This window comes from Candidatus Brocadiaceae bacterium, assembly GCA_012728835.1.
In the GTDB taxonomy this organism is placed as follows: Bacteria; Planctomycetota; Brocadiia; order SM23-32; family SM23-32; genus JAAYEJ01.
The window spans coordinates 1-55675 of record JAAYEJ010000045.1 but is presented as its reverse complement, the minus strand read 5'-3'; the positions used below and the strand labels follow the sequence as shown (position 1 = coordinate 55675).

The window sequence follows — 55675 nt, the reverse complement described above, 5'->3', positions numbered from 1 at the left end:
GACCCCCCGTGAAGACCTACCTGGAATGCCTTCCCTGCTTCGTGCAGCAGACGCTCGACGCCGTCTCGATGGTGACCGACGACCATGGACTGCGCATGCGCATCATGCGCCGGGCGCTTCAGTTCCTGGGCGACTTCCCGGACGACGAACCGCCGCCGCCGATGGCGGCCCGCATCCACCGGCTGATCCGAGAGCAGACCGGCTGCGCCGATCCCTACCGGCAGGTGAAGGACGACGCGAATGCTCACGCGCACGCGCTCGTGCCGCGGATGCGCCTGCTCGTACGCAACTCGGACGACCCCTTCGAGACGGCCCTGCGCATCGCCATCGCCGGCAACATCATGGACTGGGGGGCGCGCCGCCACCTGAAACCCGATGAACAATTGGTCGAACGCACCATCGAGCAGACGCTCGCCGCCCCTGTCCGCGGCCTGCCCGTGCCGAAGTTCCGTCGGCGGGTCGAGTCGGCCCGGCGCGTCCTCTACCTGGCCGACAACGCCGGGGAGATCGTCTTCGACGGCCTGTTCATACCCTTTCTCCCGTGCGCGGACGTCACGCTCGCCGTCAAGGGCGGGCCCATCATCAACGATGCGACGCTGGAGGATGCCGCGCAGGCCGGCCTGCCGGAAGGGCTGCGTGTGGTGAGCACGGGCAGCGCCATCCCCGGTACCGTGCTGGAGGACTGCTCGGAGGAGTTCCGCGCGCTGTTTGCGACGGCCGACCTGGTCATCGCCAAGGGACAGGCGAACTACGAAACGCTGAGCGACGCGGCCGCGCCCGTCTGCTTCCTGCTGAAGGCCAAGTGCCCCGTCATCGCCCGCGACATCGGCTGCACGGTGGGCGAGACGCTCCTGCTGGACGGCGCCGGCGCTCCGCGCCACGCCTGACGCCGGCGCCTCCCCAGTGCCCGGCGTCCGCGCCGCTCGGGTGATCCAGCGCGTCCGGACGTTCCAGGGGCCGGCCTGGAAGAGCACGGCGATGAAGGGGCCCGGGAACGTGGGCTGACGGCCCGTTCTACCACGTCAGGTAGTGCGTCACTTCATCGCCTGCGTCAGGATCGGTGCCGGTGAAGCGGGCGTAGCTCGGGTGCCTGAAGTCCTCGATGGCGTCCAGGTGTCGGTAGTACTGCACCGTCATCGGCTCGCGCACGTCGGGGCGTTCGTGGTAGAGATTGTTCAGCTCGTGCGGGTCCTCGGCCAGGTGGTAGAGTTCCCCGTACGGCTTGTTCGGGTAGTGGATGAGCTTCCATTCGCGCGTGCGGAGGCAGCGCTTGTCCACGGCTTCCGCGTAGACGGCCTCGCGCGGCCGGTAGTTCGATGCATCGCCGGTGACCAGCGCGCTCAGGTCCCGCCCCTGCACGCACTCCGGCACGTCGAGGCCGGCCAGGCGGCAGATCGTCGGGTACAGGTCCACAGACTCCGTCAGTTCGCTGCACTCCCGGCCCTGCCGGCCGCCCGGCGCGTGGATGATGCACGGCACGTGCAGCATGCAGTCGAGCAGGAACGGCGCCTTCGCCGGCATGCCGTGGTCGCCGCAGCACTCTCCGTGGTCGCTGGTGAAGACCACGACGGTATCGTCCGCCAGACCCTGTTCCCGCAGCGTCTCGAGCACGAGGCCGAGCTGCCAGTCGATCTGCGAGACCATGCCGTAGTAGGCGGCCTTCATCTCGCGGAACGTCCGTTCGGACGCCTCGGCGAAGCCGAAGTACTTGTGCGCCTCCGCCTGCCGGTAGAGGCGGTACTCGACGGGCTTCTTGCGGAGGTCGTCCTCCGACCGGTGGAAGGGCGGCACCTCGTCGGGATCATACATCGTCGCGAACCGGCCCGAGGGCACGTAGGGGTGGTGCGGCCCGTAGAAGCCCAGCCAGAGGAAGAACGGCTGCCCGCCGTCCAGGCGCTTCAGGTACTCGCACGTCTTCCTGCCCACGTAGGCGTCGAGGTGGCAGTCCTCCGGCTGGTCCGGCTGCGGCACCGCGCCGAGCCGCTCGCGGAACCGGGGCAGGTCGAATCCGGTCCTGTACTCGTGGCCCCGCGACCTCACGTACTGGACGAACGGGTTGTCCGGGTTCATGTTGCGGATCGACGCCGCCTCGTGGTGGTCGATCGCCGCGCGGAAGCGCCGCTGGTCCAGGTGGTACTTGCCGATGGTGGCCGTCGTGTAGCCGTTCCGCTTGAAGTGCTCCAGCAGCGTGATCTCGTTCTCGCTCAGGTCGTTGAAGTTCCAGCGGACGCCGTGGTGGCACGGGTAGCGGCCGGTCATCATGGAGGCGCGCGACGGGTGGCAGACGGGGTTCTGCGCGAAGTGGTCGGTCAGGCGGACGGAATGCTGCGCCAGGGCGTCGATCTCCGGCGTTTGCATGACGGGATCGCCGGCACAGCCCAGCAGGTCGGCCCGCAGGTGGTCCGTGGTGACGAACAGAACGTTGGGCATGGCGGGCATGCCACATCCCTCCCTGAGCGAAGCCGGCCCCGCCTGGGCGGGGCCGGGCACGACACAGCCGGGGGCGAGGCCCCGGAACGGTCTCCCGCGCTCAGTCGATCGCGACCTCGCGGCCGGCCTCGGCGCTGGCGTAGAGGCCGTCCAGGATCTTCTGCACCATCAGGCCCGCGTTGCTCGGGCACTGGGTCTCGACCTCACCTCGGACGCGCCCGATCCAGTCGCTGATCTTGCGGTCCATCGAGTCCCACTTGCCGACGTAGGAGGGTTCGATGTCCACCATGACGCCGGCGTCATCGGTGTAGAGTTCCGTCGGGGTCAGGAGGCAGCCGCCCTTCTCGCCCATGAGCTGGCAGGTGAAGACGTTCTCCTTGATGTGCGCGACGAAGCTGGACTCGATGGACATGACGGCGCCGTTCTCGAACCGGATCATGCCGACGGCCAGGTCCTCGACGGTGTAGGTCTCCCAGTCCCAGTTGCCCCACGGGGCATCGGTGACGGGCTTCTTGTTGCCCAGGTAGGTGTAGGTCTGCGCGCTGGCGGCGACGGGCCTCGGCTCCCCCATCAGGAAGTGGGCGCATTCGATGATGTGCACGCCGATGTCGATCAGCGGTCCGCCGCCCTGGAGGTGCTTCTGGCCGAAGACGCCCCAGCTCGGGATGCCGCGCCGCCGCAGGGCCTGGCAGCGCACGAACAGCACCTTGCCCAACCGCCCGTCGTTGGCGAAGCGTTTCAGCGCCTGAGCGTCCGGCCGCAGCCGGAACTGGAAGCCCATCGTCAGCGTCTTGCCGCTCCCGGTCTCCGCGTCGATCATCGCCTGCGCCTCGGCGGCGTTCATGGCCATCGGCTTCTCGACCATGGTGTGCTTGCCGGCCTTCAGGGCGGCGATCGTCGGGTCCTTGTGCACGTAGTTGGGCGTGCAGACGGTCACGGCGTCCAACTCGGGCAGTCTGACCAGGTCGTTGTAGTCCTCGAACCGCTTCTCGACCCCGTAGGTGTCGCAGAACGTCTTCAAGTGCTCGGGATCGATGTCGCAGCCGGCGACGATCTCGACGCCTTCGAGCTTGGACAGGCTCTTCGCCTGGACGGTGGCGATTCCGCCCGTTCCGATCACGCCGACCTTCACCGTCTTCTTGGCCATCGTGCGGCCTCCTGCGGGTACGGGAGAGACTGGGACTGGAAAGTCCGGGCCAGCCTGTCAACCTACCGCGGTTCGGAGCGATTGTCAAAGCCGTTCGGGCGCTTTCCGCGCCGGCAACCGTGCTCGGTCTTCCGGTCACGCCGGCGGGCCGCTGCATCCCTTCGGGACTCGGCCTTCGGGCTCGCGACCCGTTTGCTCGCCCTGTTCGCAAGCCGGGTAGCGCGCCTCCCTGATCCAGGGCGGGTGCGTCGCGGCGTGCAGGATCAGTCTGCGGTGGCGCTCAAGCGCGTGCTCGGACAACGTGTCCACTCTATCTGCGTTTATCGGCGTTCATCGGCGGTTGACGGCACGCTTCACCTGAACCTTCGAAGCTCCGAAGTTGAGCAGAAGGCAGAGGCGGAGCCCCGTGGCCGATCTGCCTTCGCGTTCATCTATCACGCCGGCGGCCTGGGCTGTCCAACCCAGCTTCTCATCGAGGGCGCGCGGGGACAGGAGGCCGGCGTCGGAAGAGATCTGGCCGCCCTTGAAATCGGCGACCAGGCGCTTATCCTGATAGAAACTGAAGGTCAGCTGCCGCGAACAGCCTGTCACGCGAAGGCCTCCTCGGCTGGGGACGCGAGATTGAGGTTTCGAGCCCATTGCAGCCGCTCAGGAGGCCCTCTTCCTTGTACGCAGTGTTTCAGTGGTGAATGATCCGGGACTGCCACTCGCAGGGCATAGTCTGTGGGTGCCGAGGATATCGCCGTCATCCTCGCGATCGGCGAATGGACGATGAGATCAAGTGCGGGGACGGTTCCACGTACACATACACGGGAGACAATGATGAAGACGTTGCGCGTGGGGATCGTCGGGGTCGGGTTTGCGGGCCGCTTTCACCTGGAGTGTCTTCGGCGCGTGCATGGCGTGCGCGTGGAAGTCACGGGCGTCACGTCCCTGCGGGAGGAAAGCCGCCGCGCCTTCGGCGAGACGCACGGCATCCCCGTCTTTGACGATTTGCACTCCATGCTCGACCACGTCGATGTCGTCGACCTCTGCTCGCCGCCGTACGCCCATGAGGAAGGCATCCTGGCCGCCGTCGAGGCTGGCAAGGGCATCATCTGCGAGAAGCCCCTGACCGGCTTCTTCGGCCCACCCGATGCCGGCGAGGACTACCGCGGCGACCTCGCCCCGAAGGCGCCCATGCTCGACGCCGTCGTCGGGCGTCTGCGGCGCATCGCCGACGCCGTGCGCAAGGCGGGCGTCTTCTTCGGCTACGCGGAGAACTACATCTACGCGCCCAGCATCCAGAAGGAGCGTGAGATCGTCGAGAAGAGCGCCGCGCAGATCCTGCGCATGATCGGCGAGGAATCCCACAACGGCTCCGCCTCGCCCGTCTACGGCATCTGGCGCTTCGCCGGCGGCGGCTCCCTCATCGGAAAGGGCTGCCATCCGCTCGGCGGCCTGCTCTACCTGAAGCGCATCGAGGGCATGGCGCGCGACGGACGTCCGATCCGGCCCACACGCGTCTGCGCCCGCACGCACCAGATCACGCGCCTGCCCAAATACCGCGACGCCGGCCACATCCGCACGGACTACCACGACATCGAGGACTACGGCTTCATGCACGTGACGTTCAGCGACGGCACCGTGGGCGACGTGGTCACGAGCGAACTCTGCCTGGGCGGCGTGTACGACTACGTGGAGGTCTTCGCCAACAACCACCGCACCCGCTGCCTCCTGAGCCCTGCCGGCCTGATGGACACCTACAACCCGAAGGCCGAGCAGATGGCCGACGTCTACCTGATGGAGAAGATCAGCACGCAGGAGGGCTGGGTGCAGGCCGCGCCGGACGAGAACTTCACGATGGGCTACCAGGCCGAGCTGCAGGACTTCATGACCTGCGCCGCGACCGGCGCCCGCCCGCAATGCGACCTCGACCTGGGCATCGACACCGTGGCGACGATCTACGCGGCCTATCTCTCCGACGAGAAGGCGGGAGCGGAGGTGGAGATCCCACGGCTGTGAGCGCCGCCTGTGCATCCCCCATCACCTGGGGCCTGCCGCCTGTCACCTCGGCTCGAATTCGGCCTCGAACATCGCGCGAAGCGCCTGGCGCTGCATGTGCTCCTCGACCGTCACCGGGCCGGTCTCCACGGCCTCCGCCTGGAGCCGCGCCACGATCTGCTCGATCTCGGCCCGGGCGACCTCTTCGCCGGTCGCGGCCTCCGCGCGCTCGAACCGCTCCAGGCGCCTCAGGGCTGACTCCAGCCGGGGCACGTCAACGCTCAGCCGCTCCAGCCGCGTCCGGGCCGACTCCAGCAGCCGGTCCACCTCGGCCAGTTCCGTCAGCAGCGTATACGCCTGCGGGTCCGCCGCGAGGGACTCGAAGTCGCGGTGTCCGGTCGCCTGCACCGCGCGGCGCAGATCGGCCCGTTCGGCCTCCAGGTCGGCCAGGACCGCACGAGTGCTCTCGATCCGTGCGCGCGCCTCTTCCAGCGTGCCGGAGACCTTCCCGGCCACCCGCCCCGACGGCGTCCTGTGCACCCGCCGCAGCAGGGGCGCCACCTGGTCGGCCCCCAGCGCAACGGCGACCACGAGCATGGCCATCGCCATGACGATGCCGCGCCGCCCGGGGTTGGCCAGCGCCGCCAGCGCCGGCAGGACCAGGGCGAACGCCATGCCGAGCCGCCTGGCACCCCACGGGTCATCCAGGAATCCGCCCAGCGCGTAGCCCCACACCAGCCCGGCCAGCAGCACGAAGCCGCAGCCCATCGTCGTGCGACGCTGGTGGGCCTCGCCCCGCGCCCGCAGCAGCGTTGCGGCGGCGTACAGGGCCAGGAAGGCGCCCACCGCCACCATGCCCCAGCGGAACGCGCTCATTGCTCCGCCTCCAGGAACGCCATCACGTCCGCGTCCGCCTCCCCGGCCGCCGGTTGCGCGGCCTCGGCCCGGTGGGCCAGGAGTTCGTCCACCGTCCGCACGGGCGAACTCGTCAGCAGCTCCTCGTTCCGGTCCATCAGCGCGTTCACCTCGCCCCACGTCTTCTCGGTCTGGCCGGTCAGTTCGCGGGCGCGCGCGATCTCGCGCTGGGCGGGCAGCATGTCGAGGGTCGCCTTGATGCGCGCGATCTGGCCCACGAGTTCCAGTTCGCGCCGGGCCGCCTCCTCGGCGGTGCGATCCAGTTGGACGACGGCCTCGCCGCTGTCGGTCCGCTGCTGCAGGATCAGGCGCACCTGCTCGATCAGCTCCGCACGGCTGTAGTCGCGCCCCTCCAGCCGCGCGGGATAGCCGCCCTCGGCCTCGGCCTTCCGGTAGGCGGCCCGGAACGACTCGGCCAGTTCGCCGGCCGCCTCGGACGACGCGCGCGCATGGTCGGCGGCCACTTTGAGACGCTCGCGGGCGGCAGCCAGGTCGCGCGTGGTGCGCTGCATGGCCGCCAGGTGCCCATGGAGATTGCGCTCGGCGTGCTCGATGAACCCGACGGGGTCCGCACGGCGCGCCTCCTCGGTCCAGCCCGCGTGGCGGCCGTACAGGTCAGCGGCCTGTTGACGGCAGCCCGGGGCGAAGCGCCAGGCCAGGGCGCCGCAGACGGCAATCAGGACGACGACCATCAGAACGCGTTTCATTGCGGCAAGCCCCCCTTCCTCCAGTGGAACATCCTGCCCCCAGACTAAGCCGACGCCGCCCCCAAGTCAACGCCTTGACGCCGTGCGCGGTGTGGTCCCCGAAGCGGGCGCGGCGGGCGGGGAGCCCTCGGTCGGCTACTCGGGCGCCGTCGGTTCGCCCGGTCCCTCCGGCGGCGCCGGCGGCTCGGCGGCGGGCGGGGCCTGCAGGTCGGGCATCCGGAAGCGCGCGCCGGGGCCGACGCCGCGGTCCGCGAACCACCCCGCCCGCACCTCCAGCACGTGGCGCACGGGCTCGGCGGGCTGGACAACGGCCGGATCGTGGGCGGCCGTGTCGTGGATCTCGCCGATCGTCCCGTCCTCGTGCAGAAAGGCGATGGAGAGCGGGAACCCGGTGGCCTCTTCACTGAACCGGGGCCTCTGGAGTTCCGGGTAGACGTAGAGCATCCCATGCCCGGGCGCCAGCCCCTGGCGGCCCGCCAGACCCCGCCACCGCGCCTCCGGCGTGTCAGCCAGTTCGGCCCGCACTTCATACGACAGCTCGCTGAGGCCGGGCGGCCGGCCCTCGAGCGTGAGCGTGACGTAGCGCGCGTCCGGCGGCGCGCCGGCGCCGGGCCCCGTGCGCGGACGGCACGTCTGGGCGAACAGCACGACGACCACGAAGATCAGCACGAACGTGACCAGATGGCTCTTCCAGTTCATGGCGGCTCCCGAGCGGACGTACGGCCTTTATAGCAGGCGTTCGCACCGAATGCAACGGACCGCACGCCTGGCCCGCCCGGTTGCAGCCCGCCGCCGCACGCAGTAGACTGCCGGCAACGGCAATGGGAGCGTGCGGTATGACGGCCCTCGGGCGACTGGCGGTTCCGGCAGCCGTTCTGTGCGCAGGGCTCCTGGCACTGGCGGCCGTTGCGGAGGCAGCGGACGAGATCCGGGACGTCTACGGCCCTCTGGACCGCGCCGCATCCCCGGAGGCGCCCTCCCGGCAGCTTCCCGCCGGCCTGATCGCCGCCGGATTCGGCGCCGTCGGGTTCTACTGGCTGATCCGGCGCGGCCGCCTGGGCCGCCGGGCCGGCGGGCCGCCGCCCTCGGCACCGGGTCCGCCCGACGAACGATCCCTCGCACTGCCCCCCGGCGAGTTCTACGCACACCTGGCGCGCAGCGTCCGCACGGCTCTGGGGACGACGGCGTGCACGCCCCGGCAGATGGCCGCACGCCCCGCGCCGGCCGGCCGCCCGGCGGAGGGGTGGGAGGCCTTCTGGCAACGCGTCGAGGCGGCCGAATACGCGGCAGCCGACGTCCCTGAGGACCGGCGGCGCGCCGACCTGGCGTTTGTTGCCGCCGTGCTGACGCAGCGGCACGACGGACTGGACTACGGGGGGGGCTGTGATGCAGTTTGAGACGCCCCGGCTGCTGCTCCTGCTGCTGCCCGTCGCGGCGTTGCTCGCCCGCAGGCGCACGGGCGACCGGCCGCCTCTGCCGCCCGTGCCGCGACCGGGCGGCGTGCGCGTGCGGCTGCTCGGGCTGCCCGCTCTGCTCTGCGGCGCGGCTGCCGTGCTGTCGGTTGTGGCCGCAGCGGGCCCCTGCCGGCGGACGGCCGGCGCGGAGGACCGCCGCATGGCGCGCGACATCGTGCTGGCGCTCGATGTCTCCGAGAGCATGCGTGGCCTGGACCTGCAGCTCGACGGCCGGCCGGCCGACCGCATGGAGGTGTTGCGCCGGCATGCCGACGCCTTCCTGGCCCGGCGCAGCGGCGATCGCGTCGGCCTGATCGCCTTCGGGAACCGGGCCGTCACGCAGTGCCCGCTGACGTTCGACCGCGAGATCGCCCGGGCTCTGCTCGGCCACCTGCGGCCGGAGGTGCTGGGCAAGCGCACGGCGCTGGGCGAGGCGATCGCGCTGGCGGCGGCCCGCATGCCGCGCGGGGGAGCGCTCGTGCTGCTGACCGACGGGTGCAACACGGCCGGCGAGGTGACGCCCGGCGACGCCGCGCTGGCTGCCGCCGCCCGCGGGGTGCGCATCTACGCGCTCGGGGTCGGGTCCGACGGCCCCGTGCCGATCCCGGCGCGCATGCCGTCGGGGCGCGTGCGCATGGAGATGAAGCCCTACGCGCTCGACGAAGCGGAGCTGGAGGCGGTGGCGCGCCGGACGGGGGGCCTGTACGTCCGCGCGTCCGACGCCGGGGCGATCGAGCGGGCGTTCGCACAGGTGGACGCCCTGGAGCGGCACGAGACCCCGGCCCCCCGGAGGGTGCCCATGGGGCGCCTGGGCCGCGCGGTCGCAGTGGCCGCAGCCGCGGCCGTGGCCGCCGCGCTGGCGCTGTCGGCGACGGTTCTGCGTGTCTATCCCCGCCTGAGTTGACGACCTACCCGACGCCAACCTCGTCCGGCCCGAGCACGAGCGACATCGTGCCGTGGTTGAAGAAGTTCACGCGCACCACGTGCCGGGCGCCCATGGACTCGGTGGACAGGATCATGCCCTCCCCGAAGCGCGGATGGCTCACGCGCGCGCCGCGCGCCAGGCGGGTGCCGTCGCCGTCCAGGATGCGGAGCGCAATCTTCTTGTCCTTCAGAACGTAGTCCATCTCCCGGGCGAAGGCGGCGGCCGGGGCCGGCGTGGGCGGCGTCGCCTCGACGAGTTCCACGCAGTCGCCGGGCAGTTCGCCCAGGAAGCGCGAGGGCTCGGCCGCCTCCGTGCGTCCGCGCAGCGTGCGGGTGCGCGCATGGGTGAGGAACAGCCGGTGGCGCGCGCGCGTCATGCCCACGTAGAACAGCCGCCGCTCCTCCTCCACGGCCGCTTCCTCGGTGCCGTGCTGGTCGTCGTCCAGCGCCCGGCGGTGCGGCAGCACGTCCTCCTCGACGCCCACGATGAACACCGCGTCGAACTCCAGGCCCTTGGCCGAATGCAGCGTCATGAAGGGCACGGCGCCGGCCTGGGCGTTCCAGCCGTCCACGTCGCTCACGAGCGCGGCCTGCTCCAGGAAGCCCATCAGCCCGCCCTCCGGCGCGCGTTCGTCATACTGCTTCGCATAGCCGATCAACTGGTCGACGGTCTCCTCGGTATCGGCGCGTTCCTCGGCCGACTGGCGCTCCAGGTACTCGATGCGCGCCACGAGCCGGCCGATCAGCGTGGCCATCGACGTCTCGTCCAGCGCCGACAGATCGCGGTGCAGTTCCCGGAAGCCCCCCACGGCCTGGCGCGCTCGCGCGCTCAGGCCCGGGCAGTCGCCCACGTCGCGCACGGCCTCCATCAGGCTCACGCCGCGGGGCGCCGCCGCCGCCATCAGCCGCTCGACGCTGCGCGCGCCGATGCCGCGCGCGGGGGTGTTGATGACGCGCAGGCACGCCTCGTCGTCGCGGGGGTTGACGATCAGCCGCAGGTAGGCGGTGATGTCCTTGACCGGCCGGCGGTCGAAAAAGCCCACGCTGTCCACCACCTGGTGGGGGAGCGACAGGCCGGCGAACGCATCCTCGACCGGCAGCGACTGCTGCTTGGTCCGGTAGAAGACGGCGATGTCGCCCGGGGCAGTGCCGCCCTCGATCAGGTCGCTGACCTGCCGGGCCACCCACCGGCCCTCGGCGTAGGAATCGGCGAACTCCCCCAGGAGGACGCGGGCGCCGTCCTCACGTTCGGTCCAGAGCTGCTTCGGGCGGCGGTAGATGTTGAACTCGATGCAGGCGGAGGATGCCTTCAGGATGCAGCCCGAGGAGCGGTAGTTCCGCTCCAGTGTGACCACCTGCGCGCCGGGGAAGTCCTCCTCGAACTCCATCAGGTTCTCCAGGCGCGCGCCGCGCCAGGTGTAGATCATCTGATCGGGGTCGCCGACGGCGGTGATGTTGTGGTGCTTGCCCTGGAGCGCACGCGCGATCAGGTGCTGCGGCAGGTTCGTGTCCTGGTACTCGTCCACGAGCACGTGCACGTAGCGGTCCTGGTAGCGGGCCAGGACGTCCGGGCAGGTGCGGAACAGGTCCAGGACCTTCAGCAGCAGGTCGTCGAAGTCCATCGCGTTGCTCTCGACCAGCCGGGCCTCGTAGGCGCGGTAGGCGCGCACGAAGCCCTCGTCCTGGTAGCCGAGGGCGCTCTGCGCGCACTGTTCGGGGCCTTCGACGCGGTCCTTGTGCAGCGAGATGTAGTTCAGCACGGCCGTGGGGCTGAACGTGGCCGGGTCCAGCTCCAGGTCCTTGATCACACGCCGCACCACGCGCATCGAGTCGGCGCGGTCATAGATCGTGAACCCCTCCGCGCGGCCCAGGCGCGTTGCATGACGCCGCAACAGCAGCGCGCAGAAGCTGTGGAACGTGCTCACCTGCACGCTGCGCCCGACCAGGGCCTCCACGCGGCGGCGCATCTCGTCGGCGGCCTTGTTCGTGAAGGTGACGGCCACGACGTTCTCGGGGGCCACGCCCCCGCCGAGCAGATGGGCGATGCGGTGTGTGATCACGCGCGTCTTGCCGCTTCCGGCGCCGGCCACGACCAGCAGCGGCCCCTCGCCGAAGCAGACGGCCTCCTTCTGCGACTCGGTCAGTCCGGCGGTGATGCGGGCGGAAGACGGGGGCATTGCACACCATAAGCCTTGAGTGTGTGGGAAGTTAAGACGCGGGGCTCCATGCGGCGCGGCCACGTCCTGCGCCCGGCATCATACGCGCCCGCCGCCGCCCTGTCAAAGAGGCGGACCCCCGCGGAGACGGCCGCGCCGGCCACTGCGGGTAGCGCCGAGCGTCCTTGCCCTGCGCCCCCGCACGGCTTGTCCTCCGGGAGACAATGGAGTATCCTCGAAACCGGGGACAATTCGGAAAGGAACAAACGATGCGTGGTGTCTGGCTCGCCGCAGTCGTATTGGCCGCCCTGGGCGGATCGGGCTGCCACATCAGCCGCCGCATCGTCGAGCGCGAGCCGATCCGCTCCCCCCGACTGGAGACCCTGGAACGGCACCTCACCTACGTCGATCCGGACTCCGGCAAGCCCGACTACGTCATCGAGGTGGGGCGATGAACCGACGCTGCGCATTGTGCCTGACCGCGCTGATGCTGCTGGCGGGGGCGGCCGGCTGCCGCACGAACCCCGTGACGGGCCGCGGCGAGCTGATGTTTGTCTCGCCGGACAACGAGCTGGCCCTCGGCCACCGGGCGCATCCGGACGTGATGTTCATGTACGACGGCGAGTATCACGATCCGGACCTGAACGTCTACCTGGGCACGATCGTTCTGCGGCTGCACGCCACCTCCCACCGCGCGGATATGCCGGTGGACTTCACGATTCTGAACACGTCGGCCGTGAACGCGTTCGCCCTGCCCGGGCATGTCTACGCGACGCGCGGGTTCCTGGCGAAGCTCGAGAACGAGGCGCAGTTCGCCGCCGTGATGGGGCACGAACTGGCCCACGTGGCCGCCGGCCACTCGGCCCAGAGACTGACCCAGGGGATGCTGACCCAGGTGGTGGTGGGCGTGGCCGACGTGGCGGCGGGGGATTCGCTCGCCGGCCGCCTGGCCGTCGGCGCCGGGCAGATCGGCGTCGGCGTCCTGGGGCTCTCCTACAGCCGCGAGCAGGAGCGGCAGGCCGACCGCGTCGGCACCTACTACATGGCGCTGGCCGGCTGGGACCCCCGGGAGGCGCTGTCCATGCAGCGGCTCCTGGCCTCGCTGGGCAGCGACCGCAAGTCCGTCCTGGACCGCTACCTGGCCACCCACCCGGAGGCGCCGGACCGCCTGCGGGAAACCCAGGGGGTGATCGAGGAGAAGAAGCTCGACGGGCGTTACGTGCAGGGCGACGGCATCTACGCCGCCCGCTGGCGCCGGAGGCTGCGGCGGCTCCAGCAGGTCAATGAGGCCTTCGAGCCGCACGACCGGGGCCGCAAGCTGCTGAAGGAAGGACGGGCGGCCGAAGCACTGGCCGCAGCCGAAGAGGCCCTGGCCATGCGGACGGACCAGGCGCCGTTCCACGTGCTCAGAGGCGACGCCCTGCTCAAGCTCGGACGCGCCGAGGCCGCCCGGAAGGCCTACGAAGGCGCCCGGCGCGTCGACCCCCGGTACGTGCCGGCGAACACCGGCCTCGGGCTGGTGCACTTCGCCATGGAACGGTACGCGGAGGCCGAACGGCAGTTCGCCGTCGCCGCGCGCGGCTTCCCGTCCGGCGCGGTCGCCTGGTTCGGCCTCGGGGCGGCCCGCTATCATCTGGGCCGCTACGCCGAGGCCCTGCCGGCCCTGGAGAAGGTGGCGTCGGCAAATCCGAACGTCGCCCTATTGCAGTACATGATGGCCGTCTGCTACGAGCAGGCCGGCCGCCGCCGGGCCGCGTACGACAGCTACGTGCGCGCACTCCAGAGCGGACTGGGCGGCAGCGAGGCGCAGGCGGCGTTTCAGCGCGCGCGCGCCCTGCGCTGAGATTCCCGGCAGCCGCCCGCCACGGCCCCGCTGAGGCGTCCGTGCCAGGCGCCCGGCGCTGCCCATTGAGGGCCCGCCGCGCAGTCGCTTGCAAAGCCCCACCGTGCGCCCTATAAGGGATCGGCCCCACTTCGCTTCAGCGCCAAGGCTCGACATGGAACTCCTCGAGTTCGAAAAGGGCTGCCGCGTCCGATTCCGCAACGGCATCACGGTGGACATTCTGAAGAAGGACGGGGACTACGCGGGCCTGGGCCAGGTGAGGTGGCGCCGCCGCAAGCTGCGGTCGGCCGAACTCCCCGTGCTGCCGCTGATCCGCACGGCCGACGGGTTCGAGGTCAGCCGCCTGCAACTGCGCGAGATCCGGCCGGGCCGCGACGAGTCGCTGACGCTGGACCTGATCCCCTTCGTGCACCGGCACGGGCGCACGGAGTGGACCGGCGCGGACGGGGAGGAGGTCTGGAACGTCGGCCCCTGGGACCAGGAGGCGTCGCGCGACCGGGGAGGTGCCCTGCGGGTCGTCCTCAGAGCGGTGCAGCGGACCATCGGCGGGATCGCGTTCTGCGGCTTCTCCTACTCCTACAAGTACACCTCGCGCAAGCACCATGCCTGCCGCATCCACGACCGCGCATCGTGGGAGCTGGGCGCCCGCGCCACGGGCACGTCCTTCTGGATGGCCGGCCCCGGCGACGAACCGCAGAGGCACTTCACCGCCCTGTCCGATCGGTACACGACCGCCTGGCACGGCGGCGGACGCGTCCGGCAGTTCCTCCCGTACTTCTCCGTGCTGCAGGGATTCACGTTCCAGTTCGATGACCAGAGCCTGCTCGTGACCTGCTTCGAGTCCCCGTTCCACTGCCTCTCGCTCTTCCAGAAGGACGCCGGCCGGAACCACATCGTGCACTGGCACCAGCTCTGCGGCGACCTGGGGGGCGCCCTGGAGTTCCCCGCCCAGCAGGTGCTGGCGGCCGACCTCCCGACGACGTCGCCCGCCGAGCGTTCGGATCAGTACTGCGCCGTCCGTGAGGATCTCCAGCGGCAGGCGGCGGTCCGGCTCGGCGTGGCGCCGGAGCCCCTCATGCCCGGCGGAAGCCTCAACCCCGCCGACGGGTTCACCCTGCAGACGCTGCAGAGCGGCATCGACCGGCTGGCCCGGGCCGGCTGCACACGCATCTACGTGGTCGGGCTGTGCCGCCACTTCGCTCCGGCCCGGCCCGACGAACGTGCCGGCCGGGAGGCCTGCCGGCAGATCCGCCGCATCGTCGACCATGCGCACCAGAGGGGTGCGCAGGTGGCCGCGTCCCTGCTGGACTGCAGCGAGCCCTGGCTGGTGGCGGCCTGCATGGAGACGGACACGGACGCACCGCAGCCGCCGCGCCCGCTCAGCCCGGGCGCAGATGGTCGGGAACTGGTCTCCCTTGCGCTGCGCGGCCAGGACGGCGGCCTTCTGCGTGAGCACCTGCGACGGGTGCGAGCAGGACTGGGCATCGACGCCCTGTTCGGCGACGGTGCCCTTGCCGGGTATGCCGGTCAGTTCGACCGCCGGGTGGGCCAGGCCGCTTCGGGCGCCGGCGCGCAGGGGCGGGTGCGCAGCCTGTTTGGAGCCCGCACGGCGCTGATCGCGGACATTGCCCGCATGGGCTTCGGCTGCCTGCAGACGGCGCCCGGGGCCGTGCCCGGCTGCCTGCGGAGTGTCCCGTACGAAACGCTGAAGGGGCGGGAGTACATGTTCCGCGACAGCATCCTGGAGTACCCGCCCGATGCGGCCTCCGGGCGCAGTGTCGACCCCGTGGAGGTCTACTTCCGCGCCTGTGCGCATCGGCTGGGCTACGCGCTGCCCTGCGAGCCGCGCAGCCGCCGGGGCAGCCGCCGCGCCGACTGGTGGCATACCGGCGTGGCGCCCATCAACCAGGCGTGTCAGGCGCTGCGCGAGCACATGGAACGGTCCCGCATGCTGCCGGAGGACCGGGGAGTCATCTGGACGGGCGTCGACCCGGACGTGCGGGTGCTCTGGTGTTTCGAGCCGTTCTCCTGCCCCGTGGCCGAGGACGCGGACGTCTTCGACGTCCTCGCGAGCCGTCGCGTATCGGCGGGTGACGGCACGTTCCCGGCCGAGGCGCTCCGCGTCTACATGATCCAGAACGTCGGCGGGCCGTAAGGCCCCGACGTCTCAGCCGGCCTCCCGGCGCGGCGGATCCATCTGCATCCACTGCTCGGCGGTGTTGTTGACGGCCGTGTGCAGACCGCTGAAGAGGCTGTCGAACAGGTGCTCGAAGCTCCGGCGGTAGACGCGCGGGCGCGCGGTCCGCGGGCCGAACCCCATCAGCAGGTCGTAGAAGGCCCGCTCGTCGGGGTCGGCGAGGACCTCGTAGGCGCGCCGCACGGCCTGGAACTGCTCCACATTGCACGGGCGCGTCTTCACGTCCGGGTGCAGCTCCCGCACCTTGCGGCGGTAGGCCCGCTTGATCTCCTGGCCCGTGGCGTCCGGGCTGACGGCCAGCGTGGCGTAGTGGGACTCTCCGTTGGCAGGGCGTTCCATGCCGTCCTCCCATGTTCTGGTGTGAGATGAGTGTACCCCGCCCGGGAGCAGCCCGCCAGGCATCCGGCGCAACCTCCGTGCACGCAAGGGCTTGCGGGAGGGCGGAATCCTCGGTCACGCCGCTCCGCCGGCGGTGGCAACCGCACGGGCAACGCCCTACAATTGCCGCATCCCGTTCCCCAGGAGCAGCCGATGGACGGAGCAGACCGATGGACGGACGTGCGGCGGGGGTTCGAGCGCGAGTTCGGCCGGGCGCCCGCATGGCGTGTATGCGCGCCCGGGCGCGTGAACCTGATCGGCGAACACGTCGACTACAACGGGTACCCCGTCCTGCCCCTGGCGGTCCCCCAGGCCGTCCGGCTGGCCGCGGCCCCCCGCGGCGACACGGCGGTCCGGCTGCACAACGCCGCCGAGGCGGCCTTCGGCGACCGATCCTTCGACGTCGCCGAGACCATCCCGCCTTCTGAGATCGGCGACTGGGGGAACTACGCCAAGGCCGCCGTCGAGTCGCTGACCCGTCTGGCAATCGAGCAGGGCCGCCCCGCCGGCACACTCCACGGCATGGACTGCCTGGTCCACAGCGACCTGCCGCCCGCCTCGGGCCTGTCGTCCTCCACGGCGCTGGTTGTCGCCGTAGGACTGGCCTTCGCCGCAGTCAACCGCCTGCCCCTCGAGCCTCACGCCATGGCCGAACGCATGGCCGAGGCCGAGCACTACGTCGGCACCCAGGGCGGCGGCATGGACCAGGCGGCCTGCCTGCTGGCCCGCCGGGGGTACGTGCTGAAGGTCGAGTTCCATCCGCTGCGGGCCGCCCACCTGCCGTTCCCGCCGGGCCACTGCATCATCGCGGCGCACAGCACGGTGCAGGCGCGCAAGACCGCCGAACAGCGCCTGGCCTACAACCGCCGCGTGATCGAGTGCCGCGTGGGCGCACACCTGCTCGCCCGCGCCCTGGGCGTCCGCGCGTCGGGCGCGGCGCCCGCCCGGCGGCTCAGCGACCTGGCCCCGCTGGTCGCCGACGCCGAGGAGGAACTGCCCCGGCGACTGCACGCCCTGGTGGACGGGCGCGAAGGGCTCGCGCCGGCCGACGCGGCCGACGCCCTGGGGATGGACCCCGCGCGGTTCGCGCAGACGTTCCTGCGCATGAGCGACGGACGCATCCTGTCGGTGCCGGCCGACGGCCTGAAGGTGCTGAGCCGCTGCCGGCACGTCTTCAGCGAGGCGGCGCGCACGCGGCGGGCCGAGCGCTGCCTGGAGACGGGCGACATGCCGGCCCTGGGCCGGCTGATGGACCAGTCGCACGCCAGTTGCGCCGCCGACATGGAGGTGAGCTGTCCCGAGCTGGACCAGCTCGTGGGGATCATGCGCAACGCCGGGGCGCTCGGGGCACGCCTGACCGGCGCCGGGCTGGGCGGCTTCGCCGTCGCGCTGGCGCCCGTGGGCGCAGCGGACGACATCCTGCGCGCACTCCGCCGGGACTTCTACGCCCGGCGGCCGCCGGCCCCCGACGGCGCCCTGTTCGTCTGCCGTCCTGCCCAGGGCGCCGTCGAAGAACCGTTCTGAATGACTTCCGGCGGCTACGCCAGCATGGCCGCCAGGTCCTCCTGCGGTGTGGTGATCGGCTTCAGGTCGAACTTCTCCTGCAGCACCCCCAGCACCGCCGGGCTGACGAAGGCCGGCAGGCTGGGGCCCAGCCGCATGCCGCGCAGGCCCAGGTGCAGGAGCGTCAGCAGGATCGCCACGGCCTTCTGCTCATACCACGACAGGACGAGCGAGAGCGGCAGGCTGTTGACGTCCGTCTCGAAGGCGTTCGCCAGCGCTACCGCGATCCGGATGGCCGAGTAGGCGTCGTTGCACTGCCCCACGTCCAGAAGGCGCGGGATGCCGCCGATGTCGCCGAACTCGAGCTTGTTGAACCGGTACTTGCCGCACGCGAGCGTCAGGATCACGCAGTCGTCCGGCACGGCCTGGGCCAGCTCGGTGTAGTAGTTGCGTCCGGGCCGGGCGCCGTCGCAGCCGCCGATCAGGAAGAAGCGGCGCACGGCGCCGCTCCTGACGGCCTCGACGACCTTGTCGGCCACGCTCAGCACGGCCTGGCGTGCGAAGCCGACCAGGATGGACTTCTCGGGCGCGTCCTCGGCGAACCCGTCCTCCGCCAGGGCGGCCTCGATGACCGGGGTGAAGTCCCGGTCCGCGACGTGCGTCACCCCCGGCCAGCCGACCACGCCGCAGGTGAAGATGCGGTGCATGTAGCCGTCCGTGGGCTTCTGTATGCAGTTCGTGGTCATCAGGATGGCGCCGGGGAAGGCGTCGAACTCCTTGCGCTGGTCCTGCCAGGCCCCGCCGTAGTTGCCGACCAGATGCCGGTACTTCTTCAGGCCGGGGTAGCCGTGGGCCGGCAGCATCTCACCGTGCGTGTAGACGTTGATGCCCTTGCCCTCGGTCTGCCTGAGCAGTGCCTCCAGGTCGCGCAGGTCGTGCCCGGAGACCACGATGGCCTTGCCCCTGACGGGCGTCACGCGCACGGACGTCGGCTCGGGGTGCCCGTAGGCGCCGGTGTTGGCGGCGTCGAGCAGCTCCATCGCCTGCAGGTTCAGCTCGCCGGTCTCGAGGGCCTTCGCCGTCAGGTCGTTCACGTCGGTGGGGCAGCCGCCCAGGTAGTCCAGCAGTCCGTCCAGCCGGGCGTCGGCCGCTTCGTCCGTCTTGCCCAGGATGCGCGCGTGGTCCAGGTAGGCGGCCACGCCCTTCAGGCCGTAGGTGATCAGCTCCTGCAGGCCGGCCGCCGTCTCGCCCAGCCTGTCGATCCTGGCCCGGATGCCGACGTTGCGTCCCTGGCGGACCAGGCCGGCAAGGTCGCTCGCCGGGGACCAGTCGGCCGCCCACCGGGGCTCTTCGGCCGGCCGGCCGGCCCGGTCGCAGGCCGCCCGGTATCGTTCCCGCGTGCGGTCGCGCAGCACACCGGCGCGCCGGATCATGGCGGCCAGCGGCTCGGGGTCGAAGTTCACGTTGGTGAGCGTGGCGAACAGGGCCGCCGCCACGAACTCGTCGACCTCCGGATCGGCGACGCCCAGCGGGCGCCCCCTGTGGGCGTACGCCGCCACGGCCTGGACGGCGCGGATCAGCAGGTCCTGAAGCGCGGCCACCTCCGGCGCCTTCCCGCAGACGCCGTGAACGATGCAGCCGGTGCCCTTCGCCGTCTGTTCACACTGGTAACAGAACATGTCCATACCGGTCATCCTCCCCCTCAGAGTTGGAGCCTGCGTCACTCGCGTCGCCCCCGGGGCGGTGCCCCCGTCAGGCCTTCTTCGTTGCGTCGGCCAGTTCCCTGCCAAAGGCGCGGCACGCCTCCAGGTCCTCAGCGCGCGGCTGCCACTTGCAGCGAAGTCCCTCCCGCACGAGCGGGATCCCGCACCGGCGCAGATGCTCCTCGATGAGCCCGATCGACTCGCCGCTCCAGCCGTAGCTGCCGAAGGCCGCGCCGATCTTGTTCTGGAACTTCAGGCCCCGCAGATCCTCCAGGATCGGCGCCAGGCTGGCCAGCACGCCGTTGTTGAAGGTCGGCGAGCCGACCACCACGGTGCGCGCACGGAAGACGTCGACCAGCACGTCGTTGCGGTCCGTGAGCCCCACATGGACGGCCTTGCTGTCGACGCCGGCCTCGGCCAGGCCCTCGGAGATCGCCTCGGCCATGCGCCGCGTGCCGTTCCACATCGTGTCGTACAGGATGACGGCGCGCGGTTCGGGCGTCTGCGCCGCCCATTCCTGGTACTTCCGCACGATCTGCAGCGGGTCCTTGCGCCAGATGACGCCGTGGCTGGGCGCGATCACGTCCACGGGCAGCCCCAGCGCCAGCACCTCGTCGATCTTGCGCCGGACCAGCTTGCTGAACGGCGTCAGGATGTTGACGTAGTACTTGAGCGCCTCTTCGTACAGCTCCTCCTGGTCCACTTCGTCGTTGTAGCGGAAGGCCGTCGCGTAGTGCTGGCCGAAGGCGTCGTTCGGCATCAGGACGTTGTGCCCCGTCAGGTAGGTGAACATGCTGTCGGGCCAGTGCAGCATGGGCGCCTCGACGAAGGCCAGTTCGTTGGCGCCGATGGAGATGCGGTCCCCCGTGCCCACCGACTGGAAGTCCCACGGCTGATGGAAGTGCCCCTCGACGCTCTCCAGGCCGCGCTTGGAGACGACGACCTTCGCCTTCGGCGCATGGCGCATGACGGCCGGAAGGCCGCCGGAATGGTCGACCTCCGAGTGGTTGGCGACGACGATGTCGATCTCGGACGGATCGACGACCTCGCGGATGTTCTCGAGCAACTGGTCCGCGAACGGGCCCCAGACGGTGTCGACCAGCACCGTCTTCTCGTCCCTGATCAGATACGCGTTATAGGACGAGCCGCGGTGCGTGCTCAGCTCGTGACCGTGGAAGTGCGTGAGCCCCCAGTCCACAACGCCAACCCAGTAGAGCCCCGGCTTGATCTCGACGACCATCTTCGTCCTCCCCGGCGATTGCCGCGTGCGTGCCGCTCAGACGCCCCAGCAGGCGATGTCCAGAGCGACCGCCTTGCGGAACAGGATGTTGTTCTCCAGGTGGATGTGCTCGTGCAGGTCGCGCTCCAGCTCCTGCAGGGCGTCGTAAAGCGCCCGGAAGCTGCGGCACGCGTCCTCGGGCAGCCTGTATCCGTCGGTCAGGCCGCGCATCTCGGACAGCGCCTGGCCGGCGTCGTCGTGCTCCAGCCGCATCACGCGCACGGGGTTGCGAATCCGCTCGCTGCCGACCGCCGGCTGCCGACCGCCCCCCCGGACGTATTCCTCCAGCCTTCGCACGTAGGGGAACAGCAGCGACTCCTCCCTCTCCAGATGCTGCTCGATCTCTGTCCGCAGCGAGCCGAACACTTCCCGGAGCGGGCGCAGCACCTTGCCATGTCGCGCCTGATGGGCGGCCAGCACGGCCGTGAAGAGCGCCTCGATGCGGGGAAACGCCTCCCGCAGAAAGGCATGGTGCGCCCCCTCGATGTGGGCGACCAGCTCGGTGAGCGTGGCCTGCGACCAGTCCCGGCCGCCCTCGGGCGCGTCGGCTTCGGCCGCGTCCATGGCGGCGCACAGTTCGCGCAGGTCCACGCCGGCCGCGGCCGCCGCCTCCGCAAGCGGCCGGTCGCCTCCGCAGCAGTAGTCGATGCCGTAGCGTTCGAGGGCCGGCCGAACCGCCGGCCGCTCCGTCACCAGGTCGCCGACCGTCTGGTTTCCGGTGTTGGTGTTCATGTGAGGACCTCCTCGGCCCGAACGGGACGGCCTATTTGCGGCCACCCGGGTTGGGCGTCTTGACGACGAGAAAGCGCAGGTGCGTCTCGCCCTCGTTGGCAACAAGATGCGGGATGCCGGCCGGGCTGTGCACCAGGCTGCCCACGGGCACGCACTCCCGCTCCTCCCCGATCTGCACCGTCGCGTCGCCCCGGACCACGTAGAAGAACACGTCGACGGGCGTGACGTGCGACTTCAGGCCCTGGCCGGGCTCCAGGTCGATCTGGACCACCTGCACGTGCTCGGTGTCGTGCAGACGGCGGGCCAGCACACCGTGTGCATTCTGGAAAGGACTTACCTGTTCGGATGTCACGATCTTCATCATTGCCCTCCCTGCGCCGTCGCAGATCGAGACTCTGCGACGGCGCGTCCACGCGGCGCCTGCCCTTCACGGCGCCCGCGCAGGACCCGGCTGTGGAAGTCCGGCAGAGCGAATGGGACGCAGTCGGCCGCGATCAGCAGGTCCGCCCCCTCGAAGAACGGCGCCGCCCCCGGACACGTGTGCACGGCGTCGCCGGGGGACGAGACCCCCAGTCCCGCCGCCTCCTCGTCGAACTCCGCCGCCTCCCGGGTGATGATCCGGATGGCCCCCCGCGGACAGGCCCCCAGGCAGGCGCACTCCTCTTCGGCGATCTCGACGATCTGTCTCTGAGCCATCTTAGCGTTCCTTCGGTTCATCGGCCAGAGCAGACGCCCCGGCCTTCGGGCACGGAGCCCGGCCGCACGCGCCGCCGGCCACCCCGCCCACGGTCAGCGCAGACAGCCGCTCCTGCAGCAACGACTGCAGCTCCTGCAGGCACCTGCGCACGGGGCAGTCGGGCGCGCGATCGCACAGGTCCGGCGCATGGAAGCACTCGTTCATCACCAGCGGGCCCTGCACGGCCTCCACCACGTCCAGCAGGCTCACCGCGTCGGCCGGCACCGCCAGCCGGTAGCCGCCGAACGGCCCCTGCCGGCTCTCCACGACGCCCGCCCGATGGAGCCGCTGCATGATCTTGCGCAGGAACACCACCGGGACGCCCTGCTGCTGTGCCAGCACGGTCACGGCCACGAACTCGTCGGCGCCGGCCAGAGCCAGGAGCGCGCGCAGTGCGTAATCGGTCTCTCGCGTGATGACGGCCATACCAGGACCTTTCTGCTCCGGTATTCTGGGAGTATATCACTCCTATATACGGCTGTCAAGCCCTTGTCCGCAGATTCTCGTCGGAACGTCCCGCCCCTCAGCCGCCCGGCTCGGCCCGCCGGCAGCACCCCGGCACCCGCCGCAGGCAGAACACGGCCACCAGCCCCGCAGCGACCCCCGCCGCATTGGCCGCCACGTCGCCCCAGTCGAATGCCCGTCCCGTGTGCGGCTGCACCCATTCCAGGACCAGCCCCAGCAGGCACGCGCCCAGCGCCGTCAGCAGCAGGCCGCGCGGGCCGGTCGACCCCAGCGCGAACACCGCCATCATGCAGAGGATGGCGTAGGCGACTGCGTGGACCGTGTAGGCGCCCCCCGGCACGACACGGATGGTGCGGCCCGCCGGAACGGTCGGCATCAGGCTGCCCCACACCAGGAACCCCAGCCACACGATCAGGCCGATTCGACTGAGCCACCGCATGCGAGGACTCCGCAGGGGCAGACGGGCTGTTCGGTACCGGAGGATGCGGATCATACCACATCGGGGGATCCGGAGCGCGGGCGGACGCAGGAAACGGGCCCCCGCCCCGCGGCGCCTCCGGCGCCGACACAGCCGTGGGCGGCTGTGCCACGCACGTGCCTTCGTCCGTGGCCCGTCCGTGTGTGGAGGGCCGCGCGCCGTCGCGGCCGGGGATTGCGGCACGGACGCATGCACGGACGCGCACGGACGGGCACGACGGAGCGTGCCCCTCCAGCGGCGGGACGCGTGCGCGCAGGTAGCGGGCCGCGCATTCCACCCGCCCCCTCGCCGGGTTGACCGCCCGGGGACGGCGTGTTAGGCTCTGTCTGAGAATCCATCGTCGGCCCGAGGCCGAGCGAGAAGCCGGAGGGCAAGGCGGCAGGCGGCAAAGGCCCGGAAGCGTGGCTGTGTCCACGCTGAGGACGTTTGGCGCCGACGCCGAAGCGATCCGGCTTCGCAGCCGGCCGAAGCCAGATGGGTTCTCAGACAGAGCCTGGCATCGAGGGCGGCGTCGAGTCCTTGTGTGGAGGGGCGGATGGAACGCACAGGGGGCCTCCTGTGGATCGCTCTTGGGCTGCTGCTGGCCGGCGTGTGGGGCTGCCCGAACGCCGATGAGCCCGCCCGGCGGCCCGGCGCCGCCACTGAGGGCGTGCCCGGCGAAGCGCCTCCCACCCGGGACCGCCCGCGCATCGAGGAACGGGCGGCCGAGCGCACCGCCATGGTCCGCGACCAGATCGAGGCGCGCGGGGTGAAAGACCCCGACGTCCTGCGCGCGATGCGGAACGCGCCGCGGCACCTGTTCGTGCCGCAGAACATGCGCCGCGCGGCCTACGACGACAGCCCCCTGCCCATCGGCCACGGGCAGACCATCTCCCAGCCCTACATCGTGGCGCTGATGACCGAACTGCTGGCCATCCGGCCCGGCGACCGCGTGCTGGAGGTCGGCACCGGCAGCGGTTACCAGGCGGCCGTCCTGGCCGAGCTGACCCCGCACGTCTACTCGATCGAGATCCTGGAGGCGCTCCACGAGCGGGCCTCGGCACAGCTCGCCGCAGTCGGTTACGGGACGATCCGGACGCGCCGGGACGACGGCTACTACGGGTGGCCGGACGAGGCGCCCTTCGACGCCATCATCGTGACGGCCGCCGCGGGGCACGTCCCGCCTCCCCTGACGGCCCAGCTCAGGCCCGGCGGACGGATGGCGATCCCCGTCGGCCCCGTCTACGGCGCTCAGCAGCTCGTCCTCATCTCCAAGGACGAGGAGGGCCGGCTGAGCACACGCAGCGTCCTGCCGGTGCGCTTCGTGCCGCTGACGGGCCGCGCGATGGACACGCAGTGAGGAGCCGATGAGCCGCCAGGCGCCGCCGGCAGGGGACAGCGTCTGCACCATGGCGGCGGTCTTCCTGCTCGCAGCGGGGATTCTGTCGCTCGAACTCGCCCTGATGCGCTGCCTGTCGGTCGCGCGCTGGCATCATTTCGCCTACCTTGTCGTCAGCACCGCCCTGCTCGGGTTCGGCGTGAGCGGCACACTGCTGGCCTTCGCCGGGGCCGCCCTGCGGCGGCGCTTCCATGCGTCGTGTGCGGTGCTCGCCGCGCTGTTCGCACTCTCGACGGTCTGGAGCCTCCGTGCCGCCCAGGCCCTGCCGCTCGATGCCCGCTACGTGCTCTACAGCGGCCGGCAGGCGGCCTGGCTGCTCCTCTACCATCTGCTGCTCCTGGTGCCCTTCCTGTTCGGGGCGACGGCCATCGGGCTGGCGCTGAGCCACCGGGCCGGGCGCCCGCACGCGCTCTACGGGGCGAACCTGCTGGGCAGCGGGGCGGGCGTGCTGCTGGCGCTGGGGCTCATGTTCCTGCTGCCGGAGCATCACCTCATCTACGCCTCCTCGGCACTGGGAGCCATGGCCGCCGTGGTGTGGGCCCTGCGGCGCCCTGCGCTGCCGGCGGCCGTTGCCGCGGCCCTGATCGGCGGATTCCTGCCCGTACGGAACCCGCGCCCGCTGCAGATCGACGAGCACAAGATGCTCTCCACGCTGCGGCGCTGGGAGCAGGAGGGGCGGGCGCGCCACCTCGCCACGGCGCGCAGTCCGCGCAGCCGGCTGGACGTCTACGACTCCCCCCTGCTTCACCACACGCTGTTCGCCGGCCTGGCGGCCACCACGGTGCCGCCCCGGCAGATGGCCGTGCTGGCCGACGGCGAACCGGCGGCCACCGTCTTCCGCATCTCGTCGCCGGAGGAGGCGGCCATCCTGGACCATACGCCGATGGCGCTTCCCTACCGCCTGCTGGGCCGCCCGCGCGTGCTGCTGCTGGGAGAGGCCGGCGGCACCAACGTGTGGCTGGCGCGCCGGATGGGCGCCCGCGCGATCACCGTCGTGCAGCCCGACCCCGCGCTGGCGGCGCTGATGCAGGCCCCGCTGGCCGCCGCGAGCGGGCGCGTGCTGCTCGGCCCCGACGTCCGCGTCGTCGTCGCCGAGCCGCGCACCTTCGTGGACCGCACGGAGGAGACGTTCGACCTGGTGCAGATCGTGACGGCGGAGGGCATGCCGGCCGCCTCGGGCGGGCTGCTCTCCCTGCACGAGGATCACCTGCTGACGCGCGAGGGTCTGGCCGCGTGCCTGGCCCGGCTCTCCGAGGGCGGGCTCCTGGGCATCACGCGCGGCCTGCAGGCGCCGCCCCGCGACGGCCTCAAGGTCTTCGCCGCCCTGCGGGCCGCGCTCGAGACGCGAGGCGCAGAGGACCCCGGCCGGCACCTCGTCCTGGCCCGCAACTACCTGGCCTCGATCAACATGGCCTCCGCCCGCCCGCTCACGCCCGCGCAGTGCCGCACGCTGCTGTCGGCGGCTTCGGAACTGACGATGGACGTCGAATGGGCGCCGTGCGAGGGGCTGCAGCCCGAGCAGCAGATCAACCGCGTGGACGGCCCGCCCGGGCAGGAGCACTCCTGGTACCACCACGCGGCCGTCCGCATCCTGTCGGCCGACCGGGAGGCCTTTTTCCGGGACTGGGCGTATGACGTGCGCCCGCCGACGGACGACAGCCCCTACTTCCACAACTTCTTCCGGTGGCGTTCGCTGCCCCGGCTGATCGAGGCCCACGGCGGCGAATGGCTGCGGCGTTCGGAACTGGGCTACGTCGTGCTGGTCCTGGCCCTGGCGCAGGCCCTCGTTGCGGGGGCCGCCTTGATCCTGCTGCCGCTGGCGTTTCTGAAGCGGAGGGGGCCCGTGCGCGCCCGGGCGGCGGTCTGCGCCTACTTCTCGCTGCTGGGGCTGGCCTATCTCACCCTCGAGATGGCCTTCATGCTGCAGCTCACGCGTTTCCTGGGGGACCCGATCTACGCCGCCGCGATCGTCATCTCAGGCTTCCTCTGCGCCAGCGGCCTGGGGAGCCTGATGAGCGGCGTGTACAAGGGCGGCCGGCGGCGCGCGATCCTGGTGTGCGCCGCGGGGACGGCCGTTCTGGCGGGCGTGTACGCCGCCGGCCTGCACTCGATCCTCGGGGCCTTCATCGGCCTGCCGCTGCCGGCCCGGGCCGCCGTCGCCCTGGCGCTGGCCGCCCCGCCGGCCTTCCTGATGGGCTGGCTGTTCCCGAACGGCCTGGCGCTCGTTGAGCGCGGTGCGCCGGGCCTGGTGCCCTGGGCGTGGGGCATCAACGGCTTCGCCTCCGTGGCCGCCTCGCCGCTGGCCGTCCTGCTGGCCATGGGGGCCGGCTACCCCGCTGTGCTGCTCCTGGCGGGCGGCCTGTATGCGGCCGCCGCCCTTGTCTCCCGGGCGCTGCCGGGCTCGCGGCTTGACGCGCCGACGGAGGCCGATTAGAGTCTGCTGCATGCACAGGCTCATGATGACGCTGGAATACGACGGAGCGGGCTTCTGCGGCTGGCAGCTCCAGGCGGGGGGGCGCACCGTGCAGGGCGTGCTGGAGCGGGCGATCGGCAAGGCGACCGGCACGGCGTCGCGCGTGGCCGGGGCCAGCCGCACGGACGCCGGCGTGCACGCCGTGGGCCAGGTTGCGCACGTGGACACGGCCTCGGAGCTGGCGCCCGAGCAGTTCCTGAAGGCCGTCAACCACTGGCTGCCGAAGGACGTGTCCGTGCTCGACTGCCGCGAGGCCCCGGAGGGCTTCCACGCGCGTTTCTCCGCCACCTCGAAGCTCTACCGCTACGGCATCCTGCGGAGCGCCGTGCGGCGGCCGCTCCGCGAGGCGAGGGCGGTGCGCGTCTGGCGGGCCCTGGACGTGGACGCCATGGCCGAGTGCGCCGCGCTGCTGGTGGGTGAACACGACTTCAGCAGCTTCGCCAGCGAGCACACCGAGGCCCGCAGCAACGTGCGCCGTGTCACGCGCTGCGAACTGATCGAAGACGCCGACGAGCTGCATCTGATGATCGAGGCGAACGGGTTCCTTTACAATATGGTGCGCATCATTGCGGGGACACTCCTGGCCGTGGGCCGCTCCCGGATGACGCCGGCCGCCTTCCGGCAGGCGATCGACCGCCGGAGCCGGCGGGCCGCCGGCCCGACCGCCGCCGCCCGCGGCCTGACGCTGCTGCGCGTGCGCTATGCGGAGGACCCGCGATCCGGCACGTTCCTGATCGGCTGACACGCAGGGGATTCGGAACGGCCCGTCCGTTCGAGAGGAGGAAGCCATGGAGTTGACGCCGCAGGAGCAGAGGCTCCTCAAGCCGTACCTTCGGATGGCGGCGGGCGAGGGCCGCGGGTGGCTGATGGGCGTCGCCGTCGGCCTGGCCGTGTGCGCGGGCGCCGTGGCCGTGGTCGCCCTGGGACGCTGGCCGGAGGCCGCGCCCTACTGCCCGCTGGCCTTCGTCGTGGGGCTCGTGATCATCGAGCAGGCGCTCGACCGGCGCGACCGCAGGCGGATGGCGAGCATCCTTCAGAAGTACGACACCGCCCTGCAGAGCCTCCTCTACCCGGAGGAGGCCGAGGAGACCGTCTGAGGGCCGCGCCTCAGAGCAGGCCCATCCGCTTGCGCAGGAGCCACTCGACGGCCAGTGCGCCCACCAGGGCGATCAGCACGGCCGGGGCATCCCACAGGGGGTCGGGAGGCGTCGAGTCGATCCTCACGCGCCCGGCGTCCGGGATCGCCTCCGGTATCCGGTCCAGCTCCTCCGGCCCGAAGCACTGCCCGCCGGAGTCCGCCGCGATGCGCCGCATGGCGGCCCGGTCCGCCCGCAGGTCCTGGAACTCCACATCGGGCCGCCCGACCGTCACCACCTCCGAGGTCCGCCCGCCGTCCCCGTCCACGAAGACCAGCTCGTAACGTCCGGCACCCGGCGGGTGGAAGACGGCCTCCCAGAGCCCCTCGCCGCCCTCCCGCATGTGCAGGGCCGGCGCAGTCGGGGCGGCGGCCTCGGACTCCACGCGGATCTCCACACCCTCCTCGGACCCCCCGGGGGGGCGTCGGAGCCGCACGTGCACGGCCTCGCCCTCGGCGTAGGCGTTCCGCTCCAGCAGGATGCGGGCACCTCGCCCGACGCCCTCCAGGCGGGCCGCCGCGCAGTAGCGGACGGCCTGAAGCCAGAACCGGTCGTACTCCTCGATGCCCATCCGCCGCCATCGCCATGTCTCGGGCGTGCCGCAGTAGAAGACGCGTCCCAGGCCGTACGGCTGCACGGCCGCCAGCGGCTGCGACTGCGACGCGCCGGCCTCCCGCACCCGCAGGAGCACGGTGGCGCCCGGCTTGGCCCGGGCCACCGGCAGCACCCAGTAGACGGGCGGCGCGGCGGCCCAGAAGGCGGACGCGTTGTCCGACACCGCCAGGATGGGATGGCGGGCCCCGGCCTCGTCCGGTTCGACCGGGCACGGCACCGTGTGGGGCTCGGCGCGTCCGACCAGCGGCCGAAGCCGCGCGGAATCGGCCACCACCGGCAGCAGGTCCGCCAGCGCCTCGGCGTCCCGGCCGCCGAGTACCTCGGGCGTCCACCGGGGGCCGGCCACAAACGCCAGTCCCAGCCCCTCCGCATCCACGCGTTCGGCCAGCGCCGCCGACCACGCCCCGGCGGCCCGGTCCGGCGGCGGGTCGCAGAGCACGACCACGTCGCAGTCCGCCAGTGCGGACGGGTCGGGTGGGCCGCCCGCCTCGGGCGTCCAGGCCCTCACGGTGAACAGCGGGTCCCGCTGCAGCATGGAGCGGAGGAACCGGAACTCCGTCGACGGGCCGCCGGCCGCCAGGAGCACGGCAATCGTGCGCGCGCTCACCAGCACGTCCCGCCGGACCGCGTTGTCCTCTGTGCGCGCCTCGCCGGGAAGCGGCTCGACGTGCGCCCGGTAGCGCAGCCGCCCGCCCTCCTCCGGCACGTGCGTCAGGTCCACCGTCACGCGGGCGCCGTCGGCCGGCAGGACCACCTCGCGGCGCAGCACCTCCCGGACCGGCGCCCCGTCCCCGCCCGCCACCGACAGCACCAGCGACACCGACCGCCCGGCGTAGCCGTCGGCGCCGACCGACGCCGTCATCCGCATCGGCAGCCCCAACATGGCGTGATCGGACGCGTCGAGACCCAGCACGGCCACATTCGGCGGGGCGGCGGCCGCCCCGACGCCGACGAAGTGCACGGGCACACGGCCGCGCACGAGCGCATCGGCCACGTCCGAGGCCGTCGTATCGCGCCCGTCGGACAGGACCAGGACGCCCGCCAGGGCGCCCTCGCCGGCCGGCTCCAGGGCGTCCAGCAGGGCGGCCGCCAGGTCCGTGGCCGTGCCGTCCGCCGACCACTCGGGCACCGCGACCGGCGCCCGGTCGTCGCCGTGCGCCAGGTGCAGGACGCGCCGGGCCGTGCCGGCGAAGGTGCGCAGATCGACCGCGCCGCGCCGCGCGAGCGCGCGCAGAAGCTCCCCCTCCCGACGGTCCAGCACCGCCCGCACGATCTCGTGCCGTGTCAGGTCCGCCACAGCCGCCGGGTCGGCCAGTCCGAGCGCCCGGGCCCAGGCGGCCGCCTCGTCCGCCGGCAGGGCGGCGTCGCGCACCGACATGCTGGCCGAACGGTCCGCCAGCACCACCACGCGGCCGGGCACGAACCGCTCGGCCTCGCGCACGATGGAGGGACGCATGATCACGACCGCCAGCGCGGCCATGCAGCCCAGCCGCGCCGCCGCGCACGGCCACCGCAGCCCCGCCCGCCGCGACGCTCCCTCGCGGCGATAGAGCGCCACGACGGCCCAGACGGCCAGCGCGGCCAGCGCCACGGCTGCCAGCCCCCAGACGCCCCTCGGAAACGCGTCCCATTCGAGGCGCGAGGAGAACCCGACGGCCGAGCCGCGTGTCGCCGCCGTCATGGCGCCCCTCCCCGGCGGGCCGGCCGCTCCGGGCGCCCCGCCCGTGGGTTGCCGAACCGCCACGCCAGCAGGCTCTCGACCAGCAGGACGGCCAGGACGACGCCGGCCAGGTACGGCCAGACCGGCCGCGCCGCGCCCGCCCACGCCCGCATGCCGACCGCCTCGTACCCCGTCACGTGCAGCCGCCCGGCGTCGCCGGCCGCGTCCTCCAGCGCGTCCCTGGCGATGCGCGCCGGCAGGCGCTCGCGATCGGGCAGGTGGACGGCGAAGTGGACGCTCGTCTCGCCGCCGTCCAGGGCCGTCAGGCGCAGTTCATGGAAGCCCGCACGCCGCAGCGGCCCGCCGGCCAGCCAGAGCCCGCCTCGATCGGGCAGTGAGCGCGCCTGCAGGCGCTCGGACGCGGCCGCTCCGTCGGACGCGGCCGCTCCGCCGGCCGCGGCATCCGGCCCGCGCAGGGTCGCCTGCGTGCGGAAGCGCGCGGGGTCGAGCGGGAACTCCAGGCGCGCGCCCGCCGGCAGGTCCAGCCCATATCCCCGCCGGCGCGCACCGGCCGCCCCCTGCTCCGCCAGCCAGTGCATCAGCGCCACGTACGTGACCCGCCCGGCCTCCGAGCGCGGCCAGTCCGTCCACGCGTCGTTCGCCGTGAAGGGCAGCAGGACCACCTCGCCGCGGCCGAACCGACCGGCCAGCAGCGCGGGCGACGCCGCCGCGTCGTCGAACCGTGCCAGGACCCGCGTCTCCCCCAACGGCTCGACGCGGCGGAACGCCCGGAATTCCACCATGTGGAAGAGCATTCCCCAATCTGGAAACGGGCGCAGGAGGGGATCCGCGAACTCCAGATGGGCCAGCCGGTGGACGCCGTCGGCCCGCGCGCGCACGAGTTCGCCCGGGCGGCAGGGCAGCAGGCCGTCCGGTCCGAGCAGGCCCTGCGCGTAGGCGTCGGCACCGGCCTCATCGTCCAGGAAGACGACCAGCCGCCCGCCGCCGCCCACGTAGCCCCGCAGGGCGTCCAGCCAGCCGTCCGGCGAACGCACGCCGCACAGGAAGACGGCCGCGTAGCGGTCCAGGTCGTCGGGAGGCCCCGTCTGCGCCGGGCGGCCGGTCACCCGCAGCCCCGGCCCGGCGCCGTCGCTCGGCTGCAGCGCCGCCCGCAGGTAGTAGCCGGCCGCATCCGCCGGCCGGGCGGCCAGCCCGCCCTCGACGACCAGCACGGGCAGGGACTCGACCGCTTCGAAGGCGAACGTGCGGCGGTCGTCGGCGGGGAAGTCGTCGCCTCCCTCGACGGCCGCCTCGATCCGGTGGAAGCCCGGCTCCTCCAGGTAGACCTGGACGGCGGCCTGGCGGCGCTGCCCGGCGGGGACGGCCGGCCCCGGGACGGACGGAAGGACGCGGCCGTCGACCCGCACCTCCACCGGACCGGCCGGGCGGTCCGCGTCGGATTCGTTCTCGATGACCACCCGCAGCACGGTCGCCGCTCGCGCGTAGACGGGCCGCCCGTCGTCGAGGATCTCCGCCACGCGCACGCCCGCGCGCCCGGCCGCGCCGACGTCCCAGACCCAGACCGGCCCGCGCGCCTGGAGCGCCCGCAGCGCCTCGGCCGCCTCCGGCCGTACCGCCCCCTCGCCCCAGTCGGCGGCCTGCAGGTCGCTCGCGACGATGAAGCGGACGTCGCCCGGCCCGGCGGCGCTCTTTGCAAGGGCGCGCAGGCGGGCGGCGGGGTCGAACGGCACGGCCACGGGCGTCCGTGCACGTGCACGCGTGCGGAACTCCCGGGCCTTCTCGGCGTCCATCGGGGCCGCCTCGAAGAAGGGTTCCTCCTCGCTCGCCACAAACGCCGTCAGGCCCGCCCCACCCCCGGCCAGGCCGTCCGCCATGGCCGCCGCCGTGTCCACGGCCCGCTCGAAGGCCGTCGTGCCGGCGGCGAGCCGCCCCATGCCGGCCGAATCGTCCAGCAGGAGCACCACGCGGCCATCGCCGGCCGCCGTGCCGGCCGGGCGACGCCCCGCCACGGCCGGCCGCGCAAACAGCAGCACCAGCAGGGCGACGGCGGCCGCGCGCAGCGCCAGGACGAGGACGTTCTGCACGCGCACGCGCCGCCGGCTGCGGTGTTCGGCGGTCAGAAGGTGCGCCATGGCCGCCCAGGGCACGCGGCGATAGCGACGCCGGTTCAGCAGGTGGATCAGCACGGGCAGGGCGGCCGCCGGCAGCGCCCAAAGCAGGGCGGGGTGGGCGAACTCAACCATGGCCGTCCTCCCGCCGGGCCTCGGAGACCTGGTCGATGACGTCGTCCAGCATCGGCGCCACGTGCTCCCAGCCGAACCGGGCCACGTCGGCGCTCAGGTTCAGCGCGCGCGCCTGCTCCGGATGCTCCAGCCAGCGGACGAGCCGCGCCTTGAGGCCGTCGCGGCCTTCGTACAGGCACTGCGCGTGGCGGCTCTCGGGCAGCAGTTCGGGGTAGCTCAGGCGGTTGGGCAGCACGGGCACGCAGCCGGCGTAGACGGCCTCGACGACGGAGATGCCGAAGAACTCCTGCTCGGCCGTCGAGACCACCAGGTCGCTCTCCAGGAGCAGGCGGCAGTACTCCCCCCGGCCTTCGACGTAGCCGAACCGGCGGATGCGCGGGGCCAGTGCCCGGCGGGCCGCCTCGAACACGGCGGGCGCGGTGCGGAACTGCTGCCCCGTCACGGCCAGGCGGAAGTCATAGCCCTCCGCCTGGAGTTCGCACATCACGTCGAAGAACTCCTCGGCGCCCTTGTCGTACTCCCAGCGGTGGTTCCACAGGACGGTGAGGGGGCCGCTGCGCGCCTCGGCCGCCGGCCGCTGCGCGTCGATGTCGGCCAGTTCCACGCCGACGGGCACCACCTGCGACCGGCGGGCGATCGTCTCGACCGCGCGGCGCGGCACGTAGTCCGGCATGCGGCCCAGGAGCGCGCGGGCGGCCCCCAGGAAGCTGTCCCGGTGGTGGCGCGAGTTGAACAGCACGCGGTCGGCGGCCAGGCAGGTCGTGATGTTCGTGAATCCGAACTGGTAATCGCGGTCCTGCTCCGACGGGACGGGGTAGGTGAGCTGGTTCTCGTGGAAGTAGGCCACCGTGGCCGTCTCGGGCGGCAGGCGCGGCGCCATCCCCATGAGCGCGGCGAGGTCCAGGAAGTCGCTGACGAGCAGTATGTCGAATGGTCGTTTGTGCACGCGCAGTTCGTCGTGCAGGAACAGCGCCGCGCCGCGCATGCGCCACTTCCACTTGCGCGCGCTCATGGTGAGCAGGTCGATCGCGTGGCGGCTGCGGCGGCGGTATCCGTCCAGAAACGCCTGATGGGACCCCCCGTAGTATGGCTCCAGGGCCAGCACGCGCGCCATCGATGCTCCCCATCCGCGTGAGAATACGGGGCCGAAACGACGCCCGACGGCATTGTAGGGAAGGGCGCCCATGCGCGCAAGACCGTCCCGGCGAACGGACCGGCGGTTGAATGGCCGGCCCGGGCCGTGTAGGCTGAACGTCTCTGAAGCCACGGGAGCCGAGCAGATGGGCAGGGCCGAGACGTGCACACTGACGCCTCTGGAAGCGGCCGTGATGAACGTGGTGTGGGAGCTGTCCGAGGCGACCACGCGGCAGGTGCACGAACAGCTCCGCCGGACCGCCCCGCGAGCCTACAACACCGTCCTGATGGTCATGCGGGTGCTGCACCAGAAGGGCCTGCTGGCCGACGAGCGCCGGGGCCGTTCGGTGGTGTACCGCCCGACGGTCACACGCGAGGAGGGCGCCGAACAGGCCATCAAGGACCTGGCCGACCGTTTCTTCGCCTGTTCGGTCCCCGCCCTGCTGGGCCACGTGATCCGACACATGCCGTTGAACCGGAGGGAACTGCGCGGAATCCGCAGGGAACTGGACCGTCGTGACGGCGAGTCCGCCGAGAGGACGCGCTGACGCCTGCCCGGGCCAACGGGATGGGACGCGACCGCGTGAACGAACGCAGAGTCATGATCATCGGGCTCGACGCGCTGACGCCCGAACTCACGTGGCCGTGGGTGGCCGAAGGCGTCCTGCCGAACCTCGCCCGCGTCCTGGAAACCGGCGCCGGCGGGCCGCTCCGCAGCACCATCCCGCCCTGCTCGCCGGCGGCATGGAGCACGTTCGCGACCGGCCTGAACCCCGGCAAGCACGGCATCATCGGCTTCAGCCGCACGCGAAGCGACGACTACCGCCCGCGCCTGGCCACCGCCGCCGACCGCGCCGGCGAGACATTCTGGGAGACTGCCGGGCGACACGGCATCTCCGGCGGCATCCTGAACCTGCCCTTCACCTATCCCCCGAAGCCGTTCAACGGGTTCATGATCTCGGGCATGATGACGCCCAGACTGGGGAGGGCCATGGCCAGCCCGCCCGAGGTCTTCGACGACCTGATGGCGGCCAGCCCGGACTACACCATCGACGTCGGCCTGCTCAGCGCGGTCGGCGAGGCCCCGGAGACCATCCTGGCCCGGCTGCTCGACAGCCTGCGGGCGCGGTGCCGGGCGGCCGTGGGGCTGTACCGCAAGCACCGGCCGCCGCTCTTCTGCGTCGTGTTCGTGGCGGCCGACCGGGCGTGTCACTGCTTCTGGCCCTACCTGGAAGCCGCACGGTCCGGGCAGACTCTGACGCCCCGTCAGCAACGCATCGCCGGTGCCGTCCGGACCACCTACGCCGCGCTGGACGAGGCCGTCGGCACGCTCATGGCGGAGGCCGGCGCGGATACGGACGTCCTCCTGCTGTCGGACCACGGGTCGGGCCCGCTGCGGGCGGGCCTGAGTCTGCGCAAGGCGCTGGCCGCGGCGGGGCTGCTCACCCCCACGCCGCCGCGACCGTTCGCGCGCGGGCGCCGCTCGGCCGGCCGCCTGCTGGCCCGGGTCGTGCCCTACTCCCTCAAGCGCGTGCTCCGATCGCTCCTGCCCGGCCTGGCCGGTTGCGTCGCGTCCGGGGCCGCCGCCGGAGGCGTCGACTACCGCCGAAGCCTCGCCTACCCTGTGGGCGCGGACCACGGCGTCTACGTCAACCTCCGCGGCCGCCAGCCCCAGGGCATTGTCGAGCCGGGCGCGGAGTATGAGGGCGTGCGCAACCGCGTCATCGAGGCGCTGCGGCCACTGCGCGACCCCCGCACGGGCCGCCCCGTCATCCGGGCCGTGCACAGGCGGGAAGACATCTGGTCCGGCCCGCGGCTCGACTGCCTGCCCGACCTGATCGTCGAGTCGGAGGACGACCAGTACAGCATGCAGACGCTCAGCGAGGGGCCGGACGGCGGCGCGGTCTACGCCCTGCCCGAGGTGCGCTGGGACCGGGTGAGACTCATGGGCGGACACCGCTCCGAGGGCGTCCTGATGGCGGCGGGCCCGCACGTGCGGCACGTCGAGTTGCCGGACGCCGCCATCGCCGACGTGCCGGCCACCGTGCTGGCGCTCCTGGGCTGCCCGATCCCCGAGGACTACGACGGACGGGTCCTGACCGAGATGCTCACCGACGACGTGAGCGCTCCGCGCCGCGCCGCCGTGCCGCGCACAGAGCCCGGCCCCGATGGCGCGTTGCCCCGGCGGGACGAGGCGGCCGTCAGGAGCCGGCTCGAGCAGCTCGGGTACATGTAAGCGGGCGGGCCGTCACTCCGGCCCCAGGGCGGCCAGCACGGAGGGCACCGTGCGGGCGGGGCTGATCCCGTAGAACGCCTCCTGGATCCTGCCGGCCTCGTCCACCAGAAACGCCGATCGCACGATGCCCCTGTACTTCCGGCCGAACATGGACTTCTCCGCCCGGACGCCGTATGCCTCGGCCACGGCATGGTCGGCGTCCGACAGCAGCGGGAAGCCCAGCCCGTACTTGCCGTCGAACCTCTTCAGACGCCCGGGCAGGTCGGGGCTCACCCCGACGGCGTCGACCCCGAGCGCCGAGAGGTCGGGCCGGGCGTCGCGCACGCTGCACGCCTGCTTCGTGCAACCGGGCGTGTCGGCCTTGGGGTAGAAATAGACGAGCACCTTCCGCCCGCGGAAGTCGCTCAGCTTCACCGTGTTCCCGTCCTGATCCGCCAGTTCGAACGCCGGCGCCGGGTCGCCCGGCTTGAGTTCGGCCATCGCGCGTTTCCTCCTCCCGCCCCGAGAGGGCTGCGGCCCGTCCGCCGCCGGGCATTCCGCCGTCCCGCGCCCATGCAGGCGGCGCGCCTCAGAGCCCGAGGGCACGCTTGTGGAACTCGATGCCGGCCGGCAGGTGCTGGTCCCACGCCACCAGGCTGTGGGGGCCGGGCAGCTCGGCGTAGTCGTGCGGGATGCCCAGTTGGTTCAGGTGGTCGTGCAGCCGGCGGCTCTGGGGGAGCAGGTAGTCCTCCGTGCCGCACTCGATGCGGATGGCGGGCCAGAGTTCGCGCTCCATCTGCTCGGCCAGCCACCAGACGTCGTTCGGTCCCCCGACGGGATCGTCGCCCAGTATCCGCCGGGCGGCCTCGCCGCAGTCAGAGAGCGTCAGCCACCGTTCCAGGTCGTAGGCACCGGCGCTCCCGACGACGGAACAGAACACGTCGGGATGTGCGAACGCCAGCTTGACGGCCCCGAGCCCGCCCATCGAGTAGCCGCCGATCGCACGGCCGTCGCGCTCGGGAATGGTGGGGAAGAAGCGGTCCACGAAGCCGATCACGTCCTTGAGGATGTGCGTCTCGAACGGCTCGCCGTGCACGGCGTCGCAGTAGAGCCCCCGCCCGCCGTCGGGCATGACGACGATGAGCGGCAGCTTGTTCACGTACCGCTCGATGCCCGTCATGCGGCACCAGTAGGCATCGTCCTGCGACATGCCGTGCAGCAGGTAGAGCACGGGCCAGGGGCCGCCGCCCTCGGTCAGGTCGGGCAGCAGGACGGTCAGGTGCCTGTGGTTGCTGAGCGTCTCGGCCCAGTAGTTGATCTGCAGCCTTGCCATGGTTCTGCTCCCGGAGACTCTGAAGATGCGGGAAGGGATCGGTCAGCGACGGGCCTGCGCGGCCGGCGGGGCGACCGTGCGCCCGAACCCGTGCGTCCAGTCGGCCACGTGGTAGCCGAAGTTGCTGTAGAAGAGGAAGGCGCGGTGGTTGTGCAGGCGCGTGCTGATGGCCGCATGGCGGTAGCCGACGCCGCGCATCTCGACGAACGCCCGGCGCAGCAGGTGCATGCCCAGCCCGTGCCCCTGGTATTCGTCGTCCACGCCGAGCCAGACGACGAAGAACCAGTCGCGCGCCCGTTCGTCGTCCGAGTAGTCGCCCACGCGCACGCACCGGCACTGGGCGATCGGCCGGCCGTCCTTGAAGGCGTCCAGGGTCGCCGCCGGGCGGCGGTCCGGTGCCGCGTGCCACTGCACGGCAATGTCCACCGGCTCGGCGGGCGGCCGCGGCGGCACGGGCTCGAAGTCGGGCCACGCGAGCACGACCTCGCCCGCCACCCGCTCATAGCCGTTGACCAGCAGCAGGGCCTGCACGTGCCCCAGGCTGTCGGACAGGTAGCACGGCCGCATCTGGCAGAACGGGAACTTGTAGCGGTCCCGGAACACCTCGATCCGCCCGACACCGCACCGGCTCAGGTGCGCCTCGGCCTCCTCCAGCAGCGCCTGCCCGACCGCCCGACATCCCGGCTCGTACCAGAAGAAGCGGATCATCCCGAGCCCGGCCTCGCCCTCCGGATCGGGCGGCAGCACGCCGGCCTGGACGAAGCCCCGCACGCCGTCGTCGTCGGCAGCCGCGAACGCCGCCATCGCCGTGAGCGGCGGGTCGCGTACCAGCGCCTCCGGACTGGCCACGGCAGCGGCCACGTCGTCCGCACGCACCGGGTAACAGAGCGGCACCCGGCCGAAGGTCCGGTTGTACGACTCGGTGACGGCGCCGGCCATCTCGGCTCGATAGGGCAGGATGGGCATGATGCGTGGCTCTCAACCAGGTGCGGAGACGCAGCCCCCACGGGGCGGTCAGGATAGACGGCCGGCGGGGGCGGTGTCAATGCTCGGCGGGCGCACGGGCACGCACGGCCAGGCACCGCCCCAATGGGCAGCGCCCGGGGGTCAGCGGCGCGACTCGAAGAACTCCCGCAGCAGTGCCAGCGCTTCGGCGGCGCGCACGCCGGCGGTCACCGCCAGGCGGTGGTTCAGGCGGGGCTCGCGCACGACGTCGAGGACGGACTCGCAGGCGCCGCTCTTCGGATCGGCAATGCCGTAGACGAGGCGCGCCACGCGCGCGTTCACCAGCGCTCCGGCGCACATGCAGCACGGCTCGACCGTGCAGTAGACCACCGACCCGTCCAGCCGCCACTGCCCGCGGGCGGCGGCTGCCTGCCTGAGCGCGACGATCTCGGCGTGGGCCGTCGGGTCCCGGAGCGTCTCGCGCAGATTGTGCCCGCGGCCGATGACGATGCCCTCGTGCACGACGACGCAGCCGACGGGCACCTCGCCCTCGGAGGCGGCCGCGCGCGCTTCCCGGAGGGCCATGTCCATGTAGCGCTCGTCGTCGGTCGCCATGCCGTCCCCTTGTTCGCGCCCGTGCTCAGCAGGTAGCATGTTCGGCGGATCACCGGGCGGAGTCAAGCGAAGCGGATTGCGAGGGGAACATGCCGCGTCTCACAGCGAAGGAACTGGCCGAGATGGTCGGCGGCGAGCTGGTCGGCCGCGACGACGCGACGATCCGGGACCTGCGGGCGATCGAGTGCGCCGGCGCGGGCGACCTGGCCGTGCTGCGCAACCGCCGCGGCGCGGCCGAGGCCGAGGCGTGCCGTGCGAGCGTGCTGATCACCCCCGTGAGGCTCTCGGAGTATGCCGGCGCCCAGGTGGTGTGCGCGGACGCCGAGTCTGCGCTGGCCATCGTCCTGGAGGCATTTGCTGCCGAGCGGGTTCCGGCCCCGACGGGCATCAGCCCGGACGCCTGCGTGGCCGCCGATGCCGAGCTGGGCCGGGACGTGGCCGTCGGCGCCGGCGCCTTCGTCGGCGAGGGCGCGCAGATCGGCGACCGCGCCGTGATCTACCCGAACGCCTATGTCGGCCCCCGCTGCCGCATCGGCGCCGGCACGGTGCTGCACGCCAACGTCTCGGTCCACGAGGGCGTCACGATCGGCCGGGAGTGCATCGTGCACTACAATTCGGTGATCGGCTCGGAGGGCTTCGGGTTCGTCCAGCGGGACGGGCGCAACGTCAAGCTGCCCCAGATCGGCACCGTGCGCATCGGCGACCGCGTGGAGATCGGCGCGCTGACGACCGTGGACCGGGCCATGCTCGAGGCGACGGTGATCGAGGACGGCGTCAAGATCGACAACCACTGCCACGTGGCGCACAACTGCCACGTCGGCGCCGAGAGCATCATGGCCGGCGCGGCGAAGCTGGCCGGCAGCGTGCGCGTGGGCAGGGGCGTGATCATTGCCGAGGACGTGGGCGTCTCCGATCACGTGACGATCGGCGATGGCGCCATCCTGGCCGCGCGCACGGGGGCCTCGCAGGACATCGAGGCGGGGGCCGTCGTGTTCGGCGTGCCGGCGCGCCCCATCGGCCAGCAGCGGCGCATCATGGCGCTCACCGGGCGCCTGCCCGAGATGGCCGAACGCCTGCGCGCGCTCGAGGCCGAGGTGGCCCGGCTGCGCGAGGCGGCGGGCGGATAGCCGCGCGCGGCACCCGGGGGCGGCCGGCGGGCCGTTCACCCGCCCCAGACCTGCTCGAAGACGCGCAGGAAGTTCTCGCCGAGCACCTTGAGCACCACCTCGTCGGGATGCCCGCGCCGCACCAGTTCCTCGGTGATGGCGGGCACCTTCGAGATGTCCTCCAGGCCCTTCGGCGCGCCGCTCAGCCCGTACAGGTCGCTGCCGAGCCCCACGTGCTCCGGCCCGACCAGGTCGATGACGTACTCGATGTCGTCGACCACGTCGCCGACGTGGCGGGCCCCCAGGAAGAAGACGCCGAAGACGCCGCCGTTCTGCGCCAGCGCCTCCAGGCGTTCGCGCCCGCGCGTGACGTCGTAGGAGGGATGCAGCCGGCTGTCCTCGGGCCGCAGTGGGAAGAACGCCCGGGGGCTGCGGTGCGAGAGCACCACCGGCGCGGAGCTGACCTCCAGGGCGTCCCAGAAGCCGCGCGCGTCGAAGTGGCCGACGTCCACGACCATGCGCAGCTCGTTCATGCGGCGGATGGCCTGCTTGCCCGGATCGGTCAGGCCGCCGGTGTGGATGCCGTGCATCGTGCCGTCGCAGTAGTAGTTGCGGCGGTTGTGCGCCATGCCCGCCATGCGCACGCCCAGCTTGTAGAACAGGTCCAGCATCTTCAGGTCGTATCCGACGGGCTCGAGGCCCTCCAGCGCCATGACGGCGGCGACCTTCCCCTGCTCCTTGGCGCGGCGGATGTCGGCGGCCGTCGTAGCCAGCTCCAGGCGTTCGTTGTCCTCCACCTCGCGATGGAGCCACCAGACCATGTCGAGCGACCGCCGCAGGGCGTCGTGGAGCTGGCGGTCATCCACGTAGATGGCGCAGACCTGGGCCGTGAGGCCCCCGCGCAGGAAGTGGGGCAGGCCGTACTGGCCGATGGTGCCGAAGGCCGACCCGCGCGGCCACTTCGTGTACTTCGACTCCGGCGGCGGCATCAGGAAGGGCGGCTGCCAGGCCGCCGGGTCGGGCACCTGCACGTCGTCCGCCATGCGGATGTGGCCGTCCGCGATGGGCATCAGGATGTCGGAGTGGCAGTCGATGACGATGGCCCGGCTGTGCAGCTCTGCGGCATGTGCGGCGGCGTCGACGGGGGCCGTCATGGCGGATCTCCTGTGTGCGGGAGCGGTGGATTATGCCCCCGGCCTTGCGCCCGGTCAAGTGTTGGGCGCGGGCCGGCGCGTGTGCCGCCGGGCGCGTTGACATCCCCAAGGGGCAGCCGTACACTCCCATGGCTGTGGGACGGCCCGTGCGAATACCTCAGGTAGGGAGATGGACCATGGCTGCCTTCCGCGTGGGGATCATCGGCTGCGGAGACGATCCGGCGAAACGAAGCGCAAAGGGCTACGCGATGGCCTACCGGCACGGGCCCGGCTACCTGGCCCTGCCCGACCAGTGCGAGCTGGCGGCCTGCTGCGACCTGGTGCCGGAACGGGCCCGGAAGTACGCCGCGCAGTTCGGCGTCGCGACCACATACACCGACTACCACGAGATGCTCGCGAAGGAGAAGCCGGACATCGTGAGCATCTGCACGTGGATGCACCTGCACGAGCAGATGGCCGTCGACTGCGCCGAGGCCGGCGTCAAGGCCATCCACTGCGAGAAGCCCATGGCCACGACCTGGGCGGGCTGCCGGCGCATGGCGGAGGTGTGCAGGGAACGGGGCGTGCAGCTCACGTTCAACCACATGCGGCGCTTCGGCGGCCCCTTCCGCATGGCCAAGGAACTGCTCGACGCCGGCGAGATCGGCGACCTGGTGCTGATGCAGTACGGCGAGGGCAACCTCTTCGACGCCGGCACGCACCACATGGACATGCAGGGGTTCTTCAACGATCACCACCGCGCCGTCTGGGCCGTGGCCCAGATCGACTACCGGGTCGAGAACCTCGTCTTCGGCAGCCACAACGAGAACGTCGCCCATGGGCTGTGGAAGTACGAGAACGGCGTCTTCGGCCAGTGCGTCACCGGCCCCAGGGACGCCGCCTGGGCCGTCGTCGGCGCCTACGACAAGCTGATCGGTACCGAGGGCGTCATCGAGGTCGGCCCGCTGATCGACCAGGACCCGCGGCCCCTGCTGCGCATCCGGCGCAAGGGCAGCGCCCGCTGGGAGGACATCGACACGAAGGGCGAGGGCCTGCACGGGCGCAACGACGACCCCGGCGCCTACCACAACCGCGCCATCGCCCACGCCGTCGAGTGCCTGCAGAAGGGCACCGAGCCCGAGCACGGCGCGCGGAACGCACTGAAGGCCACCGAGATCATCTTCGCCTGCTGGGAGTCGGCCCGGCGCCGCGGCATGGTCGATCTGCCGCTGGAGATCGACGACAACCCGCTGGTTCAGATGATCGAATCCGGCGAACTGAAGCCCGAGCCCCGCCGCGACTGACGCGTGCCGGCCGCCCGGGGCCCGTTCCGTCCCCGCATGAACAGGAAGCCGTGCCGATGAACACCAACCTGCCTCACACCAGCATCTGCATGGTGCGACCCACCCTGTCCGACCTGCCCGCGGTGGCCCCGCCGGTCCCGTACGCCTTCCGCCCGTACGCGCCGGGCGACGAAGCGGCCTGGGTGCGCATCCACGAACTGTCCGATCCGCTGAACACGGCCGAGCTTGCGCTCTTCGAGCGCGAGTTCGGGCATGACGCGGAGGCACTTCGCCGGCGGCAGCTCTACCTCTGCGATGGGCAGGGAGAGGCCGTCGGGACGATCACGGCCTGGCACAACACGGACTTCCCCGACCGCGCCTACGGCCGCGTCCACTGGGTGGCCATCGTCCCGGCGCACCAGGGCGCCGGCCTCGGCAAGCCCCTCCTGGCCGCGTGCCTGCATCGCATGGTCGAGCTGGGCTGCGAGGGCGCCTACCTGACCACCAACGCGCCGCGCATCCCGGCCATCGGCCTCTACCTGCGGTTCGGCTTCCGTCCCCGGGTGCGCTCGGAGGCCGAACGGGAGCCGTGGCGCCGCGTGGCGGAGAACGTCCGCCCCGAGCTGGCGGGCCTCGTTCGCGCGGCCCTGGAGGACGCCTGAGGCCCCCGGACGTTGAACCTCGTGTGCGATGTGGTATACAGGGCCTTCGTACGCCTTGCACAAAGGAGCCGGACTGTGAAGGTATTCATACTGACGGACGTGGAGGGGGTGACCGGGCTCGTGGACGCCGCCCAGTTGTCCTCGGGCGAGGACGCCTATCGGCTGGTCTGCGAGAACCTGATGCTCGACCTGAACGCGGCCATCGAGGGGGCGTTCGAAGGCGGTGCGACCGAGGTGCTGGCCTGGGACGGACACGGCGGGCGCAACAAGCTGAACTTCATCCCGGAGATGCTCGACGGGCGCGCGGCCGCCGTGGACAGGACGCACGTGGAGTGCATCGGGCCGGACGAGAGCTTCCAGGCCGCCTTCGCCGTGGGCTACCACGGGATGGCCGGCACGCTGAACGGCTTCCTGGACCACACGCAGAGCGGCCTGACGATCTTCAACTGGTACATCAACGGACGCCGTGTGGGCGAGCTGGTGCAGGACGCGCTCACGTGCAGCGCGGCCGGCGTGCCGCTCCTCATGGTGTCGGGCGACGAGGCGGCCTGCGCCGAGGCCCGCGCCTTCTTCGGCCCCATCCAGACGGCCGCCGTCAAGCAGGGCGTCGGCCGCAGCAAGGCCATCGGCTACCCGCCCGAGGAGGCGCGCGCACGCATCCGCCGGGCGGCGCGTCAGGCGATGGCGCTGGTGGGAAAGGTCCAGCCGATCCGGCCCATCCTGCCCATGGAAGTGAAGATCGAGTACACGCGAAGCGACTACTGCGACGGCGCGGCGGCCCGGCCGGGCGTCGAGCGGCTCGACGCGCGCACCATCCGCTGGGTCACCTCCGACCTGAGGAAATGGCACTGATGAGGATCTACATCCACACCGACCTGGAAGGCGTCAGCGGCCTCGACGAGGAGGAGCAGCGCCAGTTCGAGAAGCAGGACCTCTACCGGCAGTCGTGCGAGAAGCTCATGCACGACGTGAACGCCTCGATCGAGGGCGCGTTCGAGGGCGGGGCCGACGAGGTGATCGTCATGGACGGCCACGCGGGCATCCAGCGCATGAACTTCATCCTGGAGATGCTGGACAAGCGGGCCGAGTATGACCCGCGCGACGAGAGCCGCTGGTGGGGCATGCTGGACGAGACGTGCGACGCCACGTTCTTCGTCGGTGCACATGCCATGGCCGGCACGCTCAACGGATTCCTGGACCACACGCAGAGTTCGACGACGATCCAGAACTTTCTCATCAACGGCCGCAAGGTGGGCGAGCTGGCCATCTGGGCCACGTTGGCCGGCGGGTTCGGCGTGCCCATGGTGATGGTCTCGGGCGACGAGGCCGCCTGCGCCGAGGCCCGGGCCTTCTTCAGCCCGATCGAGACGGCGGCCGTCAAGCAGGGCGTTGGGCGCAACAAGGCCATCGCCTACCCGCTCGAGGAAGCGCGCGCCCGCGTCCGCGAAGCCGCGCGACGGTCGCTTGCGCTCGTCGAACAGGCGAAACCGTTCCGGCCGATCCTGCCGATCGAGGTCAAGGTGGAGTACATGAAGTCGAACTTCTGCGATGAGGCGGCCGCCCGGCCGGGCGCGGAACGGCTGGACGCGCGCACCATCCGCATGGTCATCGAGGACCCGCGCGACGTCCTGCCCTGGCGCCCCTTCACGAACGCCGAAGGAAGGGCTTGACAACGGGCCGCAGGAGGGGATAGACTCCGGGGTCAGGAGTGTCCTATGAGTGCCACGGGATCGGCGTCCGACAAGGTCACGTTGAAGATCCCCCGTCCGCTCTACGAGCGCCTCCAGCGGCTGATCGAAGACACCGGTTTCCATTCGGTCACGGAGTTCGCGGTCTTCGTGCTGCGGGACCTGGCCAGTCCGGCCAGCACGCCGCGCAGCCGCTCGGAGGGGTTGTCGCAGGCCGAGGTGGAGGCCGTTCGGCAGCGGCTGCGGACGCTCGGGTATCTCTGAGGAACGGAGCGGCCGGGTGGCCGGTTCCCCTTTTTTGCCTCCTGGACACTCCGTTAGGAGTGTTGCCAGATCTTCGCGTCGCAGAAGGAGCCGTCATGAGAACCGTGGTCCGCACCTTCGCCGGGTCGTTGTTCGGCGCCGTCGCATTCTTTGCCATCGCCTGCGTCCTGGCGGGGCAGCTCGGGTGGACCGCGTCGGCCGCGTGTCCCTTCCAATGGCAGGGGCTCGGCTTCGTCGCCCTGGCCTTCTTCTGCGAGTATGTGGATTCGACGCTCGGCATGGGCTACGGCACGGCCCTGACGCCGCTGCTGATGCTGCTGTTCGACCTGGAGCCGCTGGTCGTTGTGCCGTGCATCCTGCTGAGCGAGCTGATCACCGGCCTGTCGGCGGGAGTCGCCCACCACGTGGCCGGCAACGTGTCGTTCACGCGCGACTCGCGCGCCACGTGGGTGGCGGCCACGCTCAGCGCCTGCAGCGTGGTCGGGGCGGCGGCCGCCGTCTGGGTGGCGGTGAACATCCCGAAGGTGTACCTGAAGATCACCATCGGCGTCATTGTCCTCTCCATGGGCGTGTTCATCCTGGCGGCCGCGGGGCGCGTCTTCCGCTTCTCCTGGGGACGGATCACAGGGCTCGGCCTGCTGGCCGCCTTCAACAAGGGCCTCAGCGGCGGCGGGTACGGCCCGCTGATCACCGGCGGGCAGATCCTCAGCGGCGTCGAAGAGAAGAACGCCATCGGCATCTGCAGCGTCTCCGAGGGCGTCACCTGCATCGTCGGCCTCATCACCTACGTGATCGCCGGCAAGGCCATCGCCTGGGACCTGGCCGTCCCGCTGACTCTGGGGGCCTTCGCCTCGGTGCCGGTCAGCGCCGTCACCGTCAACCGCATCAGCGCCCGCAGGCTCCGCCTGCTGATCGGCGTCCTGACGGCGGCGCTCGGCACCCTGACGCTCGTGCAGATCCTCGCGAAGGTGCTTCATTGATTGACCGTTCGCACGCGCGCCTGTATACTCCGGGTTCGCCCCGGGCCTGCCCTCGCAGGCCGCAGAACCCGTGACAGCAGAGGACGCAGGGATGAGCGAGATCACACTGAGGTACGGCTGCAACCCGCACCAGGGCGCCGCCCGTCTGGTCATCGGGCAGGAGCCGTCGCCCCTGCGCGTCGTCAGCGGCGCGCCCGGCTACATCAACATCCTGGACGCGCTGGCGGCCTGGCAGCTCGCCCGTGAGCTGAAGGCGGCCACCGGCCTGCCGGGCGCCGCATCGTTCAAGCACGTCAGCCCGGCCGGCGCGGCCGTCGCCCGCCCGATCTCGGACGCGTTCCGCGCATCGCAGATGATCCCCGAAGAGGACCTCTCGCCCGTGGCCACCGCCTATGCCCGCGCGCGCGGCGGCGACCGGATGTGCTCGTTCGGCGACGTCGGCGCAGCCAGCGACGTGGTGGACGAATCCCTGGCGCGCCTGATCCGCCGCGAGGTCAGCGACGCCTTCATCGCGCCCGGCTACACGCCCGAAGCGCTGAAGATACTGAAGGGCAAACGGGACGGGAAGTACCTGCTGCTCGAGATCGACGCCGACTACGAACCTCCAGCGGTGGAAGACCGCGACGCGTTCGGCTTCCGCCTGCAACAGGAGCGCAACAACGCCCGGATCGACCGCAGCATCATCCGCGACGTGGTGAGCGCGAAGAAGGACATCCCGGAGGCGGCCGTCCAGACGCTCCTGGTGGCCACCATCGCGCTCAAGTACACGCAGTCGAACTCGATCTGCGTGGCCTACGACGGGCAGGTCATCGGCATGGGCGCCGGGCAGCAGTCGCGCGTGCACTGCACACGTCTGGCCTGCGACAAGGCCGACAAGTGGCTTCTGCAACAGCACCCGCGCGTGCTCGCCCTGCCCTTCAAGGACGGGTTGAGCCGCATCGACAAGACGAACATCGTCGACTCCTTTCTGCTCTGGGACGAGCTGGCCGACGCCGAGAAGTTCGCCATGCTGCCGCAACTGACCGAGATGCCCCGGCCCCTCACCCGGGAGGAGCGCGCCGACTGGGTGGCGCAGTTCGACGGCATCTGCCTGAGTTCGGACGCCTTCATCCCGTTCCGCGACACCGTCGACCGCGCCAGCCGCTCGAACGTCCGCTACGTCCTGCAGGCGGGCGGCTCCCTGCGCGATGACGCCGTAACGGCCGCGGCCGACCAGTACGGCATGGTCATGGTTCACTCGGGCCTGCGCCTGTTCCTGCACTGAGAAGCCCCTTGACGAGGCGCCCGCCGCAGGCAGCCGCGGCCGACCGCGGCAATCAGGAGAGACCGCCGATGAGGTTCCGGAAGTACCACGGGCTGGGCAATGACTACATCGTGCTCGATCCCGCCGACCTGGCGGCCGAGCTGACCCCCGAGCGCATCCGCCTGATCTGCCACCGGAACTTCGGCGTCGGGTCCGACGGCATCCTGCTCGGCCCGATCGCGACGGACGAGGCCGACTTCGCGCTGCGCATCTTCAACCCGGACGGCAGCGAGGCCGAGAAGAGCGGGAACGGCCTGCGCATCTTCTGCCGCTGCCTCTACGACACGGGCCGAGTCCGGGGCGGCGAGTTCACCGTCCTGACCGCCGGCGGCACCGTGCGCGCGCAGGTCCACGACGGCGGCCGCGAGGTCACCGTCGAGATGGGCCGCGTGAGCTTCCACAGCGCCGACATCCCTGTGGCCGGTCCGCCGCGCGAGGTGCTGAACGAGGAGATCGAGGTCGCAGGACGCGTCTACACCTTCAGCGCGGCCACGGTCGGCAACCCCCACTGCGTCATCCTTCAGGACGAGGTCTCCGCCGACGAGGCCCGCGCCGTCGGCCCGCACGTCGAGACCGACCCGCGCTTCCCCAACCGCACGAACGTGCAGTTCATGAAGGTGCTGGACCGTTCCAACGTGCGGATCGAGATCTGGGAACGCGGCGCCGGCTACACGCTGGCCTCGGGCAGCAGCTCGAGCGCCTCGGCCGCCGTGGCGCGCAGGCTGGGCCTCTGCGACGGCCATGTCACCGTCCACATGCCCGGCGGACGCCTGAGGATCGACATCGACGAGGAGTTCGCCATCACCATGCGCGGCCCCGTCACGCGCGTCGCCGAGGGGACCATGGCCGAGGATGCCTTCGGAGGGGCCGGCGTCCCGCTCTGAGGGAGACCACCATGCCCAGCCGCAGCGCGCCGCCGGAGCCGCCGTCCCATCCGCGGGACATCCTGGCGGCCCACGGCCTGAGCCCGCGCAAGGTGTTCGGCCAGAACTTCCTGGCCGCCCCTGCGGACCTGGACCGCGTGGCGGCCGTGGCCCGGCTGGACCCCCAGGAGGTCGTGCTGGAGATCGGCACCGGCCTGGGCCGCCTGACGCAGCGCCTTGCGGCCGGCGCGCGCATGGTCGTCTCGGTCGAGATCGACCGCGGCCTGCACGCCGTGGCCGCCCATCGCCTGGCCGCCGCCGCAAACGTCCGGCTCCTCTGCTGCGACTTCCTGGAGAGCAAGCACAGGATCCGCGCCGAGGTGACCGACGCCGTGCACGCGGCGGGCGGCGCCGACGGCCCCCTGAAGGTGGTCAGCAACCTTCCCTACGGCATCAGCTCGCCGGCCATCGTGAACCTCCTGGAGTGGGAGATACCGGTCGCCGAGATGTGCCTGATGCTGCAGAAGGAGGTGGCGGACCGGGTGGTGGCCCGGCCGGGCACCCGGGCCTACGGGCCTCTGACGGTCATCGTGGGCCACTGGGCGGAGGCCGAGCGGCTGGCGACGTTTCCGCGCCATGCCTTCTGGCCGCCCCCGGAGGTATCGTCAACGCTGCTGCGGATCGCCCGGCGGCCGGCCGTCGCACGCACGCCGGATTACGACGTGTTCGCGGCGGCGGTGGCCCGGCTCTTCCAGACGCGCCGCAAGAGCCTGGCCGCGGCCGTGCGCGCAGCCTGGGACGCCCACGCGGCGGACAGGGTCACGCGTGCAGCGGGGATCGACACGCGCCGCCGCGCCGAGGAACTGACGGTTGCCGAACTGCACGCGGTCGCACGTGCCCTCGGGCCGCCGGAACGGACGTAGCCTGCGGCTCACGCGCGCGCGTCCCCGTCCCTGGCGGCGTCCGGGTCCTCGTCGTTCAGCGGCATCGCGAGCAGCTCGGAGTCGACGTCCGCCTCGGCGTCCACCGCCTCCATCTCGGCCGGGTAGTCGGTGATCTCGGCGTCGTCTTCGGGCTCGGACGCGGCGGATTCGGCGTCGGGCTCGGGCCGGTCCTCGTCCTCGTCCTCGTCTTCGTCCTGGTCCTGGTCGACCAGGTCCTTGGCCTCCTGCTCCCATACCTCGAACTCGTCGCTCTCCTCGGGCTCGGCGGCGGCGCCCGGCAGGGCGGGCTCCCCGCGGCCGCCCAGGAGCGAGCGCTCGGCCTTCTCCCGGCTGCGCACCATGCCCTCGATGCTCTCGATGCGGCTGACGCCGAGCTGGAGTTCGGACTTCATCTGCTGCAGGATCGCGCTGACGGAGTTGTCGAAAGAGTCGAAGACGCCGCCGAGTTCGGCCTGGAAGGTGCGGCCCAGCATCTCGCGGAAGTCGTCCAGGCGGTCGAACAGGTTGGGGATCCGGGCCTCGACCTCGTCGATGCGCTCCCGGCAGGCCTTCAGTTGCTCGTCGAGTCGGCTCAGGCGCGCCTCGCCCTTCCCGATGACCTCCGAGAGTGCGCTCCGATGTTGTTCGAGCCGTTCCTGGAGGGCATCGCCCTTCTGGTCGATCTTCCGGGTCATCCGCGTGTCCAGGTCGCCCGTGCGTGCGTCCAGGCGCTGCTCGACGCGCTCTTCGGTCTCGCCGACGCGCGAATGGAGGGCCGTCATGTCGTCCAGAAGGTCGCGGGTCGTCTGCGCGGCCTGCAGGGCCATGCGCCGGCCGCGGACGAGCATCACCTGCAGGCAGACGAACAGGATCAGCGCCACCACGACGCCGTAGAAGGGCACCAGCAGCGCCAGGTCGCCGGACGCATGCAGATCGACCACTTTGTTCCACACGTCGGTCCAGAATTCCATGGGTGTCTCCTCAGGGTACGGAGGTCTCTTGTCTTCCTGCGATGGTAACAGAAAGGTCACGGCCGAAACAACGCGACGGGCCGTTCGGGTCAGCGGCCGGCCAGCCCGTGTCGCGTCTTGTCCCAGTGGCTCGGCCGCAGAAGCAGTTGCACGAGCCCGCGCCACGCTCCGACGCTGGTGATGCACCAGTAGACGGGCACCAGGAGGCAGTACTTGACCAGGTCGTGGAACCCCCGCTTGCAGCTTGCCAGCATGGCGGCGTAGACGAAGGCGAAGTTCCCGAGGAACAGGCAGAGCAGGCCCCAGAGGATCAGGGGGAACGGGAAGAGTTCGGCGAATGCCTTCCATCGGAAGACGAACCACAGGGCCGTGAGCGTCCAGTAGAGGGGGTTGATCAGGAGGCAGACGAACGTGCCGCCGATCATGACCTGGAAGCTCAGTGCGCGCCGCAGCCCGAGGGCGTGCACCAGCGCGAAGGGCCGCCGCTGGTGCGCCAGGTAAGTCTGCAAGTAGCCCTTCGTCCACCGGGACCGCTGCCGGACCCAGTAGCCGAGCGCGCTGCACGCCTCCTCGTGGGTGGTCGAGTCGATGATGCGCGTGCGCTTGCCCGCCAGGGCCAGCCGCACGCCCAGCTCGCAGTCTTCGGTCACGTTGTAGGGGTCCCAGCCCAGCAGAGCGCGCAGTTCGCAGGTCCGAAAGTGGTTCGAGGTGCCCCCGAGCGGGACGGGTCCGCCCAGGTGGTCGAGCCCGGGCAGGAACAGGTCGAACCAGACGGCGTAGTCCGTGGCGAACCAGCGGGTCAGGAGGTTCTGGCGGGCGTTGTAGAAGTCCAGCTTCGCCTGCAGGCAGATCACGTCCGGCTCATTGCGCTGAAAGCCCAGGACGGCCTTCTTGAGCTGGTCGGGTTCGGGTCGGTCCTCGGCGTCGTAGATCACCAGGAACTCGCCGTGCGCCAGCGCCAGGCCCAGGTTGCACGCCTTGGGCTTGGTGCGCGGCCCCACGTCGGGCACGACGGCCACCCGCACGTAGCGCGGCAGGCTCAGCAGGCTGACGGCGTGCCGGGTCTCCGCGTCGTCCTCCTCCAGGAGCCAGATGACCTCGAGCCGGTCCTTCGGGTAGTCGAGTGCCCGCAGCGCGTCGAGCAGGCCTTCCACAGATTCGCGCTCGTGGTAGAGGGGCACCAGGATCGTGTAGACGGGCAGGGCGGCGTCCGGCAGCCCGGCGATCTCGTCCCGCGTGAACGCCATCTCCCGCGCGGCGCCAACCGAGAGGTCCATCAGGTAGGCCTTGAACGCGACGGTCACCAGGTAGAACGCCAGGAGCGTGCCGTTGAGGACCAGGAGCGTGGCGCCGAGCCGGAACGCCAGCCCGGCCACGACGACGCCGAAGGCGCCCAGCAGCACGCCGACCTGAAGGCCGTTGACGACCCGCATGGCGCTCACGCCGGGGTGGCGTCGCGGGAAGGCGAACATGAACTCGCGCGCCTCCCGGGTCACCTCCAGCGTCTTCAGTCCGTCAGCGGGCAACGGCGTCTCCGTGCGGTCCAGGGGTGCCGGGCGGGGTCACAGGTCCAGGCCGTGCACGTGGCGGGCGTAGAGTTCCATCGCTTCGAGCGCCCGCCTCAGCCGGTGCAGGGTGTCGCGATCCGTCCGCTCCAGCCGGTTCTCCATCGACTCGAGCCTGCGCACCTGGAAGCGCGCGGTCTGTACGCGGTTCAGCAGCATCTGGCGAATCTCATCGCGCCGCCGCTCGCCGGCCACCCTGACCTCCTCCTCCCGGTCCTGCGCGGTCCGGTCCTTCTGCCGGTAGAGCCGCTGGATCTGCCCCATTACGTCCTCGTCGATCTTCGCCACGGCCGCCTGGACCTGGTCCAGTTCCGTCAGGCGCCCGAAGGCGGCCGCGGGGTCCCACGCCCCCCCCCGGAGCGACGGGCCGCCACCGACCGAACCGGGGCCGTCGCGCTTCTCGTCGTCGCCCCGCAGGCGCTTCATCAGCAGTTCGGGGTCTACGTTCAGACGGCCCGGGTCGCCCGTCTCGTCCATGGCGGTGCCCTCGGCGACCGCCTCCAGGTTGCCGATCGGCACCGTGACGGTCGCCCCGCAGCGCGGGCAGGGCATCACGCCGCCTCCCTCGACGCCTACCTTCACCTTCAGGCGCGTGCCGCACGTCCTGCACCGGAACCGTATGAAGCCGTCGTCCTTGTCTGCCATGGAGCCTGTCCCTCCTCTGTGAGGGCGCGCGGGGTGCGGCGGACGCCTCGCCGTCGCGGGTCGGCCCGGCGCTCCTTGCTTTGTGCAAACGAAGCCCGGCCGTATTGTATTCGGTCAGCGCGCCGATTCCACCCCCCGCAGCAACGTGAGGCGGGCGGCGTTGAGCACGTCCTTGGCCGCCCGGTCGCGGATGCGCTCCCGGTCGCCCCGGTACTGGTGCCGCTCCACCTGCACGTGTCCGTCCAGGCAGACGGCCGTGTAGGCCAGGCCGACGGGCTTCCGGACGCTGCCGCCGCCGGGGCCGGCGATGCCCGTGGTGCCCATGCCCAGCCGGGCGCCCGTCGCCCGGCAGATGCCCCGGGCCATCGCCTCGGCCACCTCGGCGCTGACGGCCCCATGCTGCTGGATCAGTTCCGGGGGCACGCCGAGCTGGGCGCACTTGACCTCGTTCGAATAGGCGACGACGGACCCGGCCAGCCAGCGGGAGATGCCCGGCACGCCGACCAGCATGTGGCTCACGAGCCCGCCGGTCAGCGACTCGGCCACGGCCACGGAGACCTGCCGCCGGGCGAGTTGCTCAGCCAGCGCCTCGGCCAGGGTGGCCTCGCCCGCGCCGAAGACCAGGTCGGCGAACCGCTCCCTGAGGACCGCCACGTCCGCATCGAGCAGCCGCCGCGCCGTCCCTTCGTCGTCCGCATGCGCCCGCACGCTGATGCTGATGATGCCGTCGCTGACGGTGATGCCGAGGGACGGGTTGCGTCCGAAGCCGCTCATGTCCGCGATGCGTTCGTCGGCCACCGACTCGGGCAGCGGGTAGAGGCGCACGACTGCGGTCTGAACGCATTCGGCGGTCGGCAGCGCCCGGCGGATGAACGGCACGACGCTGGCATGGAACATGGGCCGCATCTCGCCGGGCACGCCCGGCATGGCGACCATCCAGGACTCGCCGGCGCGGCAGGCGAACCCGCACGCCGTCCCGTTCGGATTGGCGAAGACCTCCGAGCCCTCGGGGAACAGGGCCTGGGTGAACTGGCGAGGCTCCGGCTCGCGCCCGAAGCTCCGTATGCGCTCGGCCACGTGGCGCCGGGCGTCGGCGTCCTCCACCAGCGGCCGGCCCACCGCCGCCGCGATGGCGTCGCGCATCCGATCGTCCGCCGTCGGCCCCAGCCCCCCCGTCATCACGACCAGCGCGCTGTCGGCGGCCGCCCGGACCAGTTCCTCCCGGATGTGGTCCGGCGCGTCGCCGACCACGACGATGCGCCGCATGTCGAAGCCCTGCCTTTCCAGTTCGGTGGCCAGGAAGGCCGCGTTCGTATCCAGGATCCGGCCGCGCAGAAGCTCCTCCCCGGTGGAGATCACGATGGCCTGCAAGGGAGATCGTCCTTCGCAATAGGGGGAACGATGCGTCTCCCGGCGGATTATACTGGAGGGAGGCCGACCGGCAAAGGGCCGCGCCGGAGACGGCCTTCATGCCTGCGGCGCAGGCCGGCCGGTGCGCTGCGAGGCGCAGGCGAGCACGAACGCGAAGGCGATGCCCACGCCCCGCACCAGGTAGTGGGTGAACGCCATCCCCCCCGCCGCCGCACAGAGCGCCCCGAACGCCCCGAGCGCCAGCCCGCGCGCCAGGTCGTCTTCGCCTTCGCAGTAGGAGCGAACCGCGCCGTGCAGGCCGAACAGCAGGACGGACAGCAGGCCCAGGACGCCGACCAGACCCGTCTCCGTCAGCCAGACGAGGTAGAAGGCGTTGCCGCCGGCCTCCATCAGGTTGGCGGAGGGCTTGCTTACGTTGTAGACACCGCCGGGGTTGAGCAGGCGGTCCGGGGGCGGCTCGTAGTACCGGTTCACGCGCACCTGGTAGTTGCCCGGCCCGACGCCGAACAACGGGCTGCGCGCCACCGCCTGCAGGGCCGCCTGCCACTCCACGTAGCGCTGCTGCCACACGCTGTTGTCGGCGCTGCCGAGCGGGGCCGGCTCGGTCTGCGGGGGCACGCGGCCGCCGCCGTAGACGGGCAGCACGTGGAAGCGGTCGAACGACTTGCGCAGCATCGCCGAGTCCAGAAGCACCGCGCCGTGGCGCTGCGGCCCGAAGCCGAACACGGCCGTCCACAGCACGAACAGCGCCAGCGCCGTTGCGGCAAACGCCTGCCGGCCGCGCACCCACGCGACCGTGAGCACGCCGACGATCGTGAACGCCCAGAGCCCCGCGTGCAGCAGGAGCAGCATGCCGGCGGCGGCGGCCACCCCGCACGCGGCCCGCACCGGCGGGCGCCGCACGCACAGCGCAAGGCCCCAGAGCAGGGGCACGGCGAGGCTGACCCAGGCGCCGAGCACGTTGCGGTTGCTCAGCGTCCCGGCCTGTTCGTGAGGGCCCGCCGCCTCGGCGGCGAACCCGAAGCTGCCGTCCACCTGCGCCGGGCTGACGGCGAACCGGGGGTCGGTCGCGTCGGGGCGCAGGCGGCCGTAGTCCCAGACGCCGATCAGGATGGCCGCGAACGCGCCGCACAGGAAGGCGCCCGTCAGCCGCGTCCGCCAGGCCGGATCGCGCAGCCGGTCGGCCAGCACGGCGTAGGCACAGCCCAGGAGGACGGCCAGTTGCACGAGTTCCTGCACGGCCCGGCCCCAGGCGACGGTTCGTCCTCCGAGCAGGCCGATCGGCTTCAGGTGGGGCACCGCTGCCAGGACGACGGCCCCGAACAGCGCGATGAGGGCCGCCGGATAGCGCCGGATGCACGACGTCAGGCGGCCGTCGGCCCGCCCGGCGACCAGCCAGAGGCCGAAGGCGACCACGAACAGGGCGTCGCTGACGCAGATTCCGACGGCGGGGATCAGGCCGGCCGCGCGCAGACCGAAGCCGAGCCTCTGCGCCAGGGCGTCGGCCCACTGGCGCACCGTGATCTGCGTAGGGTGCAGGGCGAGCGCGGTCAGGAGCGTCCACAGAAGGACGGCCTGCAGGCGCCCCCCGGCACGCACGCCGTCCGGGGTCCGGCGCGGCTCGGCGGGTGCCTCTGCCATGGACGAACCTCCGCCCGGGCGACGCTACGACCGCATCTTCTCGAGCAGTTCGCCCAGTTCGCGATGCAGCAGGTTGATGCGCCGCACGGTGGCACGGTCTTCGCGTGCCTCACCGGCGAGGCACGCCATGTTGGCCACGTGCGGTCCGAACCCGGCGGTATACGTAAACTCCTTGTCCTTACGTATATAGGCGAACTCGGCCCGACGCGTGTATCCCATCTGGCCGACCAGCCCGTCCAGGCGCGCGCGGACGTTGGGCACGTCGTCCAGGCTGACGGGGGCGGTCAGGATGACGTACGTCATCCCCCCCGTGCGGACGAGGCGAACGGTCACCTCGCGCCGCCCCATCCTGTAGCGGGCCAGGTCGACCGGGCTGTCAAGCGGGCCGTATTCGTCCTTCAGGCTCCCGTGGCGGATCGCCCGGTTCAGTTCATCCACGTTCTCGAAGATGCCCGGGTCGGCCGACGCTGGTGCGTCGG

Annotated in this window: 53 protein-coding genes; 24 read left to right on the top strand and 29 right to left on the bottom strand. The window is 71.6% G+C overall.

What is annotated here, in order from left to right; all coding sequences use genetic code 11:
* Positions 1-8: 8 nt before the first annotated feature.
* Positions 9-887 carry a DUF89 family protein gene (locus GXY85_07050; GenBank protein ID NLW50589.1) on the top strand — a complete coding sequence of 293 codons (879 nt, stop codon included), beginning with the start codon at positions 9-11 and terminating at the stop codon, positions 885-887.
* A 127-nt stretch (positions 888-1014) separates the two neighbouring features.
* On the opposite strand, the gene GXY85_07045 is transcribed toward GXY85_07050, so the two are convergent.
* The 3 genes from GXY85_07045 to GXY85_07035 form a co-directional block, all read right to left on the bottom strand.
* Positions 1015-2439, bottom strand: a complete 1425-nt coding sequence (locus GXY85_07045; protein ID NLW50588.1) for a sulfatase-like hydrolase/transferase — start codon at positions 2437-2439, stop codon at positions 1015-1017.
* Between the two features lie 91 nt (positions 2440-2530).
* The gene (locus GXY85_07040; protein ID NLW50587.1) at positions 2531-3577 is read right to left on the bottom strand and encodes a Gfo/Idh/MocA family oxidoreductase; all 1047 of its coding nucleotides are present in this window, start codon (positions 3575-3577) and stop codon (positions 2531-2533) included.
* A gap of 330 nt (positions 3578-3907) precedes the next feature.
* Positions 3908-4168, bottom strand: a complete 261-nt coding sequence (locus tag GXY85_07035) for a hypothetical protein (GenBank protein ID NLW50586.1) — start codon at positions 4166-4168, stop codon at positions 3908-3910.
* 228 nt (positions 4169-4396) lie between these two features.
* Between GXY85_07035 and GXY85_07030 the strand changes: the two genes are divergently transcribed.
* On the top strand, positions 4397-5581 hold the full coding sequence (locus tag GXY85_07030) for a Gfo/Idh/MocA family oxidoreductase (GenBank protein ID NLW50585.1): 1185 nt from the start codon (positions 4397-4399) through the stop codon (positions 5579-5581).
* Between the two features lie 42 nt (positions 5582-5623).
* Here the strand turns inward: GXY85_07030 and GXY85_07025 are convergent, their stop codons facing one another.
* The 3 genes from GXY85_07025 to GXY85_07015 form a co-directional block, all read right to left on the bottom strand.
* Positions 5624-6436: a hypothetical protein gene (locus GXY85_07025; protein NLW50584.1), complete on the bottom strand. Its 813-nt coding sequence runs from the start codon at positions 6434-6436 to the stop codon at positions 5624-5626.
* Positions 6433-7182 carry a hypothetical protein gene (locus GXY85_07020; GenBank protein ID NLW50583.1) on the bottom strand — a complete coding sequence of 250 codons (750 nt, stop codon included), beginning with the start codon at positions 7180-7182 and terminating at the stop codon, positions 6433-6435. Before GXY85_07020 ends, GXY85_07025 begins: the two co-directional genes overlap by 4 nt.
* Positions 7183-7317: 135 nt before the next feature.
* Positions 7318-7881 (bottom strand): DUF192 domain-containing protein, encoded by a 564-nt coding sequence (locus GXY85_07015; protein ID NLW50582.1) that lies wholly within the window; start codon positions 7879-7881, stop codon positions 7318-7320.
* Positions 7882-8018: 137 nt separating this feature from the next.
* On the opposite strand from GXY85_07015, the gene GXY85_07010 reads away from it, so the two are divergent.
* Positions 8019-8579, top strand: coding sequence for a hypothetical protein (locus GXY85_07010; GenBank protein ID NLW50581.1), 561 nt, complete (start codon positions 8019-8021; stop codon positions 8577-8579).
* Positions 8569-9540: a VWA domain-containing protein gene (locus GXY85_07005; protein NLW50580.1), complete on the top strand. Its 972-nt coding sequence runs from the start codon at positions 8569-8571 to the stop codon at positions 9538-9540. Before GXY85_07010 ends, GXY85_07005 begins: the two co-directional genes overlap by 11 nt.
* Before the next feature lie 4 nt (positions 9541-9544).
* On the opposite strand, the gene GXY85_07000 is transcribed toward GXY85_07005, so the two are convergent.
* Positions 9545-11737, bottom strand: coding sequence for a UvrD-helicase domain-containing protein (locus GXY85_07000; protein ID NLW50579.1), 2193 nt, complete (start codon positions 11735-11737; stop codon positions 9545-9547).
* Positions 11738-11985: 248 nt separating this feature from the next.
* Here GXY85_07000 and GXY85_06995 point away from each other — a divergent pair, with 248 nt between their 5' ends.
* The 3 genes from GXY85_06995 (at position 11986) to GXY85_06985 (ending at position 15714) form a co-directional block, all read left to right on the top strand.
* Complete coding sequence (locus tag GXY85_06995) at positions 11986-12171, top strand: hypothetical protein (protein NLW50578.1); 186 nt, start codon at positions 11986-11988, stop codon at positions 12169-12171.
* Positions 12168-13559, top strand: a complete 1392-nt coding sequence (locus tag GXY85_06990) for a M48 family metalloprotease (protein ID NLW50577.1) — start codon at positions 12168-12170, stop codon at positions 13557-13559. The genes GXY85_06995 and GXY85_06990 overlap by 4 nt, the downstream gene beginning before the upstream one ends.
* Positions 13560-13713: 154 nt before the next feature.
* Positions 13714-15714: a hypothetical protein gene (locus GXY85_06985; protein ID NLW50576.1), complete on the top strand. Its 2001-nt coding sequence runs from the start codon at positions 13714-13716 to the stop codon at positions 15712-15714.
* A 12-nt stretch (positions 15715-15726) separates the two neighbouring features.
* Here the strand turns inward: GXY85_06985 and GXY85_06980 are convergent, their stop codons facing one another.
* On the bottom strand, positions 15727-16095 hold the full coding sequence (locus tag GXY85_06980; GenBank protein ID NLW50575.1) for a J domain-containing protein: 369 nt from the start codon (positions 16093-16095) through the stop codon (positions 15727-15729).
* Positions 16096-16287: 192 nt separating this feature from the next.
* Between GXY85_06980 and galK the strand changes: the two genes are divergently transcribed.
* On the top strand, positions 16288-17658 hold the full coding sequence (gene galK / locus GXY85_06975) for a galactokinase (GenBank protein NLW50574.1): 1371 nt from the start codon (positions 16288-16290) through the stop codon (positions 17656-17658).
* A gap of 14 nt (positions 17659-17672) precedes the next feature.
* Here the strand turns inward: galK and hcp are convergent, their stop codons facing one another.
* From hcp to vanZ, 7 genes are all read right to left on the bottom strand, one after another.
* Positions 17673-19316 (bottom strand): hydroxylamine reductase, encoded by a 1644-nt coding sequence (gene hcp / locus GXY85_06970; GenBank protein NLW50573.1) that lies wholly within the window; start codon positions 19314-19316, stop codon positions 17673-17675.
* A gap of 73 nt (positions 19317-19389) precedes the next feature.
* Entirely contained in the window at positions 19390-20580 is a 1191-nt protein-coding gene (locus GXY85_06965) for an MBL fold metallo-hydrolase (protein NLW50572.1), read from the bottom strand.
* Positions 20581-20616: 36 nt separating this feature from the next.
* Entirely contained in the window at positions 20617-21351 is a 735-nt protein-coding gene (gene ric, locus GXY85_06960; protein NLW50571.1) for an iron-sulfur cluster repair di-iron protein, read from the bottom strand.
* A 31-nt stretch (positions 21352-21382) separates the two neighbouring features.
* The gene (locus GXY85_06955) at positions 21383-21712 is read right to left on the bottom strand and encodes a cupin domain-containing protein (protein ID NLW50570.1); all 330 of its coding nucleotides are present in this window, start codon (positions 21710-21712) and stop codon (positions 21383-21385) included.
* Positions 21712-22047 (bottom strand): hypothetical protein, encoded by a 336-nt coding sequence (locus tag GXY85_06950; protein ID NLW50569.1) that lies wholly within the window; start codon positions 22045-22047, stop codon positions 21712-21714. The genes GXY85_06955 and GXY85_06950 overlap by 1 nt, the downstream gene beginning before the upstream one ends.
* A gap of 1 nt (position 22048) precedes the next feature.
* Positions 22049-22513: an Rrf2 family transcriptional regulator gene (locus GXY85_06945; GenBank protein NLW50568.1), complete on the bottom strand. Its 465-nt coding sequence runs from the start codon at positions 22511-22513 to the stop codon at positions 22049-22051.
* A gap of 97 nt (positions 22514-22610) precedes the next feature.
* A complete protein-coding gene (gene vanZ / locus GXY85_06940) occupies positions 22611-22991 on the bottom strand; it encodes a VanZ family protein (protein NLW50567.1) in 381 nt (126 codons plus the stop codon).
* Between the two features lie 574 nt (positions 22992-23565).
* Here vanZ and GXY85_06935 point away from each other — a divergent pair.
* From GXY85_06935 to GXY85_06920, 4 genes are read left to right on the top strand one after another with little or no spacing between them, the layout of a single operon-like run.
* Positions 23566-24369 carry a protein-L-isoaspartate(D-aspartate) O-methyltransferase gene (locus tag GXY85_06935; protein ID NLW50566.1) on the top strand — a complete coding sequence of 268 codons (804 nt, stop codon included), beginning with the start codon at positions 23566-23568 and terminating at the stop codon, positions 24367-24369.
* A gap of 7 nt (positions 24370-24376) precedes the next feature.
* The gene (locus tag GXY85_06930; protein ID NLW50565.1) at positions 24377-26842 is read left to right on the top strand and encodes a hypothetical protein; all 2466 of its coding nucleotides are present in this window, start codon (positions 24377-24379) and stop codon (positions 26840-26842) included.
* Between the two features lie 10 nt (positions 26843-26852).
* Positions 26853-27623 (top strand): tRNA pseudouridine(38-40) synthase TruA, encoded by a 771-nt coding sequence (truA, locus tag GXY85_06925; protein ID NLW50564.1) that lies wholly within the window; start codon positions 26853-26855, stop codon positions 27621-27623.
* 46 nt (positions 27624-27669) lie between these two features.
* Positions 27670-27978 carry a hypothetical protein gene (locus GXY85_06920; protein NLW50563.1) on the top strand — a complete coding sequence of 103 codons (309 nt, stop codon included), beginning with the start codon at positions 27670-27672 and terminating at the stop codon, positions 27976-27978.
* A gap of 10 nt (positions 27979-27988) precedes the next feature.
* Here the strand turns inward: GXY85_06920 and GXY85_06915 are convergent, their stop codons facing one another.
* From GXY85_06915 to GXY85_06905, 3 genes are read right to left on the bottom strand one after another with little or no spacing between them, the layout of a single operon-like run.
* On the bottom strand, positions 27989-30313 hold the full coding sequence (locus GXY85_06915) for a hypothetical protein (GenBank protein ID NLW50562.1): 2325 nt from the start codon (positions 30311-30313) through the stop codon (positions 27989-27991).
* The gene (locus tag GXY85_06910; protein NLW50561.1) at positions 30310-32556 is read right to left on the bottom strand and encodes a hypothetical protein; all 2247 of its coding nucleotides are present in this window, start codon (positions 32554-32556) and stop codon (positions 30310-30312) included. Before GXY85_06910 ends, GXY85_06915 begins: the two co-directional genes overlap by 4 nt.
* Positions 32549-33670: a DUF3524 domain-containing protein gene (locus GXY85_06905; GenBank protein NLW50560.1), complete on the bottom strand. Its 1122-nt coding sequence runs from the start codon at positions 33668-33670 to the stop codon at positions 32549-32551. Before GXY85_06905 ends, GXY85_06910 begins: the two co-directional genes overlap by 8 nt.
* Positions 33671-33836: 166 nt before the next feature.
* Between GXY85_06905 and GXY85_06900 the strand changes: the two genes are divergently transcribed.
* Positions 33837-34238 (top strand): BlaI/MecI/CopY family transcriptional regulator, encoded by a 402-nt coding sequence (locus GXY85_06900; protein ID NLW50559.1) that lies wholly within the window; start codon positions 33837-33839, stop codon positions 34236-34238.
* Between the two features lie 35 nt (positions 34239-34273).
* A complete protein-coding gene (locus GXY85_06895) occupies positions 34274-35926 on the top strand; it encodes a hypothetical protein (protein ID NLW50558.1) in 1653 nt (550 codons plus the stop codon).
* A gap of 12 nt (positions 35927-35938) precedes the next feature.
* Here GXY85_06895 and bcp read toward each other — a convergent pair whose 3' ends face one another.
* The 4 genes from bcp to GXY85_06875 all read right to left on the bottom strand — a co-directional run bounded on the left by bcp (position 35939) and on the right by GXY85_06875 (position 38798).
* Entirely contained in the window at positions 35939-36406 is a 468-nt protein-coding gene (bcp, locus tag GXY85_06890; GenBank protein NLW50557.1) for a thioredoxin-dependent thiol peroxidase, read from the bottom strand.
* 88 nt (positions 36407-36494) lie between these two features.
* Positions 36495-37238 (bottom strand): esterase family protein, encoded by a 744-nt coding sequence (locus tag GXY85_06885; GenBank protein ID NLW50556.1) that lies wholly within the window; start codon positions 37236-37238, stop codon positions 36495-36497.
* Positions 37239-37280: 42 nt separating this feature from the next.
* The gene (locus GXY85_06880) at positions 37281-38204 is read right to left on the bottom strand and encodes a GNAT family N-acetyltransferase (protein NLW50555.1); all 924 of its coding nucleotides are present in this window, start codon (positions 38202-38204) and stop codon (positions 37281-37283) included.
* A gap of 141 nt (positions 38205-38345) precedes the next feature.
* Complete coding sequence (locus GXY85_06875) at positions 38346-38798, bottom strand: nucleoside deaminase (GenBank protein ID NLW50554.1); 453 nt, start codon at positions 38796-38798, stop codon at positions 38346-38348.
* A gap of 89 nt (positions 38799-38887) precedes the next feature.
* On the opposite strand from GXY85_06875, the gene lpxD reads away from it, so the two are divergent.
* Positions 38888-39925 carry a UDP-3-O-(3-hydroxymyristoyl)glucosamine N-acyltransferase gene (gene lpxD, locus GXY85_06870; GenBank protein NLW50553.1) on the top strand — a complete coding sequence of 346 codons (1038 nt, stop codon included), beginning with the start codon at positions 38888-38890 and terminating at the stop codon, positions 39923-39925.
* A 35-nt stretch (positions 39926-39960) separates the two neighbouring features.
* Here the strand turns inward: lpxD and GXY85_06865 are convergent, their stop codons facing one another.
* Positions 39961-41058 (bottom strand): membrane dipeptidase, encoded by a 1098-nt coding sequence (locus GXY85_06865; protein ID NLW50552.1) that lies wholly within the window; start codon positions 41056-41058, stop codon positions 39961-39963.
* A gap of 176 nt (positions 41059-41234) precedes the next feature.
* On the opposite strand from GXY85_06865, the gene GXY85_06860 reads away from it, so the two are divergent.
* The 9 genes from GXY85_06860 (at position 41235) to rsmA (ending at position 49003) form a co-directional block, all read left to right on the top strand.
* On the top strand, positions 41235-42341 hold the full coding sequence (locus GXY85_06860; protein NLW50551.1) for a Gfo/Idh/MocA family oxidoreductase: 1107 nt from the start codon (positions 41235-41237) through the stop codon (positions 42339-42341).
* A 56-nt stretch (positions 42342-42397) separates the two neighbouring features.
* The gene (locus GXY85_06855; protein ID NLW50550.1) at positions 42398-42982 is read left to right on the top strand and encodes a GNAT family N-acetyltransferase; all 585 of its coding nucleotides are present in this window, start codon (positions 42398-42400) and stop codon (positions 42980-42982) included.
* Positions 42983-43057: 75 nt separating this feature from the next.
* Complete coding sequence (locus tag GXY85_06850) at positions 43058-43834, top strand: M55 family metallopeptidase (protein NLW50549.1); 777 nt, start codon at positions 43058-43060, stop codon at positions 43832-43834.
* Positions 43834-44652 carry a hypothetical protein gene (locus tag GXY85_06845; GenBank protein ID NLW50548.1) on the top strand — a complete coding sequence of 273 codons (819 nt, stop codon included), beginning with the start codon at positions 43834-43836 and terminating at the stop codon, positions 44650-44652. Before GXY85_06850 ends, GXY85_06845 begins: the two co-directional genes overlap by 1 nt.
* 45 nt (positions 44653-44697) lie before the next feature.
* Entirely contained in the window at positions 44698-44934 is a 237-nt protein-coding gene (locus GXY85_06840) for a CopG family transcriptional regulator (GenBank protein ID NLW50547.1), read from the top strand.
* A gap of 95 nt (positions 44935-45029) precedes the next feature.
* Positions 45030-45914, top strand: coding sequence for a sulfite exporter TauE/SafE family protein (locus GXY85_06835; GenBank protein ID NLW50546.1), 885 nt, complete (start codon positions 45030-45032; stop codon positions 45912-45914).
* A 91-nt stretch (positions 45915-46005) separates the two neighbouring features.
* Positions 46006-47178 carry a phosphoribosylaminoimidazolecarboxamide formyltransferase gene (locus GXY85_06830; protein NLW50545.1) on the top strand — a complete coding sequence of 391 codons (1173 nt, stop codon included), beginning with the start codon at positions 46006-46008 and terminating at the stop codon, positions 47176-47178.
* Between the two features lie 68 nt (positions 47179-47246).
* Entirely contained in the window at positions 47247-48101 is an 855-nt protein-coding gene (locus GXY85_06825; protein NLW50544.1) for a diaminopimelate epimerase, read from the top strand.
* Positions 48102-48112: 11 nt separating this feature from the next.
* Positions 48113-49003: a ribosomal RNA small subunit methyltransferase A gene (gene rsmA / locus GXY85_06820; GenBank protein ID NLW50543.1), complete on the top strand. Its 891-nt coding sequence runs from the start codon at positions 48113-48115 to the stop codon at positions 49001-49003.
* An 8-nt stretch (positions 49004-49011) separates the two neighbouring features.
* Here rsmA and GXY85_06815 read toward each other — a convergent pair whose 3' ends face one another.
* From GXY85_06815 to GXY85_06790, 6 genes are all read right to left on the bottom strand, one after another.
* Positions 49012-49974: a hypothetical protein gene (locus GXY85_06815; protein NLW50542.1), complete on the bottom strand. Its 963-nt coding sequence runs from the start codon at positions 49972-49974 to the stop codon at positions 49012-49014.
* An 89-nt stretch (positions 49975-50063) separates the two neighbouring features.
* Positions 50064-51500 (bottom strand): glycosyltransferase, encoded by a 1437-nt coding sequence (locus GXY85_06810; protein ID NLW50541.1) that lies wholly within the window; start codon positions 51498-51500, stop codon positions 50064-50066.
* Between the two features lie 36 nt (positions 51501-51536).
* The gene (locus GXY85_06805) at positions 51537-52184 is read right to left on the bottom strand and encodes a hypothetical protein (protein NLW50540.1); all 648 of its coding nucleotides are present in this window, start codon (positions 52182-52184) and stop codon (positions 51537-51539) included.
* A 114-nt stretch (positions 52185-52298) separates the two neighbouring features.
* The gene (locus GXY85_06800) at positions 52299-53555 is read right to left on the bottom strand and encodes a competence/damage-inducible protein A (protein NLW50539.1); all 1257 of its coding nucleotides are present in this window, start codon (positions 53553-53555) and stop codon (positions 52299-52301) included.
* 96 nt (positions 53556-53651) lie between these two features.
* The gene (locus tag GXY85_06795; protein NLW50538.1) at positions 53652-55196 is read right to left on the bottom strand and encodes a hypothetical protein; all 1545 of its coding nucleotides are present in this window, start codon (positions 55194-55196) and stop codon (positions 53652-53654) included.
* 24 nt (positions 55197-55220) lie between these two features.
* The coding region (locus GXY85_06790) for a hypothetical protein (protein ID NLW50537.1) at positions 55221-55675 on the bottom strand (455 nt) is incomplete at its 5' end.

Excerpts from the sequence above, each read along its gene's own strand:
- ric (NLW50571.1), bottom strand. The coding sequence starts at position 21,351 with ATGAACACCAACACCGGAAACCAGACGGTCGGCGACCTGGTGACGGAG.
- GXY85_06885 (NLW50556.1), bottom strand. The coding sequence starts at position 37,238 with ATGGCAAGGCTGCAGATCAACTACTGGGCCGAGACGCTCAGCAACCAC.
- GXY85_06860 (NLW50551.1), top strand. The coding sequence starts at position 41,235 with ATGGCTGCCTTCCGCGTGGGGATCATCGGCTGCGGAGACGATCCGGCG.
- GXY85_06995 (NLW50578.1), top strand. The coding sequence starts at position 11,986 with ATGCGTGGTGTCTGGCTCGCCGCAGTCGTATTGGCCGCCCTGGGCGGA.
- GXY85_06915 (NLW50562.1), bottom strand. The coding sequence starts at position 30,313 with ATGACGGCGGCGACACGCGGCTCGGCCGTCGGGTTCTCCTCGCGCCTC.
- GXY85_06950 (NLW50569.1), bottom strand. The coding sequence starts at position 22,047 with ATGGCTCAGAGACAGATCGTCGAGATCGCCGAAGAGGAGTGCGCCTGC.
- rsmA (NLW50543.1), top strand. The coding sequence starts at position 48,113 with ATGCCCAGCCGCAGCGCGCCGCCGGAGCCGCCGTCCCATCCGCGGGAC.
- GXY85_07020 (NLW50583.1), bottom strand. The coding sequence starts at position 7,182 with ATGAAACGCGTTCTGATGGTCGTCGTCCTGATTGCCGTCTGCGGCGCC.
- GXY85_06900 (NLW50559.1), top strand. The coding sequence starts at position 33,837 with ATGGGCAGGGCCGAGACGTGCACACTGACGCCTCTGGAAGCGGCCGTG.
- GXY85_06920 (NLW50563.1), top strand. The coding sequence starts at position 27,670 with ATGGAGTTGACGCCGCAGGAGCAGAGGCTCCTCAAGCCGTACCTTCGG.
- GXY85_06840 (NLW50547.1), top strand. The coding sequence starts at position 44,698 with ATGAGTGCCACGGGATCGGCGTCCGACAAGGTCACGTTGAAGATCCCC.
- GXY85_06865 (NLW50552.1), bottom strand. The coding sequence starts at position 41,058 with ATGACGGCCCCCGTCGACGCCGCCGCACATGCCGCAGAGCTGCACAGC.
- GXY85_06805 (NLW50540.1), bottom strand. The coding sequence starts at position 52,184 with ATGGCAGACAAGGACGACGGCTTCATACGGTTCCGGTGCAGGACGTGC.
- galK (NLW50574.1), top strand. The coding sequence starts at position 16,288 with ATGGACGGAGCAGACCGATGGACGGACGTGCGGCGGGGGTTCGAGCGC.
- GXY85_06815 (NLW50542.1), bottom strand. The coding sequence starts at position 49,974 with ATGGAATTCTGGACCGACGTGTGGAACAAAGTGGTCGATCTGCATGCG.
- GXY85_06835 (NLW50546.1), top strand. The coding sequence starts at position 45,030 with ATGAGAACCGTGGTCCGCACCTTCGCCGGGTCGTTGTTCGGCGCCGTC.
- GXY85_06930 (NLW50565.1), top strand. The coding sequence starts at position 24,377 with ATGAGCCGCCAGGCGCCGCCGGCAGGGGACAGCGTCTGCACCATGGCG.
- GXY85_06990 (NLW50577.1), top strand. The coding sequence starts at position 12,168 with ATGAACCGACGCTGCGCATTGTGCCTGACCGCGCTGATGCTGCTGGCG.
- lpxD (NLW50553.1), top strand. The coding sequence starts at position 38,888 with ATGCCGCGTCTCACAGCGAAGGAACTGGCCGAGATGGTCGGCGGCGAG.
- GXY85_07005 (NLW50580.1), top strand. The coding sequence starts at position 8,569 with ATGCAGTTTGAGACGCCCCGGCTGCTGCTCCTGCTGCTGCCCGTCGCG.
- GXY85_07045 (NLW50588.1), bottom strand. The coding sequence starts at position 2,439 with ATGCCCGCCATGCCCAACGTTCTGTTCGTCACCACGGACCACCTGCGG.
- GXY85_06985 (NLW50576.1), top strand. The coding sequence starts at position 13,714 with ATGGAACTCCTCGAGTTCGAAAAGGGCTGCCGCGTCCGATTCCGCAAC.
- GXY85_06965 (NLW50572.1), bottom strand. The coding sequence starts at position 20,580 with ATGGTCGTCGAGATCAAGCCGGGGCTCTACTGGGTTGGCGTTGTGGAC.
- GXY85_06945 (NLW50568.1), bottom strand. The coding sequence starts at position 22,513 with ATGGCCGTCATCACGCGAGAGACCGATTACGCACTGCGCGCGCTCCTG.
- GXY85_06845 (NLW50548.1), top strand. The coding sequence starts at position 43,834 with ATGAGGATCTACATCCACACCGACCTGGAAGGCGTCAGCGGCCTCGAC.
- GXY85_06905 (NLW50560.1), bottom strand. The coding sequence starts at position 33,670 with ATGGCGCGCGTGCTGGCCCTGGAGCCATACTACGGGGGGTCCCATCAG.
- GXY85_06880 (NLW50555.1), bottom strand. The coding sequence starts at position 38,204 with ATGCCCATCCTGCCCTATCGAGCCGAGATGGCCGGCGCCGTCACCGAG.
- GXY85_06795 (NLW50538.1), bottom strand. The coding sequence starts at position 55,196 with ATGGCAGAGGCACCCGCCGAGCCGCGCCGGACCCCGGACGGCGTGCGT.
- GXY85_06935 (NLW50566.1), top strand. The coding sequence starts at position 23,566 with ATGGAACGCACAGGGGGCCTCCTGTGGATCGCTCTTGGGCTGCTGCTG.
- GXY85_06910 (NLW50561.1), bottom strand. The coding sequence starts at position 32,556 with ATGGTTGAGTTCGCCCACCCCGCCCTGCTTTGGGCGCTGCCGGCGGCC.
- GXY85_06980 (NLW50575.1), bottom strand. The coding sequence starts at position 16,095 with ATGGAACGCCCTGCCAACGGAGAGTCCCACTACGCCACGCTGGCCGTC.
- GXY85_06955 (NLW50570.1), bottom strand. The coding sequence starts at position 21,712 with ATGAAGATCGTGACATCCGAACAGGTAAGTCCTTTCCAGAATGCACAC.
- hcp (NLW50573.1), bottom strand. The coding sequence starts at position 19,316 with ATGTTCTGTTACCAGTGTGAACAGACGGCGAAGGGCACCGGCTGCATC.
- GXY85_06825 (NLW50544.1), top strand. The coding sequence starts at position 47,247 with ATGAGGTTCCGGAAGTACCACGGGCTGGGCAATGACTACATCGTGCTC.
- GXY85_07030 (NLW50585.1), top strand. The coding sequence starts at position 4,397 with ATGATGAAGACGTTGCGCGTGGGGATCGTCGGGGTCGGGTTTGCGGGC.
- GXY85_06830 (NLW50545.1), top strand. The coding sequence starts at position 46,006 with ATGAGCGAGATCACACTGAGGTACGGCTGCAACCCGCACCAGGGCGCC.
- GXY85_07040 (NLW50587.1), bottom strand. The coding sequence starts at position 3,577 with ATGGCCAAGAAGACGGTGAAGGTCGGCGTGATCGGAACGGGCGGAATC.
- GXY85_07010 (NLW50581.1), top strand. The coding sequence starts at position 8,019 with ATGACGGCCCTCGGGCGACTGGCGGTTCCGGCAGCCGTTCTGTGCGCA.
- GXY85_07015 (NLW50582.1), bottom strand. The coding sequence starts at position 7,881 with ATGAACTGGAAGAGCCATCTGGTCACGTTCGTGCTGATCTTCGTGGTC.
- GXY85_07000 (NLW50579.1), bottom strand. The coding sequence starts at position 11,737 with ATGCCCCCGTCTTCCGCCCGCATCACCGCCGGACTGACCGAGTCGCAG.
- bcp (NLW50557.1), bottom strand. The coding sequence starts at position 36,406 with ATGGCCGAACTCAAGCCGGGCGACCCGGCGCCGGCGTTCGAACTGGCG.
- GXY85_07025 (NLW50584.1), bottom strand. The coding sequence starts at position 6,436 with ATGAGCGCGTTCCGCTGGGGCATGGTGGCGGTGGGCGCCTTCCTGGCC.
- vanZ (NLW50567.1), bottom strand. The coding sequence starts at position 22,991 with ATGCGGTGGCTCAGTCGAATCGGCCTGATCGTGTGGCTGGGGTTCCTG.
- GXY85_06855 (NLW50550.1), top strand. The coding sequence starts at position 42,398 with ATGAACACCAACCTGCCTCACACCAGCATCTGCATGGTGCGACCCACC.
- GXY85_06875 (NLW50554.1), bottom strand. The coding sequence starts at position 38,798 with ATGGCGACCGACGACGAGCGCTACATGGACATGGCCCTCCGGGAAGCG.
- truA (NLW50564.1), top strand. The coding sequence starts at position 26,853 with ATGCACAGGCTCATGATGACGCTGGAATACGACGGAGCGGGCTTCTGC.